Annotated in this window: 55 protein-coding genes and 2 tRNA genes (1 of these 57 running past the window's edge); 28 read left to right on the top strand and 29 right to left on the bottom strand. The window is 46.1% G+C overall.

Annotated features, from left to right (window positions below; genetic code table 11):
* Positions 1-34: 34 nt before the first annotated feature.
* A tRNA-Ser gene (locus tag J3369_RS11035) sits at positions 35-126 on the bottom strand.
* Between the two features lie 226 nt (positions 127-352).
* Positions 353-444, bottom strand: a tRNA-Ser gene (locus J3369_RS11040).
* 251 nt (positions 445-695) lie between these two features.
* Here J3369_RS11040 and J3369_RS11045 point away from each other — a divergent pair.
* Genes J3369_RS11045 through J3369_RS11065 form a run of 5 tightly spaced genes read left to right on the top strand, consistent with a single transcriptional unit; the run spans position 696 to position 2,730 of the window.
* Positions 696-1,361 carry a Bax inhibitor-1/YccA family protein gene (locus J3369_RS11045; protein WP_303574701.1) on the top strand — a complete coding sequence of 222 codons (666 nt, stop codon included), beginning with the start codon at positions 696-698 and terminating at the stop codon, positions 1,359-1,361.
* Positions 1,362-1,416: 55 nt separating this feature from the next.
* The gene (gene tusD / locus J3369_RS11050; protein WP_303574702.1) at positions 1,417-1,773 is read left to right on the top strand and encodes a sulfurtransferase complex subunit TusD; all 357 of its coding nucleotides are present in this window, start codon (positions 1,417-1,419) and stop codon (positions 1,771-1,773) included.
* Positions 1,773-2,126 carry a DsrE family protein gene (locus tag J3369_RS11055; RefSeq protein WP_303574703.1) on the top strand — a complete coding sequence of 118 codons (354 nt, stop codon included), beginning with the start codon at positions 1,773-1,775 and terminating at the stop codon, positions 2,124-2,126. Before tusD ends, J3369_RS11055 begins: the two co-directional genes overlap by 1 nt.
* On the top strand, positions 2,126-2,386 hold the full coding sequence (locus J3369_RS11060) for a hypothetical protein (protein WP_349586724.1): 261 nt from the start codon (positions 2,126-2,128) through the stop codon (positions 2,384-2,386). Before J3369_RS11055 ends, J3369_RS11060 begins: the two co-directional genes overlap by 1 nt.
* Positions 2,386-2,730, top strand: coding sequence for a TusE/DsrC/DsvC family sulfur relay protein (locus tag J3369_RS11065; RefSeq protein WP_303574705.1), 345 nt, complete (start codon positions 2,386-2,388; stop codon positions 2,728-2,730). Before J3369_RS11060 ends, J3369_RS11065 begins: the two co-directional genes overlap by 1 nt.
* 50 nt (positions 2,731-2,780) lie before the next feature.
* Here the strand turns inward: J3369_RS11065 and serS are convergent, their stop codons facing one another.
* The 6 genes from serS to lrp form a co-directional block, all read right to left on the bottom strand.
* Positions 2,781-4,076 carry a serine--tRNA ligase gene (gene serS, locus J3369_RS11070; protein WP_349586727.1) on the bottom strand — a complete coding sequence of 432 codons (1,296 nt, stop codon included), beginning with the start codon at positions 4,074-4,076 and terminating at the stop codon, positions 2,781-2,783.
* A 10-nt stretch (positions 4,077-4,086) separates the two neighbouring features.
* Positions 4,087-4,470: a fluoride efflux transporter CrcB gene (gene crcB / locus J3369_RS11075; protein WP_349586729.1), complete on the bottom strand. Its 384-nt coding sequence runs from the start codon at positions 4,468-4,470 to the stop codon at positions 4,087-4,089.
* 2 nt (positions 4,471-4,472) lie between these two features.
* Positions 4,473-5,741 carry a replication-associated recombination protein A gene (locus J3369_RS11080; protein WP_349587631.1) on the bottom strand — a complete coding sequence of 423 codons (1,269 nt, stop codon included), beginning with the start codon at positions 5,739-5,741 and terminating at the stop codon, positions 4,473-4,475.
* 41 nt (positions 5,742-5,782) lie between these two features.
* Entirely contained in the window at positions 5,783-6,403 is a 621-nt protein-coding gene (gene lolA / locus J3369_RS11085; protein ID WP_349586732.1) for an outer membrane lipoprotein periplasmic chaperone LolA, read from the bottom strand.
* Between the two features lie 4 nt (positions 6,404-6,407).
* Positions 6,408-9,029, bottom strand: coding sequence for a DNA translocase FtsK (locus J3369_RS11090; RefSeq protein WP_349586734.1), 2,622 nt, complete (start codon positions 9,027-9,029; stop codon positions 6,408-6,410).
* Between the two features lie 264 nt (positions 9,030-9,293).
* Positions 9,294-9,779, bottom strand: a complete 486-nt coding sequence (lrp, locus tag J3369_RS11095) for a leucine-responsive transcriptional regulator Lrp (RefSeq protein WP_119501423.1) — start codon at positions 9,777-9,779, stop codon at positions 9,294-9,296.
* 135 nt (positions 9,780-9,914) lie between these two features.
* Between lrp and ald the strand changes: the two genes are divergently transcribed.
* Entirely contained in the window at positions 9,915-11,042 is a 1,128-nt protein-coding gene (ald, locus tag J3369_RS11100) for an alanine dehydrogenase (RefSeq protein ID WP_303574709.1), read from the top strand.
* Positions 11,043-11,107: 65 nt separating this feature from the next.
* On the opposite strand, the gene pyrF is transcribed toward ald, so the two are convergent.
* The 10 genes from pyrF to gyrA all read right to left on the bottom strand — a co-directional run bounded on the left by pyrF (position 11,108) and on the right by gyrA (position 23,955).
* Entirely contained in the window at positions 11,108-11,800 is a 693-nt protein-coding gene (gene pyrF / locus J3369_RS11105; RefSeq protein ID WP_303574710.1) for an orotidine-5'-phosphate decarboxylase, read from the bottom strand.
* 7 nt (positions 11,801-11,807) lie between these two features.
* Positions 11,808-12,977, bottom strand: a complete 1,170-nt coding sequence (gene lapB, locus J3369_RS11110) for a lipopolysaccharide assembly protein LapB (protein WP_349586738.1) — start codon at positions 12,975-12,977, stop codon at positions 11,808-11,810.
* 3 nt (positions 12,978-12,980) lie between these two features.
* A complete protein-coding gene (locus tag J3369_RS11115; protein ID WP_232373348.1) occupies positions 12,981-13,238 on the bottom strand; it encodes a lipopolysaccharide assembly protein LapA domain-containing protein in 258 nt (85 codons plus the stop codon).
* An 80-nt stretch (positions 13,239-13,318) separates the two neighbouring features.
* On the bottom strand, positions 13,319-15,658 hold the full coding sequence (locus J3369_RS11120; RefSeq protein ID WP_349586741.1) for a PilZ domain-containing protein: 2,340 nt from the start codon (positions 15,656-15,658) through the stop codon (positions 13,319-13,321).
* Between the two features lie 163 nt (positions 15,659-15,821).
* Positions 15,822-16,109, bottom strand: coding sequence for an integration host factor subunit beta (ihfB, locus tag J3369_RS11125; protein WP_119501429.1), 288 nt, complete (start codon positions 16,107-16,109; stop codon positions 15,822-15,824).
* Positions 16,110-16,186: 77 nt separating this feature from the next.
* Positions 16,187-17,857: a 30S ribosomal protein S1 gene (gene rpsA, locus J3369_RS11130; protein ID WP_349586745.1), complete on the bottom strand. Its 1,671-nt coding sequence runs from the start codon at positions 17,855-17,857 to the stop codon at positions 16,187-16,189.
* A gap of 130 nt (positions 17,858-17,987) precedes the next feature.
* A complete protein-coding gene (cmk, locus tag J3369_RS11135; protein WP_119501431.1) occupies positions 17,988-18,662 on the bottom strand; it encodes a (d)CMP kinase in 675 nt (224 codons plus the stop codon).
* Positions 18,663-18,800: 138 nt separating this feature from the next.
* Entirely contained in the window at positions 18,801-20,081 is a 1,281-nt protein-coding gene (gene aroA, locus J3369_RS11140) for a 3-phosphoshikimate 1-carboxyvinyltransferase (protein ID WP_303574811.1), read from the bottom strand.
* Positions 20,082-20,085: 4 nt separating this feature from the next.
* Positions 20,086-21,171 (bottom strand): 3-phosphoserine/phosphohydroxythreonine transaminase, encoded by a 1,086-nt coding sequence (gene serC, locus J3369_RS11145; protein ID WP_303574713.1) that lies wholly within the window; start codon positions 21,169-21,171, stop codon positions 20,086-20,088.
* Between the two features lie 90 nt (positions 21,172-21,261).
* Entirely contained in the window at positions 21,262-23,955 is a 2,694-nt protein-coding gene (gene gyrA, locus J3369_RS11150; RefSeq protein ID WP_349586750.1) for a DNA topoisomerase (ATP-hydrolyzing) subunit A, read from the bottom strand.
* 290 nt (positions 23,956-24,245) lie between these two features.
* Between gyrA and ubiG the strand changes: the two genes are divergently transcribed.
* The 9 genes from ubiG (at position 24,246) to J3369_RS11195 (ending at position 36,599) form a co-directional block, all read left to right on the top strand.
* Complete coding sequence (gene ubiG, locus J3369_RS11155; protein ID WP_349586753.1) at positions 24,246-24,953, top strand: bifunctional 2-polyprenyl-6-hydroxyphenol methylase/3-demethylubiquinol 3-O-methyltransferase UbiG; 708 nt, start codon at positions 24,246-24,248, stop codon at positions 24,951-24,953.
* 421 nt (positions 24,954-25,374) lie between these two features.
* Positions 25,375-27,702, top strand: a complete 2,328-nt coding sequence (nrdA, locus tag J3369_RS11160) for a class 1a ribonucleoside-diphosphate reductase subunit alpha (protein ID WP_349586756.1) — start codon at positions 25,375-25,377, stop codon at positions 27,700-27,702.
* Between the two features lie 402 nt (positions 27,703-28,104).
* Positions 28,105-29,082, top strand: a complete 978-nt coding sequence (locus J3369_RS11165; RefSeq protein ID WP_349586759.1) for a site-specific integrase — start codon at positions 28,105-28,107, stop codon at positions 29,080-29,082.
* On the top strand, positions 29,083-30,714 hold the full coding sequence (locus J3369_RS11170) for a site-specific integrase (protein ID WP_349586761.1): 1,632 nt from the start codon (positions 29,083-29,085) through the stop codon (positions 30,712-30,714).
* On the top strand, positions 30,711-32,924 hold the full coding sequence (locus tag J3369_RS11175; protein ID WP_349586763.1) for a hypothetical protein: 2,214 nt from the start codon (positions 30,711-30,713) through the stop codon (positions 32,922-32,924). Before J3369_RS11170 ends, J3369_RS11175 begins: the two co-directional genes overlap by 4 nt.
* Positions 32,921-33,307, top strand: a complete 387-nt coding sequence (locus J3369_RS11180; protein ID WP_349586766.1) for a hypothetical protein — start codon at positions 32,921-32,923, stop codon at positions 33,305-33,307. The genes J3369_RS11175 and J3369_RS11180 overlap by 4 nt, the downstream gene beginning before the upstream one ends.
* On the top strand, positions 33,307-33,750 hold the full coding sequence (locus J3369_RS11185) for a VPA1267 family protein (protein WP_349586768.1): 444 nt from the start codon (positions 33,307-33,309) through the stop codon (positions 33,748-33,750). The genes J3369_RS11180 and J3369_RS11185 overlap by 1 nt, the downstream gene beginning before the upstream one ends.
* Positions 33,750-35,939, top strand: a complete 2,190-nt coding sequence (locus J3369_RS11190) for an AAA family ATPase (protein WP_349586771.1) — start codon at positions 33,750-33,752, stop codon at positions 35,937-35,939. Before J3369_RS11185 ends, J3369_RS11190 begins: the two co-directional genes overlap by 1 nt.
* A gap of 27 nt (positions 35,940-35,966) precedes the next feature.
* The gene (locus J3369_RS11195; RefSeq protein ID WP_349586773.1) at positions 35,967-36,599 is read left to right on the top strand and encodes a hypothetical protein; all 633 of its coding nucleotides are present in this window, start codon (positions 35,967-35,969) and stop codon (positions 36,597-36,599) included.
* Between the two features lie 24 nt (positions 36,600-36,623).
* On the opposite strand, the gene J3369_RS11200 is transcribed toward J3369_RS11195, so the two are convergent.
* Positions 36,624-37,289 (bottom strand): hypothetical protein, encoded by a 666-nt coding sequence (locus J3369_RS11200; protein ID WP_349586776.1) that lies wholly within the window; start codon positions 37,287-37,289, stop codon positions 36,624-36,626.
* 584 nt (positions 37,290-37,873) lie between these two features.
* On the opposite strand from J3369_RS11200, the gene nrdB reads away from it, so the two are divergent.
* Positions 37,874-39,004, top strand: coding sequence for a class Ia ribonucleoside-diphosphate reductase subunit beta (nrdB, locus tag J3369_RS11205; RefSeq protein ID WP_349586778.1), 1,131 nt, complete (start codon positions 37,874-37,876; stop codon positions 39,002-39,004).
* A gap of 18 nt (positions 39,005-39,022) precedes the next feature.
* On the top strand, positions 39,023-39,295 hold the full coding sequence (gene yfaE / locus J3369_RS11210; protein ID WP_303574717.1) for a class I ribonucleotide reductase maintenance protein YfaE: 273 nt from the start codon (positions 39,023-39,025) through the stop codon (positions 39,293-39,295).
* 35 nt (positions 39,296-39,330) lie between these two features.
* Here yfaE and J3369_RS11215 read toward each other — a convergent pair whose 3' ends face one another.
* Both J3369_RS11215 and efpL read right to left on the bottom strand, forming a co-directional pair.
* Positions 39,331-39,666 (bottom strand): hypothetical protein, encoded by a 336-nt coding sequence (locus J3369_RS11215; protein ID WP_303574718.1) that lies wholly within the window; start codon positions 39,664-39,666, stop codon positions 39,331-39,333.
* A 141-nt stretch (positions 39,667-39,807) separates the two neighbouring features.
* Positions 39,808-40,383 (bottom strand): elongation factor P-like protein EfpL, encoded by a 576-nt coding sequence (gene efpL, locus J3369_RS11220; protein ID WP_119501438.1) that lies wholly within the window; start codon positions 40,381-40,383, stop codon positions 39,808-39,810.
* Positions 40,384-40,674: 291 nt separating this feature from the next.
* Between efpL and J3369_RS11225 the strand changes: the two genes are divergently transcribed.
* Positions 40,675-41,226, top strand: coding sequence for a type II secretion system protein (locus tag J3369_RS11225; protein WP_349586782.1), 552 nt, complete (start codon positions 40,675-40,677; stop codon positions 41,224-41,226).
* Positions 41,227-41,236: 10 nt separating this feature from the next.
* Here the strand turns inward: J3369_RS11225 and J3369_RS11230 are convergent, their stop codons facing one another.
* The 4 genes from J3369_RS11230 to dapA all read right to left on the bottom strand — a co-directional run bounded on the left by J3369_RS11230 (position 41,237) and on the right by dapA (position 44,964).
* Positions 41,237-42,082, bottom strand: a complete 846-nt coding sequence (locus J3369_RS11230) for a DMT family transporter (RefSeq protein WP_349586784.1) — start codon at positions 42,080-42,082, stop codon at positions 41,237-41,239.
* 137 nt (positions 42,083-42,219) lie between these two features.
* Positions 42,220-42,936: a phosphoribosylaminoimidazolesuccinocarboxamide synthase gene (gene purC, locus J3369_RS11235; protein WP_303574812.1), complete on the bottom strand. Its 717-nt coding sequence runs from the start codon at positions 42,934-42,936 to the stop codon at positions 42,220-42,222.
* A gap of 15 nt (positions 42,937-42,951) precedes the next feature.
* Positions 42,952-44,067, bottom strand: a complete 1,116-nt coding sequence (gene bamC / locus J3369_RS11240; RefSeq protein ID WP_349586787.1) for an NlpB/DapX family lipoprotein — start codon at positions 44,065-44,067, stop codon at positions 42,952-42,954.
* A 12-nt stretch (positions 44,068-44,079) separates the two neighbouring features.
* A complete protein-coding gene (gene dapA, locus J3369_RS11245) occupies positions 44,080-44,964 on the bottom strand; it encodes a 4-hydroxy-tetrahydrodipicolinate synthase (protein WP_349586789.1) in 885 nt (294 codons plus the stop codon).
* A gap of 260 nt (positions 44,965-45,224) precedes the next feature.
* Between dapA and J3369_RS11250 the strand changes: the two genes are divergently transcribed.
* Both J3369_RS11250 and bcp read left to right on the top strand, forming a co-directional pair.
* Positions 45,225-45,764 carry a glycine cleavage system transcriptional repressor gene (locus tag J3369_RS11250; protein ID WP_119501442.1) on the top strand — a complete coding sequence of 180 codons (540 nt, stop codon included), beginning with the start codon at positions 45,225-45,227 and terminating at the stop codon, positions 45,762-45,764.
* Complete coding sequence (bcp, locus tag J3369_RS11255) at positions 45,761-46,231, top strand: thioredoxin-dependent thiol peroxidase (protein ID WP_349586791.1); 471 nt, start codon at positions 45,761-45,763, stop codon at positions 46,229-46,231. The genes J3369_RS11250 and bcp overlap by 4 nt, the downstream gene beginning before the upstream one ends.
* An 84-nt stretch (positions 46,232-46,315) precedes the next feature.
* Here the strand turns inward: bcp and J3369_RS11260 are convergent, their stop codons facing one another.
* Entirely contained in the window at positions 46,316-47,395 is a 1,080-nt protein-coding gene (locus J3369_RS11260) for an AI-2E family transporter (protein WP_119501444.1), read from the bottom strand.
* Positions 47,396-47,643: 248 nt separating this feature from the next.
* Here J3369_RS11260 and bepA point away from each other — a divergent pair, with 248 nt between their 5' ends.
* A complete protein-coding gene (gene bepA, locus J3369_RS11265; RefSeq protein WP_349586794.1) occupies positions 47,644-49,107 on the top strand; it encodes a beta-barrel assembly-enhancing protease in 1,464 nt (487 codons plus the stop codon).
* Positions 49,108-49,121: 14 nt separating this feature from the next.
* Here bepA and J3369_RS11270 read toward each other — a convergent pair whose 3' ends face one another.
* Complete coding sequence (locus J3369_RS11270) at positions 49,122-49,613, bottom strand: TlpA family protein disulfide reductase (RefSeq protein WP_349586796.1); 492 nt, start codon at positions 49,611-49,613, stop codon at positions 49,122-49,124.
* Positions 49,614-49,702: 89 nt separating this feature from the next.
* Between J3369_RS11270 and arsC the strand changes: the two genes are divergently transcribed.
* The 3 genes from arsC to J3369_RS11285 are packed head-to-tail and all read left to right on the top strand — an operon-like array spanning position 49,703 to position 51,074.
* Positions 49,703-50,056: an arsenate reductase (glutaredoxin) gene (gene arsC / locus J3369_RS11275; RefSeq protein WP_349586799.1), complete on the top strand. Its 354-nt coding sequence runs from the start codon at positions 49,703-49,705 to the stop codon at positions 50,054-50,056.
* The gene (gene wrbA, locus J3369_RS11280) at positions 50,056-50,649 is read left to right on the top strand and encodes an NAD(P)H:quinone oxidoreductase (protein ID WP_349586801.1); all 594 of its coding nucleotides are present in this window, start codon (positions 50,056-50,058) and stop codon (positions 50,647-50,649) included. Before arsC ends, wrbA begins: the two co-directional genes overlap by 1 nt.
* Before the next feature lie 5 nt (positions 50,650-50,654).
* Positions 50,655-51,074 (top strand): DUF2069 domain-containing protein, encoded by a 420-nt coding sequence (locus J3369_RS11285; RefSeq protein WP_349587635.1) that lies wholly within the window; start codon positions 50,655-50,657, stop codon positions 51,072-51,074.
* 23 nt (positions 51,075-51,097) lie between these two features.
* Here the strand turns inward: J3369_RS11285 and hda are convergent, their stop codons facing one another.
* Both hda and J3369_RS11295 read right to left on the bottom strand, forming a co-directional pair.
* Entirely contained in the window at positions 51,098-51,835 is a 738-nt protein-coding gene (gene hda, locus J3369_RS11290) for a DnaA regulatory inactivator Hda (protein ID WP_349586803.1), read from the bottom strand.
* A 10-nt stretch (positions 51,836-51,845) separates the two neighbouring features.
* Complete coding sequence (locus J3369_RS11295; RefSeq protein WP_349586805.1) at positions 51,846-53,027, bottom strand: DUF2066 domain-containing protein; 1,182 nt, start codon at positions 53,025-53,027, stop codon at positions 51,846-51,848.
* A gap of 297 nt (positions 53,028-53,324) precedes the next feature.
* Here J3369_RS11295 and purM point away from each other — a divergent pair, with 297 nt between their 5' ends.
* The 4 genes from purM to fadE form a co-directional block, all read left to right on the top strand.
* Positions 53,325-54,365, top strand: a complete 1,041-nt coding sequence (gene purM / locus J3369_RS11300; protein WP_349586808.1) for a phosphoribosylformylglycinamidine cyclo-ligase — start codon at positions 53,325-53,327, stop codon at positions 54,363-54,365.
* Positions 54,365-55,015 carry a phosphoribosylglycinamide formyltransferase gene (gene purN, locus J3369_RS11305; RefSeq protein ID WP_349586810.1) on the top strand — a complete coding sequence of 217 codons (651 nt, stop codon included), beginning with the start codon at positions 54,365-54,367 and terminating at the stop codon, positions 55,013-55,015. Before purM ends, purN begins: the two co-directional genes overlap by 1 nt.
* A complete protein-coding gene (locus J3369_RS11310) occupies positions 54,975-55,718 on the top strand; it encodes a DUF3108 domain-containing protein (RefSeq protein WP_349586813.1) in 744 nt (247 codons plus the stop codon). Before purN ends, J3369_RS11310 begins: the two co-directional genes overlap by 41 nt.
* Before the next feature lie 138 nt (positions 55,719-55,856).
* Positions 55,857-57,671, top strand: partial view of an acyl-CoA dehydrogenase FadE gene (gene fadE / locus J3369_RS11315; RefSeq protein ID WP_349586815.1) — the 5' portion only. 618 nt of this gene lie beyond the right edge of the window; the window shows 1,815 of its 2,433 coding nt (coding positions 1-1,815); it begins with the start codon at positions 55,857-55,859; the stop codon falls past the right edge of the window.

Raw genomic sequence — 57,671 nt, forward strand, 5'->3', positions numbered from 1 at the left:
GGCCCGCTTAAAATAAGCGGGCCTTTTAGGAATGTGGCGGAGAGAGAGGGATTCGAACCCCCGGAAGGTTTGACCCTTCGCCTGATTTCAAGTCAGGTGCATTCAGCCGGACTCTGCCATCTCTCCGTTAAGTGGTGCGTATCATAATGATTTTATCGTGATTGGAAAGCACTATTTCAAATAAAATCAATCAAGTGCGCAATATGCAAACAATCTGCTCAGAATTTAACATCTCTGTAGCTAAAGCGATTATTTCCTGAACAGGCTGATATCTTTATGTGATTGCAATGGAACAATGACCGCCATTTTAAAGCAAAAAAGCCCGCTTAGATAAGCGGGCTTTTTCTGAATGTGGCGGAGAGAGAGGGATTCGAACCCCCGGAAGGTTTGACCCTTCGCCTGATTTCAAGTCAGGTGCATTCAGCCGGACTCTGCCATCTCTCCGAGAAGTGATGCGTATCTTAATGATATTTTTTTGCCTGTAAAGCGTTAATTTTAAAAAAGCCTTTAACCGGTTAGCTTTTAATCAACGTATTAATAAATAACAGGCAGTTGATGATTAATGGAGCACAGTGACATGTCTGTTTACAGTTTGGGTTTGAAAGCACTTGAAAAATGGAACCAAAACCCATACAAATGACCTAAGATAATGTTACCAGGCTTTTCTGGTGTTTACAGTCCTATTGGAGGAAACAATGGATCAACGTTCGATGTATGCAGGTGCATCTCAACAGTCAGTACTGCAAACAAATAAGGTATTGCGCAATACTTATATGTTGCTGGCTATGACACTGGCATTTAGTGCAGTGTGTGCCGGTATCGCTATGGCGGTTGGCATCTCTCCTATGATGTCGTTAGTCATGACCATCGGTGCGTTTATTACCTTATTCGTGGTTCAGCGTAAGGCTGAATCTGCATCCGGTATCTACTGGGTGTTTGCATTTACCGGTTTGATGGGTGCATCACTGGGTTATACCCTTAACTTTTATTTAGGTGTGGCGGGTCCCGGCCTTATTATGCAGGCATTAGGTGCAACAGCTCTGGTATTCTTTGCATTGTCAGGTTATGCACTTACCACTAAGAAAGATTTCTCTTTCCTTGGCGGATTCCTGCTGGTAGGTCTGGTAGTTGCTGTAGTCGCCGGTATCGCGAATATCTTCTTCATGGTACCTGCGGTATCACTGGCAATCAGTGCTGCTATCGTGTTCATCATGTCAGGTTTCATCTTGTTTGATACCAGCCGTATTGTTAACGGTGGTGAGACAAACTACATCCGTGCAACCGTTTCAATGTACCTGAACATCTATAACCTGTTCACTTCTATCCTGCACTTACTGGGTGCGTTTGGTGGTGATGATTAATTAAAAGGCTTACTGCCTGAGGAAAACACCCCGTAAGGGGTGTTTTTTTATTTCTATGTCCCGTTATTCTGTACTTGTCACATCATCACCCTACGACAACGACGGAGCCTCACGCGCTCTGGCCTTATGCTATCAGTTACTTGCTGACGGTCAGGAAATTGAACAGATATTTTTCTATCAGGCTGGCATTTATAATGCGCTGCCGCAAATGAACCCGCCTAATGACGAAGTGAATCTCTATCAGGCATGGTGTGATCTGAAATTAAAAGCACAAACTTCATTACGGGTTTGCATGACTGCGGGAGACAAGCGGGGTGTAAACGGCACCGGCGAAGAAGAGGCTTTCGAACATACCGGCCTCAGTGATTTTTTCACTTCACTTCATAATTGTGAGCACCTGGTACAATTCTGATGGCACATTTACTTATTCGTTTTACAACCGCCCCCTACTCTGTCAGTCAGGCATCCGACGGGCTGGACTTTGCCATGGCAGCAACAAACTACGGCCACGAAGTATCAATGCTGTTTGAAGGTGACGGCATCTACCAGTTAACAGAGCAGGCCCCGCAACAGCAAGGGGTGAAAAATCACTTTAAAAGGCTTAAAGCGCTGCCATTCTTTGACATTGAAGACTGTTACTACGTGCAGTCCGATTATGCTACCAGAAGAATTAGAGGGCGGGATGTATTAAAAACTGTTAAGGCGTTAACTGATGATGAGGTGCCGGCGCTGATTGAACGGGTTGATCATGTGGTGACGTTCTGATGATAATATTTATTACTACCTCAAAGAGTAATGATGTGCAGCAACGTTATCTCCGGAATGCTGAAAACTTGAACATACCCGTTATTCTTCGGGGAAACGGCGTCTATCAATATGGTGAACTGCAGAGTGGTGACTTTCCGCTTTACGTACTCGCTGACGATGCTGTATGCCGCGGCGTGAACTGTGATGAGAGTGACCTTATCTCACACAGCGAGGTTATTCGTTTTACACAACAATATGGTAAGTGGATAGTACTATAATGGCCGGCAATACAAGCTTTGAATGGCAAGGCAAAGAGATAGAAACTGATAAGAACGGTTACCTGCTGGATTACATGCAGTGGGACGAGAGCATGGTGCCTGTACTGGCGGAGCAGGAAAACATTTCGCTGACAGAAGAACATTGGGAAGTGGTTCGTTTTGTCAGGAATTTTTATCTGGAATATGAAACCAGTCCTGCGGTACGGGCACTGGTTAAAGCAATGGCGGCCGAATACGGTCCGGAAAAAGGTAACAGCCGTTATCTTCAGCGGTTATTTAAAAAAGGGCCGGCCAAACAGGCGACAAAACTGGCGGGATTGCCTAAACCCGCTAAGTGTCTGTAATACAAAAATGGCGTCTGATGAAGACGCCATTTTTGTGTATACCGGTGTGATTAAACCGGTTTAATTTCAGTCACACCACCCATGTAACTTACCAGCGCTTCCGGCACTTTTACGCTGCCATCAGCCTGCTGATAATTTTCAAGAATAGCCACTAAAGTACGGCCTACAGCCAGACCTGAACCATTCAGCGTGTGTAATAATTCAGGTTTATTCGTTTCCGGGTTACGGTAACGGGCCTGCATCCGGCGCGCCTGGAAATCAAGCATGTTAGAACATGAAGAAATTTCCCGGTAAGTATTTTGCGCCGGTAACCAGACTTCCAAATCGTATGTTTTACAGGAACCAAAGCCCATATCACCGGTACACAGCAACATTTTGCGGTAAGGTAAGTTCAGCTTCTGTAAAATCACTTCCGCATGACCGGTCAGTGCTTCCAGCGCATCAAAGGAATCTTCAGGTTTAACCAACTGAACCAGCTCAACTTTATCAAACTGATGCTGACGGATAAGACCCCGGGTATCACGACCGTAAGAACCCGCTTCACTCCGGAAGCAAGGTGTATGGGCAGTCATTTTCACCGGCAGTGATTTGGCATCAAAAATCTCGTCACGTGCCAGGTTAGTCAGCGGAACTTCAGCAGTTGGGATCAGCGATAACCCCTGACCTTCTTCGGTGGCAGGCTGAGTATGGAACAGATCTTCACCGAACTTAGGCAACTGACCGGTACCATACAGGCTGTCATGATTGACCAGATAGGGTACATACATTTCCTGGTAACCGTGTTCTGCAGTATGCACATCCAGCATGAACTGAGCGAGTGCACGGTGCATGCGGGCAATGTGGCCGCGCATCACTACAAACCGGCTGCCGGTCAGTTTAGTGGCGGCTGCAAAGTCCAGTCCCTTGTCCAGAGATTCGGCAACATCCACGTGATCCTTAACGTCAAAATCAAATTCAGCTGGTGTGCCCCACTTACTGATTTCCACATTCTGGTTTTCGTCTTCACCCACCGGCACAGATTCGTGGGGAAGATTCGGGATCCCCTGAGTCAGTGCAGTGATTTCAGCCAGCAATGCATCAAGTTCATTTTTTGCTGCGTCAAGATCGTCGCCCAGCTGGCCAACCTCGGCAAGTAATGGCGCAATGTCCTGGCCCTGCGCTTTTGCTTTACCAATGGACTTACTACGGACATTACGTTCATTCTGTAATTCCTGCGTTTTTGTCTGCAGGGATTTGCGCTTTTCTTCCAGCGCATTAAAAGCGTCTGCATCCAGTGTAAAGCCCCGGTCGGCAAGGCGTTTAGCAGTGTTCTCAATGTCTGCCCGAAGTAACTTTGGATCTAACATGTAATTCTTTTTATCCTTTCATCATTGCTATTGCTGCCCATCCTGCCAGCAGGCACAGGCACACATTTAATAACACATTGGCTATGGCTTTCATTATCAGGCCATTTTCCAGTAATGTCAGTGTTTCGATAGAGAACGTGGAAAAGGTGGTAAAAGCCCCTAAAAGGCCGACACCTATCAGAGCACGATAGGGAGAATCCATCAGTTCATGCCGCTCTATGAATCCGTATAACAGTGCAAGGCTGAACGAGCCTAATACGTTCACCGTCAGTGTACCAAAGGGCACCGCTTTTCCAAACCAGGAATCGATATTAGATGTGACAAAAAAGCGCAGACACGCGCCTATTGCGCCGCCTGCTGCGATATAACAGTACAAGACAATTCCTGTTGGCATGACTATCCCTTTTTATCCGTTGCCTGTTGATTCAGTGTGTCGAGAAAATCCCGTTTTGCTTTGAGTTTTTGTTCCAGTCCGCGTTCTGTGGGCTCATAGAAACGGGTACCGGCAATCTCTGGCGGCAGATACACCTCGCCCGCTGCAAAAGCATGGGGCTCGTTATGCGCATACCGGTATTCGTCGCCGTGACCGAGCTCTTTAAGCAGTGCCGTCGGGGCGTTTCTCAAATGCACCGGAACGGGATAATCCGGCGCTTTAGCTGCCATCTGTTTTGCCTGACTGAAGGCCATATAAACGGCATTACTTTTTGGCGCAAGTGCACAATATACTGCCGCTTGGGCAATGGCCCTTTCCCCTTCTGCCGGACCGACACGATGATAACAATCCCAGGCGTTCACACTCAATTGCATGGCTCTGGGATCAGCGTTGCCAATGTCTTCAGACGCGATGGCCAGCAGACGTCTGGCTACGTACAGTGCATCACCGCCGCCGTTCAGTATTCTCGCATACCAATAAAGCGCCGCGTCAGGATCTGAGCCACGCACTGACTTATGAAAAGCGGAAATTAAATCGTAAAACGTATCGCCACGTTTGTCATAGGCAGCCACTTTTTCGCCGGTTGCCTGCTCAACATCGCTGAGTGTGATGACGTCGCCCTCAGCGAAATCCCCGGCCAGTTCAAGATAAGTCAGTAATCTGCGGGCATCACCGGCACACAAGCCAAGAAGCGCCTTTCTGGCATCATCTTTCAGCTCAAAACCGCGTTTGCCGAGCCCTTTATCTTTATCTGATAACGCCCTGTTCAGCACCCCGTTAAGCGCATTGTCGTCCAGCGACTGCAACACATAAACCCTGACCCGTGACAGCAATGCATTATTCAGCTCAAAAGAGGGGTTTTCTGTGGTGGCACCGATAAATGTAACCGTACCGGATTCCACAAAGGGTAGGAATGCATCCTGCTGACTTTTATTAAACCGGTGAACCTCATCAACAAACAATAATGTACGCTGACCATGACGCTGATCTATTTCAGCCTGCTCCATCGCAGCCCGGACGTCTTTTACACCGGCGGTGACTGCTGACAGACGCACTACCTTTGCCTGTGTATACGCAGCAATCATTTCTGCCAGTGTGGTTTTGCCTGTACCGGGAGGTCCCCACAAAATCATTGAATGGCAATGACCGGCTTCCAGCATTTTTCTTAAGGGCTTCCCTTCGCCCAGTAAATGGGTCTGACCGGCATAATCATCGATGCCGGCCGGCCGCATACGGGCAGCCAGCGGGGCGTAGTCGTCTTGCGAAAACAAACTCACCGCTGATCGTCTACCATAAATTGATCAGAAATATCTGCCTGAAATGTATCGGCTGCCATAGGAAAGCGGCTACTGCTTTGAGAAAACAGAATGGTGCTGGTTTGTTCCTGTGCATCCAGTGTAGACAAACCTGTAAGGCTGTTGTCGTCAAACAACAGAGTCAGTTCACGGATCTGACCTTCACCGTTTTTAGGGGTAACGATATATTCAGATGCATTGTCGTCAGCAGCGCGGATAACGAATTTCGACCAGACAGTATCATCATCAGAGGTTAGTAACATAAACGGGTTATCATTTACCTGACCTTTCTGATCCATCACGGTAACCTGCATGGCAAAGGGGTCGATATTCCAGACCGTTTCGCCATCAGCAATAAGCACGTTGTCATCCGGTGCGTAAGTTTCCCAGCGCAGCTTGTCCGGACGGGCCAACACTACCTCGCCTTTGGTTTCGTGAACAATATTATTACCGCTATCAGTGATAACCTGCGCATACTGCGCTTTGAACTGATTAATGCCGGACAACAAAGATTTTAACTTCGCTCCGGCGGCGTCATCCGCCTGCGCGGAAAATGCGAAAATACCGGATAAAACGATGGCGTAAATAAAACGGTTCAATGTACTACTCCTTGGGTACAGGGGGCGCAAGCACTTCCCTGTTACCGTTATGACCTGGTGAAGATACGACACCGTTTGCTTCCATTTGTTCTACCAGTCTGGCCGCACGATTGTAACCAATTCTGAATTTACGCTGCACGGAAGACACACTGGCCCGCCGCGTTTCAGTTACAAATGCCACGGCCTCATCGAAGAAGGCATCATATTCCTCGTCACCATTTTCTGCTGCTTCTCCCGGCAGTAAAACTTCTGCAGTGGCTTCACCGTTAAGAATTTCATCAATGTAATCAGGCTTGCCCCGTTTCTGCCAGTCACTGACTACCGCATGCACTTCATGGTCATCCACAAAGGCACCGTGTACACGCGTCGGTACCGGGCTGCCGGGCGGTAAATACAGCATATCACCCATACCAAGCAGCGCTTCTGCGCCCTGTTGATCCAATATTGTTCTGGAATCGATTTTACTGGATACCTGGAAAGCGATACGGGTGGGTATGTTGGCTTTGATCAGACCGGTGATAACATCTACAGACGGGCGCTGCGTGGCCAGAATAAGATGGATACCGGCGGCACGGGCCTTTTGCGCGATCCGTGCTATCAATTCTTCTACTTTCTTACCCACAATCATCATCATGTCGGCAAATTCGTCAACAACCACAACGATGGCCGGTAATTTCTGTAAGTCCGGCGCTTCTTCTTCCATGCTGTCTTCAGTGCGCCACAACGGATCTTTAATCGGTTCGCCGTCTTCGATGGCCTGTAACACCTTGGCATTGTAGCCCTTCAGGTTTCTGACCCCGAGAGCAGACATTAATTTATAGCGGCGTTCCATTTCACCTACACACCAACGCAGCGCGTTAGCGGCTTCTTTCATATCGGTGACCACTTCTGCCAGCAAATGAGGGATCCCTTCATATACTGAAAGTTCCAGCATTTTCGGGTCGATCATGATCATGCGCACATCTTCCGGCCTGGACTTATAAAGCAAGCTCAAAATCATGACATTCACCCCAACAGATTTACCGGCTCCGGTTGTACCGGCGACCAGTAAGTGAGGCATTTTCGCAAGATCAACCACTACCGGTTTACCGCTGATATCCGCTCCTAACACCATGGTCAGAGCAGACTTATTACTCTGGAAGGCGTCACAGGAGATCACTTCGCTCAGACGAACCATTTCACGTTTTTTGTTAGGCAGCTCAAGACCTATCACAGACTTACCGGGAATAACTTCCACAACACGCACTGACATTGCAGACATTGCACGGGCTAAATCTTTTGACAGACCGGTAATTTTGCTTACCTTCACGCCGGGCGCCAGATCAAGCTCGAAACGGGTGATAACAGGACCGGGATAGACGCCTACCACACTGGCTTCAATGTTAAAATCTGCCAGTTTGTCCTCCACCAGACGGGACACCATATCCATCTCTTCCTGAGTGATAGGGTTTTCTTTACGGTCGGGGCGTTCCAGCAAGTCGAAGGATGGCATTGGGCCTAATGCCGCAATTTCGGCCTTCTCAGCCTCTTTTGCAGCCACCGCTTCAGCCAGAGTTGTCGGCGCTTTTTGTTTTGCAGCGGGTTGTGACGGCGGCTTCGCAGCCACAGGCTGTTCTGTAACCGTTGAAGCTTCAATGCTTTGTGGTTCGTCATCAGTATCATCAGATGTATCATCCGTACTGAAAACCGGTTCAGATTTTTCAGCCGGAGCCGTATCTTTGTCTTTAGACGGCATCACTTTTTCTTTAAAACTACTGAAAGAGAACCCGGACTTCTTGTCCGCTTCGATGGTTACCGGTTCATCAACGTCAAAAGGTGGTTCATCATCGTCATTGGCGAATACTTCATCAGGAATACCAAATGAAGGCTCGTCCCGCTGACTCCCTGACCAGGGAGAAGACGTTGTTTTATCACTCTTGCGCGGTGCATCTTCAGGTGGTGGCGCAGCTCTCAGTGTCGTTACCTCTACCGTATCGCCACTCCCCTGCCCTGCAGATTTTTCTGAAGATAAAGCCAGCTTTGGCATATCAAGACCGATAAGCTGTTGCGGGAGCGAAATAGTTTTTCGGCCGAACCAGATGGTTGCACTGCCCATACTGTCGATAATATCCAGCCAGCTGATACCCGTAAGTAATGTAAAACCGGTGCAGGAAAAACAGAGCAACAACAGAATTGTGCCGGCGGTATTAAAATAAGGAATGAGTGCAGAACTGATTACATCACCGACAAAACCGCCTGCGGAAAAATTATACAAATCGTTAAAATTGATACTTGCGATGCCGGTAACACCCAGCGCAATCAGTAATCCGCCGATGATTCTCAGGCCGATAGTCAGATAATCAAATTCATCGAGATCTTTGACGTGCTGAAATAAGAACCAGCCAATAAAGGCAAAGCAAAACGGTAAAAGATAGGCCAGCCATCCAAAACTGAAAAGTAATAAGTCTGCGACCCAGGCGCCTGTTGCCCCCACCCAGTTATGCACATCAAGTTGCAAGCCTGCCTGACTCCACCCGGGATCGCCGGGATGAAAAGAAGCCAGTGCCAGTAAAATAAAGAATGCGAAAACACAGGCGACCATCATGCCTGCTTCAAGTAATCGCTGGATACCTGTTAAACGCGCCATAAACCCTTAATCATCTTTATCCGTCACCGTAAGTGCAGAAGCCTTTCCATGCACACAGAAAACAACGGTGAGTTGTTTTAACACACTTTTATTATTTTAATATTTCTTCAGCCGTGATGAATACTGGCTGAACAGCGACTGAAACTACAGTAACTGTAATATTACAGACTACCACAAAGGGAAAAAGGATACCTAGTTTAATATACAGTGGTTTTAACCGTTTCCATCCTTCTGCAGCACTGGCAACCACGCCACTTTTAACCGTCATTTCATATTGATGCGTACTGCCGTGGTACTTTTTACTTCTTCCATCACCACATAGGTTCTCGATTCACTCACACCGGGTAAACGGAGTAAGGTATCTCCCAGTAATTTCCGGTAACTGGACATATCCGCTACTCTTGCCTTAAGCAGAAAATCGAAATCTCCGGACACGAGGTGACATTCCTGAATATCTTCCTGATCCTGCACTGCAGCAGAAAATTCTGCGAAGATATCCACCGATGTTTTCGTTAAAGTGATTTCAACGAAAACCAGCATGGCTGCGCCCAGTTTCTCGGGATCAAGTGTAGCATGATATCCGGTAACATAACCCTGAGCCTCAAGGCGCTTGACTCTTTCAAGACAGGGACTGGGACTCAGTCCCACTGCTTTAGCCAATTCAACATTCGATATCCGCCCGTCTTTTTGCAGTTGTGTGAGGATATTTCTGTCTATCCGGTCAAGGTGTTTTGGTGTTTTTACCAGCATATTAAATTCTGCACTTTCTTGATTTTACAAAATATAGCACGGCATCCTGAAAATCTTCAGCACATACTTCGTTTTTTTCTCACGTATACTTCCGCCATCTGAAACAAACAAAAAACAACAATTATTGAGGGTTCTATGTTAGTTGGTGTACCAAAAGAGATTAAAAACCATGAATACCGCGTTGGTCTGACGCCTGCAGCAGTTAAAGAATTTGTTACCCATGGTCACGATGTGGTTGTGGAAACTCATGCAGGTACTGCTATTGGCTTCACCGACGACATGTATGTGTCTGCAGGTGCCCGCATCTCACAGACGGCTGAGCAGATTTTTGCTGAAGCGGACATGATTGTTAAAGTAAAAGAGCCTCAGCCCAATGAATGCAAAATGCTGAGAAAGGGTCAGACACTGTACACGTATCTGCACCTTGCTCCGGACCCTGTTCAGACTGAATTGCTTATCGCATCAGGCGCCACTTGTATTGCCTATGAAACGGTAACAGACGACCGTGGTGGCTTACCTCTGCTGGCACCGATGAGCGAAGTTGCCGGACGCATGTCAGTTCAGGCCGGCGCACACTACCTTGAAAAAGCGCACGGCGGAAGCGGTACTCTGCTTGGTGGCGTACCGGGTGTAGCACCGGGTAAAGTACTGGTAATTGGTGGCGGTGTTGTAGGTATCAACGCGGCTAAAATGGCTGTAGGTATGGGTGCTGATGTAACTATTCTGGATCGCTCTCTGCCACGCCTCCGTCAGATTGATGATATCTTCAACGGTCAGGTTAAAACAGTATTTTCAACGGTAGATGCCATTGAACAATATTCATCAAAAGCAGATCTGGTTGTCGGTGCGGTCCTTATTCCCGGTGCAGCAGCGCCAAAACTGCTGAACGAAGACCATATTAAAGCGATGAAACCAGGTTCAGTTGTGGTGGATGTGGCCATTGACCAGGGCGGTTGTTTTGCTACTTCAAAAGCGACAACTCACCAGGATCCGGTTTACATTATTGATGACGTGGTTCACTACTGTGTTGCTAATATGCCGGGCGGTGTTGCACGCACCTCTACCATGGCACTGAACAATGCGACATTACCATTTGGTCTGGCGCTCGCTAATAAAGGCCCGAAACAGGCTATGCTTGATGACAAACACCTGCTGAACGGTCTTAACGTTCACGAAGGTAAAGTAACGTATAAAGCAGTAGTCGATGCACTTGGCGAAAAACTGGGTCTGACGTATACACCAGCTGAAAAAGCGCTGAAGTAATCAGTAAAGATAATAAAAAGCCCCGTTCTGTTCATACAGGACGGGGCTTTTTTATATAACTTACCTCACAGAGAGGCATTAACTTCTTTGAGGACATTGAGCGGATCAGCAGCCTGCGTAATGGGGCGCCCCATTACCAGATAGCTGACGCCGGCGTTCATCGCATCAACCGGTGTCATCACACGCTTCTGATCTCCAACGTCACTGCCTGCCGGACGAATACCCGGTGTTACCAGCAAGAATGGCGCCTTCATGGTTTTACGAAGCAATACCGCTTCCTGCGCTGAACACACAACACCGTCCAGACCAGATTCAAAAGTCAGTGCAGCCAGCTTCTCTACCTGTTGCGCCGGCGTCACACCGGGAACAACCCGTTGTAACTGAGCTTCGTCCATGCTGGTCAGCACGGTAACGGCAATCAGCTTTGTTTCGGGATGTGAACTGGACTCAATAGCCAGTTTCGCTGCCTTCATCATTTCTGCGCCGCCGGAAGCATGAACGTTCACCATCCACACACCCAGCTCAGCTGCCGCTTTACAGGCTTTCGCTACGGTATTGGGTATATCGTGAAACTTGAGGTCGAGAAAAATATCAAACCCCATATTAACCAGTGTCTTAACAAACTCAGGCCCGAACAGGGTGAACATTTCTTTTCCGACTTTCAGGCGGCATATTGCAGGGTCTAGCTGCGAAACAAACGCCAGAGCGGTGTCTTTGTTATCGTAATCCAGGGCAACAATGACTTTAGGATCTTGCATGAGGAATTTATTCTCCGTCTAAGCCTTTAATGGGTTTAACAACATTCCATTTTTTACAGGATGGACATAGCCAGTACAGTTTTCTTCCGGAAAACCCGCAACTGGTACAACGGTATTTCGGACGCTGGTTCATTTGCTCTTCAACAAGTCCTTTCAGTAACCGCAGACTGTTTGCAGATGCTTCATCGTTAAGCTGGTCAATGTACAAGCCCATAAGCGTCTTAAAGCCTTTCATGGTCGGGCGTTTACGCAATTGTTCGAGCAGGTAATCGGCAGCTTCCGTGGTTTTTCCCTGATGAATTTTTATATCTACCATGGCGAGATACGATGTGGCGCACTCCTGCCAGTGGGAAGACAAAGCTTCTTCAAAGCCGTCCCAGTCTCCGGTTTCCTGTGCAATTGCTTCAAGTGCGGGGACCGCTTCACTGAACCAGTTAAGGTCGTGCTCTGCCACCTGTACAAAATACGCTTTCGCATCACCGAAGCGCTTCTGGTCAAAAGCAATATGGCCAAGCATTAACCACGGGCGGACAGCATGCTCATCGGCATTAACCGCTTTTTGCAACAGAATAAGTGCTTCACCCTGCTGTCCGTTATCCTGCTCCAGTTGGGCCTGTTCACAATAAAAATGAGCCAGACGCTCGCTAACATCATCACTGTCACCATGACATTCAACCATCTTTTCAGCCAGTTCGATGGCCCGTTCCCACTCTTTCGTGGTTTGATAGATGCTGAACAACTGTTGCTGGGCAACGAGATAATGCCTGTCACTGTTCATCAATTGCAAATAGGCACCTTCAGCCCGCTCCAGAAACCCTGCCTGCATATAATCGCGCCCGAGTTCTTTTAAGGCGTTTTCCTGCTGGTTAGATTGAATTTCCTCTCTGGAAACCAGGTTCTGGTGGATCTTGATAGCGCGGTCAATTTCTCCCCGGTGGCGGAAGAAATTCCCCATGGCAATATGGGTTTCCACCGTATCACTGTTCAGATTAATCATCTTAATAAGTGTATCAACGGCTTTATCAGGTTGGTCGCTTAACAGGAAGTTAAGGCCGCGGTAATAGTGCCTGGACAGAATACTCGATTGTTTCCGTTGTGCCTGACGCACACTGTTACGGCCCATTATCCAGCCGTACCCGGCTGCCACAGGCAAAAGTAGAAACAACAGTTCGAGCATAAATTATTCTTTGATGGCTTTGCGTAAACGACTGCGGGTTGCAACCAGCTGCACGCGCAGACTTAACCAGCTCAACAACATGATGAGCAATCCGATGATAATACCGATACAGAGCGTAACAGCAATCAACGTAGACATGCGTATTTCTGCCTGTGCAATCAGGTAATTTACTGTCACTGAGGCATCATTCTGCGACCCGATAGCAAATGCCAGTACGAGGAGAAACACAATAACAAGTAAGGTAACTATTCCTTTCAACACAAAGACCTTTGTTCTTTAACTCTCTGAGAGGATAGCAAATTGTGTGAAAACATGACATCAGAATCAGCAAAAAAGCCTTATCAGGCTGATTCGGCCTGGCTGGCCTTTGCTGTTTGTGGTTTTACCGGCCTGAGCCGGGCTCTCAGCACCGCCTGTTGAAGGACAGACTCACTGGTGAGATATAGCACATGAGAATACGATGATTGCATGACATTAAAACGGTCATACATGGGTTTATCAATGCGCGATAGTTGTGCCAGACGCTTTTTCGTCATTGGTGATGACTCTGACTGACAACGGACAACATCAATTTTGGTTACGCATAACTCAACTTTATCTTCCTGAATATGGTTATGCACATGCTTACGCATTGTTCCGTATAAGAAATCCGTTTCCGGAAGGTAAACAAGTTTGTTGTCTGACTTACGTACACAATGGACAACCGATACACCGGTAACAGCACCATGAAACATATCAACCAGCAATTTCGACTTCGGTTTTTGCGCATCTTTGTCGGCAAAGAAACCATGCATCGGGACCACATTTTCAATGGATGAAAACGGGTAAAGATCATCACAGGCCGGGGTCTGATAAACCGTCTTTAACCGGTTAAGTAAATAACGGTTAGTAATACACAAAATACTCGCTGACGGATGATGTCGCACCGCGAGTTCCCATAAGAACCGGTGAGTATTACGGTGTAAAAGATTGGTGTCTTTGTTTTTGAACCAGGCATAATTTTTATGCACAAATTGCAAAATGCCCGCCGCAATCGCATCCCGTTTTGAAGGCAATCGCAGTCTTACCTCTCTGGTCGCAGCAGAATATCCCACGATGTCATATTTCTGATTTTTAATCTTCAGCTCGGGGACGGAAACTTTAATTTCTTTTTCCGGCTTACTGAATGGCTCAGACAAAACTATACGCATGCCCCTGGAAGAAATGTCTTTCACCAGCACGGGACTTGAACTCAGCAAGCCACTTTTTACCGCCCCTTCTTTATCGATAATATACCGTGCCTCGCTTCTGCGGTTCATGTCTTCATCAAATACCAGACTGAAGGGGTATTGGGCAGTATCTTCAAGTAATTCTTCAGGAATCGCCGGCATCGGACGTCTTTCCGTTACGACAAGACCATACAGTGAGGCGGACACATTCTTACAAAAAAGAATATGAGAAATGGCGTCGAGTTCTTCGTAATCAGTCTGGATGAGGTCGTGAATGGCATAAGCCTTTTGCCTGTCATCGCGGGCGACTTCTGACAAGCGGCATTGCAGACAACACAAACTTTCGTTTTTATTGAGCAAGTGAATGACCGGTGCCAGTAACCCGGCTGATTCAAGCTCTCTTAACGTGGCCAGAATTCTGAACTCGCCCTTTTTCGTTTCAATAACGCCTGAAACAACAAAGGTTTCTTTGTATTTAAACAATTCTTTTAATATACGCGGAAACAGCTTCATGCTGGTTAACTGACGGATATTGGCAATACCCCCTGAATTTGATTCATTCACAGCGGTGAACAGAGCTGACAGTGGTTTAACGCCGTTATCAACCTTTTGAATAAACAAAGGTACCCAGGGGCTGTTATCAAGAACCCTGTCCCTTTCAAGGTCCTGCATGGCTCTTTCACTTTCCAGTTCCCGCTGTAAAGGCTGCTGGAAAGATGCCATATCGATATATTTCTGCAGGATTTTCGCTAAACGGGGATCGGTAGAAGGATGGAGCCTGAATTGTGTTTCGTATTTTTCAGTTTGCTTATTAAATTTGATGCCGCTGACAACGTATTTGATTGCCATGCCTTTGGGCAACCCGGGCACTTCCGGAAACTGAAAGTTAAACACTTCTTTTGCTGAGACTTTTGGGGGCCGCTTACTTTCCAGCGACATTGACTTATAACCCAAAGAAGAAATAGTACAGGTTTTGCCCTTTTCGAACTCCAGAGACGATACAGGAAAATTGGGGGCGATAGCTAAATCATTACCAAAATGAATATCATCAAGAGACTGGGTTTCTACCGTAAATGCATCAACAATCTTTTTATAGTTTTCTTTCTTTAAATGGGCCTGATAGAAATCAGAATTCGTGATGGTTTCAAACACACCAACAGTGTATCTGTCCTGATAGAGCTGGGATTCAGTTTGCAGAATTCGTGCGCCAACTTTATCCAGACGCATCTCAATACCGAAATGAGAAAATTTGAAAACAGGGAATTCTGCGAAGGCGGAGTTATCAGCGGGTGCATCAGTGATGCACGTAAGCCTCATGACTTCGTCCTTGATGATTTTCCTGACATTGCCGGGCACCCTGCCCGTGAACTTATTTAACCCTTCAAGCAAGCGGTTATCCTGCTCGTAAGGGATCAAAGCCCGTATCAATGGTTGATATTGTTTTATTATTTGTTGTTCTGTCGAGGCTGACATTATCTCAGCACTTAGTATTAGTTAGCGCTTCACTAATATATAGGATATGTAAAGATGGTCAAGAATTAATCTCAGTGATTGGACTTCTTAGGTATTATGGTCTATAGGGTGAAAAAGCGGTAAATGCGGGCAGAAAAAAAGCCGCTGATGCGGCTTTTTAAAATTAGTTTACGGCGCTGTCTACCCTTTCCCGTAATTCTTTACCGGGCTTAAAGTGAGGGACGTATTTACCGTCCAGCTTCACAGTATCACCTGTCTTGGGATTACGCCCGACACGTGGTGCACGGTAGTGAAGAGAAAAGCTACCAAAACCCCGGATTTCAATACGTTCACCCTTTTGAAGGGTTTGCGCCATTTGTTCCAGGATTTCCTTTATCGCCAGCTCAAGATCTTTTGCCGGGATATGTCGCGCCTGATCCGCGAGCCGTTCAATTAGTTCCGACTTGGTCATTTAAAACCTCTCTCGTAAAAACGTTATTTTACAGCTACTACGGAACGGGTGTGGTTTTAGCACACCCGCAATTTGCATTATTCGCCTTTAGCAGCTTTAAATGCTTCTGCCATCGCGTTTGCGAAGCCGCCATCGTCGTTCTGGTTAACTTTGTCGATAGCTTCTTTTTCGTCAGCCTGGTCTTTCGCTTTAACAGACAGGTTAACAGTGCGATTTTTACGGTCTACGCCCATAAATTTCGCTTCGATGCTTTCGCCAACGCTAACAACTTCAGAAGCGTCTTCTACACGGTCGCGAGACAGGTCTGCAACACGAATATAGCCGTCAACTTCTTCAGACAGATTAACGGTTACGCCTTTCGCGTCTACAGCGGTAACTGTACCGTTAACGATAGCACCTTTCTTAGTATCTGTCAGATACTTGTTGAAAGGGTCTTCTTCGATTTGCTTAACGCCAAGAGAGATACGCTCACGCTCCGGGTCGACTTGCAGAACAACGGCAGAGATTTCGTCGCCTTTCTTGAATTCACGCACTGCATCTTCGCCAGTTTTGTTCCAGCTGATGTCAGACAGGTGAACCAGACCGTCGATGCCGCCGTCAAGGCCGATAAAGATACCGAAGTCAGTGATAGACTTGATCTTACCAGACACTTTGTCGCCTTTTTCGTGTGACTTCGCGAACGTTTCCCATGGGTTGTCGATGCACTGTTTCAGACCCAGAGAAATACGACGACGTTCTTCGTCGATTTCCAGAACCATTACTTCTACAGTGTCGCCTAAGCTAACAACTTTAGATGGGTGGATGTTCTTGTTAGTCCAGTCCATTTCAGAAACGTGTACCAGACCTTCAACGCCATCTTCGATTTCTACAAAGCAGCCGTAATCAGTCAGGTTAGTTACCTGACCAGAGATCTTAGTACCTTCTGGGTAACGCTGAGAAATGTCATGCCATGGATCGTTGCCCATTTGCTTCATGCCCAGAGAAACACGTTGCTTGTCTTTGTCGAACTTCAGAACTTTAACGTTGATTTCGTCACCAACATTAACGATTTCGCTTGGGTGCTTAACGCGCTTCCAAGCCATATCAGTGATGTGCAGAAGGCCATCTACGCCACCCAGATCAACGAACGCACCGTAATCAGTCAGGTTCTTAACGATACCTTTGATTTCGTGACCTTCTTCCAGGTTAGCCAGCAGAGTTTCACGTTCTGCGCTGCTTTCTGCTTCGATAACCGCACGACGTGAAACAACAACGTTGTTACGCTTAGCATCCAGCTTGATTACTTTAAACTCAAGCTCTTTGCCTTCCAGGTGAGTGGTGTCGCGTACTGGACGTACGTCAACCAGAGAACCTGGCAGGAACGCTCGAACACTGTTAACTTCAACAGTGAAACCGCCTTTAACTTTACCGTTGATAACGCCTTTGATTGTGACTTTATCTTCGTAAGCTTTTTCCAGCTCAACCCATGCTTCGTGGCGCTTAGCTTTTTCACGTGACAGGATAGTTTCACCGAAACCATCTTCAACAGCGTCAAGTGCTACGTCTACAGAGTCGCCAACAGCGATTTCTAATTCGCCTTCAGCATTTTTGAATTGATCAGCTGGGATAGCACTTTCTGATTTCAAGCCTGCATCAACAAGAACGATGTCTTTGTCGATAGAAACAACGGTACCTTTTACAATTGAACCAGGGCGTGTTTCCAGTTCTTGTAAGCTTTCTTCAAAAAGTTGTGCAAAATTTTCAGTCATATGCTCAGTAAATTTTAAAAGTTGACATCCACATTACAGTCCGGCTAACGTGGGGTTGCTAACAAAAGTCGTCACGTCCTGTGTCGACATATCAAAATAATGGAACGAAAAAAAAGAGGCTGCGCTTAAATCAGCGAACCTTCGATCTCACAACTTCCATCGCTTTTTCAAACACCTGCGTAATATCCAGGTGAGTAGAATCTATTACTACCGCATCTTCAGCCGGTACCAGAGGGGCAACTGCCCGCTGCGTATCACGTTCATCACGTGCTTTGATATCGGTTAAAAGGCGCGCAATATTAACATCCATGCCCTTCTCTTTCAACTGGGCATATCGCCGTTCAGCTCTGGCTTCAGCGCTAGCTGTTAAAAATAGTTTTACAACCGCATCAGGAAACACCACCGTGCCCATGTCGCGGCCGTCAGCAACCAGGCCGGGCGCCTGCTGAAAGGCACGCTGGCGACGCAATAATGCTTCACGGACCCTGGGTAACGCGGCTACCTGTGATGCTACAGCGCCTACCTGTTCAGTGCGGATGTCATCAGTCACATCTTCGCCTTCCAGAATAATGCGGTTAGCTTCGCCGTTTGTTTCAAAGCTGACATCCAGACCGGTTGCCAGCGGCACAACAGAAGCTTCATCATCCACGGGTAAATCGTGGTGTAATGCTGCAACAGCCAGGACGCGGTATATTGCGCCACTATCCAGAAAATGCCATTGAAGTTCTTTTGCAAGTAAACTGCTCAGGGTTCCTTTACCAGCTCCACTTGGTCCGTCAACCGTGACGACGGGGATCAGTTGCATACCTGCTCCACTTGTTAAAAGGTTATTAAATCGCGCGCAATTATACGCACCTTGGCATGATAAGCAATGCTGCCTGTAAGAACAGGCAGCATTGTTTTAACTTAGAAAGGTGTCATTTTCCTGACAGTTAGCGACAAATTAGTGACAGATTGTCGCGAAACGGGTGAAGTAGTCCGGGAAGGTCTTGGCTGTACAGCGCGGATCGTTAATAGTGACCGGCGTATCGCTGAGTGCTACAAGAGAGAAGCACATTGCCACACGGTGATCATTATACGTATCGATTTCAGCATGCTTCAGTGATTTCAAAGGTTGCACGGTGATGTAATCGTGTCCTTCGTCCACTTCGGCGCCCAATTTGCGTAACTCATTAGCCATTGCATGCAGGCGATCCGTTTCTTTAACCCGCCAGTTGTAGATATTCCGGATAGACGTCGGCCCTTCTGCAAACAGCGCTGTGGTAGCAATAGTCATGGCCGCATCAGGAATGTGATTCATATCCATATCCACCCCTTTTAACGGTGCACCGGTAACAGTCACTGACTCATCCGCCCACTCAACTTTCGCACCCATCGCTTCAAGTACATCAGCAAAACGTACGTCACCCTGGATACTTTTACTCCCAATGCCGGTAACTTTCACCGTACCGCCTTTAATTGCAGCAGCAGCCAGGAAGTAAGAGGCTGATGACGCATCACCCTCAACCATGAAACGACCCGGAGAAGTGTAAGTTTGATTTCCCTTAACCTCGAAGCAGGTGTAGTCATTGTTAGTGACGACAATACCGAATTTGGCCATGGTATCCAGCGTAATATCGATATAGGGTTTAGAAACCAGCTCACCCTTAATTTTTATCAGTGTATCAGAAGCGAATAACGGCGCAGCCATTAATATTGCGGTCAGGAACTGACTGGATACACTGCCATCCACGTTAACTTCTTTTGCCGACAACGGTTTACCGGCAATTTTAAGCGGCGGATAACCGGCATTTTTAAGATATGTGACATCAGCACCGGCTTCCAGCAAGGCATCAACCAGATCGCCGATTGGACGCTCTTCCATACGCGGTTCGCCGGTCAGTGTAACCAGCACATCACTGGCAGCAAGGACAGCACACAACGGGCGCATTGCCGTTCCTGCATTGCCAAGAAATAATTCGGTTTCACCGGCAACGTTGAATTTTCCGCCAATACCGGTAACCGTACATTCAGTTTTATCTTCACTCAGCGTGTAAGTCACACCCAGCTTTTCCAGGGCGACCAGCATGTGGCGGATATCATCACTGTCCAGCAAATTGGTCAGTGTTGTCTCACCTTTTGCCAGCGCTGCAAGTAACAGAGCACGGTTAGATAAACTCTTAGATCCCGGTACGTTGACTTCTCCGTCTACACGGGAAATTGGTTGTAATGTTAACTGCTCCACTGACTCACCCGTTTTGCTTTTCAAATTGCTGCATAAATTCAACCAGTGCCACAACACCTTCAACCGGCATTGCGTTGTAGATACTGGCGCGCATCCCGCCCACAGAGCGGTGCCCTTTCAACGCTTTGAGTCCGGCAGCTTCAGCCTGTTCTAAAAATGCCTGATTCAAGCCGTCATCTGCCAGATGGAAAGGCACATTCATTTTAGAACGGTTGTCAGGATGCACCGGGTTTGAGTAGAAATCACTGTTATCGATAGCACTGTACAGTAACGCCGCTTTCTCATCGTTGCGTTTTTGCATGGCGCTCAGGCCACCATTGTTCTTCAGCCATTTGAACACGAGACCCGCCAGATACCATGAGAAAGTGGGCGGTGTGTTATACATTGAATCGTGATTAGCCATCAATTCAAAATCGAAAATGGACGGGGTTTCTTTACGCGCTTTACCGATAAGGTCGTCGCGAACAATTAATACCGATAAACCGGAAGGACCGATATTTTTCTGTGCACCGGCATAAATGATGCCGTGTGCCGCCACATCCAGTGGTTGCGACAAAATACAAGAAGACATATCAGATACCAGCGGTACCTTACCAGCCTCAGGTATCCAGTCAAAAGCAATACCATCAACGGTTTCATTGGGGCAAAAATGCAGGTAAGCCGCATTCTGGTCAACATCGCCGGCATTGACTCTTGCGACTGATTTCAGTCCGTCAATGTCGATGGTTTCACCAATCACTTTGGCATTGTTGTATTTAGATGCCTCAGCAACGGCCCCTTTCGACCAGGAGCCGGTAACCATGTGCAAAGATGTGTCACCGGCTTGAGAGATGTTCAGCGGCACAGAGGCAAACTGTCCGCGGCCGCCACCATGGGCAAAAAGCACTTTGTAATTGTCCGGTACGGCCAGTAAGTCGCGCAGGTCCTGCTCTGCTGTAGCGGCAACTTCAATAAAATCTTTGCCACGATGGCTGACTTCCATGACAGAGCAGCCTGAATCACGCCAGTTCAGAAATTCCGCCTGTGCCTGTTGCATGACCTCTGCAGGTAACATTGCGGGTCCAGCACTGAAGTTAAATACATTACTCATAGATTATTTCAACACCTGTAAACACAACAAGCGGCAAAAGCCGCTTGTTGAATAAGAGTTAAAACGCGCTGCAGTTAACAGCGCGCCGGCTTATTCTTCTGTCGTTGGCTTATCGCTGTCTGAGACAGCGGCATCATTGTTAGTAGATGCTTCTTCAGCGGTGTTTTCCCCGCCTTCTTCCAGCTCAAGTTCTTCGTCGATCACTTCTTCGATACGTTGAAGACCTACTACTTTCTCATCATCAGCAGTTCTGATAAGACGTACACCCTGGGTGTTACGCCCAACCGTAGACACTTCACCGACACGGGTACGTACAAGTGTGCCCATGTTGCTGATAAGCATGATTTCGTCAGTTTCATCAACCTGTACAGCGCCGACAACTTTACCGTTACGTTCTGACACTTTGATAGACACCACGCCCTGAGTCGCACGACTCTTAGCCGGGTAATCTTCAAGCGGCGTACGTTTACCATAACCGTTTTCAGTCGCAGTAAGGATGGCGCCGTCACCACGGGGAACAATCAGGGATACCACACGCTGACCTTCCTGCAGTTTAATACCGCGAACACCCGTTGCTGTTCTGCCCATAGGACGCAGAGCCTGCAACTCTTCACCGGTTTCCGGATCACGTTTCACTTCACCTGTTTCTGAGTCGCGCAGTTTTTCGTTAAAACGAACCACTTTACCTTCGTCAGAGAACAGCATGATGTCGTCGTCACCGTGGGTGATTGATACGCCAATCAGTTCATCGCCTTCATTAAGGTTAACGGCAATAATTCCACTGGAGCGTGGTCTGGAGTACAGACTCAAATCAGTCTTTTTCACCGTACCGTTGGCTGTCGCCATGAGTACAAACTTGCCTTCTTCAAATTCTTTGATAGGCAGAATGGCAGTGATCCGCTCGTCACTTTCCAGCGGCAGAATATTTACAATCGGCTTACCGCGGGCATTCCGGCTGGCAAACGGTAACTGATAAACCTTCAACCAGTACAGACGGCCACGGGTAGAGAAACACAGGATATGGTCGTGGGTATTCGCAACCAGCAGACGCTCAATGAAATCTTCATCTTTCATCTTCGTCGCTGACTTACCTTTACCACCACGGCGCTGCGCTTCATATTCAGTCAGTTTCTGATATTTCACATAGCCTTCGCGGGACAGCGTCACAACAACGTCTTCCTGCTCAATCAAATCTTCAATATCAATGTCATGGCTTGCAGCCGTGATCTCTGTGCGACGTTCATCACCAAACTCATCACGGACTTTTTCGAGCTCTTCACGGATGACTTCCATCAAGCGCTCAGGGCTTTGTAAGATGTGTAGCAGCTCCGCGATGATAGCCAGTAACTCTTTATACTCATCAAGGATTTTTTCGTGCTCAAGACCTGTCAGTTTATGCAAACGCAGATCAAGGATGGCCTGTGCCTGTTGTTCTGTCAGGAAGTACTTGCCATCACGGATACCAAATTCCGGCGTCAGCCAGTCCGGACGGGCTGCATCATCACCGGCACGCTCAAGCATGTCAGCAACATCACCCAGGTTCCAGCCCTGAGCAACTAAAGCTTTCTTGGCTTCAGATGGACTCGGCGAAGCTTTAATAAGCTCAATGATAGGATCGATGTTGGTCAGTGCAATGGCAAGACCTTCAAGGATATGGGCACGGTCCCGCGCTTTACGCAGTTCATATACCGTACGGCGGGTAACCACTTCACGACGGTGAAGGATAAACGCCTCTAGCATTTCCTTGAGGTTAAATACTTTAGGCTGACCGTTATCCAGTGCCACCATATTAATACCGAATACCGTTTGTAGCTGGGTATTGGCATACAGGTGGTTAAGCAATACTTCCGCCGACTCGTTGCGTTTTACTTCAACAACAATGCGCATACCGTCTTTGTCAGACTCATCGCGCAGGGCAGAAATACCTTCGATACGTTTTTCTTTTACCAGTTCAGCGATCTTTTCAATCAGGCGGGCTTTGTTTACCTGATAAGGGATCTCATTAACAACGATGGTTTCTTTACCATTACTGTCAGTTTCGATTTCCGCTTTGGCACGCATATAGATTTTGCCACGACCGGTACGGTAAGCATCATCAATACCTTTACGTCCACTGATCATCGCCGCAGTAGGGAAATCCGGACCCGGAATATACTGCATCAGCTCTTCAATGGTAACGGCAGGATTCTCTATCATTGCGATACAGCCGTTAACCACCTCAGTGAGGTTGTGGGGCGGAATGTTTGTTGCCATACCAACGGCAATACCGGAAGAGCCGTTTACCAGCAGGTTCGGCACCTTGGTAGGTAAAACCTCAGGGATTTGCTCTGTACCGTCATAGTTAGGTACGAAATCTACGGTTTCTTTATCAAGATCCGCCAGTAACTCATGGGCAATTTTAGCCATACGTACTTCGGTATAACGCATGGCCGCGGCAGAGTCGCCGTCTACAGAACCGAAGTTACCCTGCCCGTCTACCAACATGTAACGTAAAGAGAATGGCTGTGCCATACGTACAATTGTGTCGTATACCGCACTGTCACCATGAGGGTGATATTTACCGATAACATCACCCACCACACGGGCGGATTTCTTATACGGTTTATTGAAGTCGTTTTTGAGTTCGTTCATCGCGAAGAGTACGCGGCGGTGAACCGGCTTGAGGCCGTCCCTTACGTCAGGCAATGCTCGCCCGACAATAACGCTCATCGCATAATCAAGGTAGGAGTTTTTAAGCTCTTCCTCGATATTTATGGGGAGAATTTCTTTAGCGTTATCAGTCATAAACTGCTATGTCCCTTGATTCAAGTTCAAGCGTATCCAATGTCACGCACTTTAAAATGCAGCTAAGAACAGCGCTTTCTTATTATGGGTTTTACAAGTAATCATTGAGTGTATCACCGGATGACAGATTTATGTAGCGCTTAATACCTGCAAATGGGGCTGTTATTACCAACCGATTACTTTTCACACAATTAATCCACTTTAATACACAAATCGTCCCTTTTACTGCTTTGATCATGTATCGTATTTATCAAAATCAATCTCCTCTATCTGATAATACGAGCACCAGTATGTCGAATGTCGATGAACAAGAAATTGCCAAATTCAGTGAACTGGCCTCCCGTTGGTGGGATACCGAAAGTGAATTCAAACCCCTGCACTTAATCAACCCGTTAAGACTTGATTTTGTGCAGCAGCACTGTGATGGTCTGTTTGAAAAGAAAGTGCTGGATATTGGTTGTGGAGGCGGCATTCTTGCAGAATCCATGGCTAAACTGGGTGCTGATGTTACCGGTATTGATTTGGCGTCTGCTTCTTTAGAGGTTGCTAAACTTCATGGTCTGGAATCCGATGTAAAAGTTGATTATCAGTGTGTTTCTGCAGAAGACTTTGCAGAACAAAGACCCGGAGAGTTCGATGTGGTGACGTGTATGGAAATGCTCGAGCACGTTCCTGATCCGGCATCGATCATCACTGCCTGCGCCAGGCTGGTTAAGCCCGGTGGCCATGTATTTCTGTCTACTTTAAACAGAAATGTGAAATCCTGGCTGATGGGCATCGTTGGTGCCGAATATATCCTCAAACTGGTACCAAAAGGCACGCATCAGCATGCCCGTTTCATTAAGCCTTCAGAATTAATGGCAATGACCGATAAGGTTGATCTGTTTGCCAGAAACACCACAGGTCTGCATATGGATCCGCTAAGCCGCCAGTTCTACTTATCGGACAAAAACATCGATGTGAACTACATCGTCCATACGCAAAAAAGCCTGCAGTAAACACTATATATAGTATTTAAGAATAAATATTACGCTATATGTCGTATTTGTAACCAACCCGCTTTGAGCGATTAAAACTTTTTAACCGGCGATCAAAAAAAGTAAAAAATGGTTGCATCTGTCTGATTTGGCTTAGTCATGCCGCTCATAGGTGAGTTACCACTAACCTTTTTCAGGGACCGTTTTGATCGCTGGATAAACCACCAGATATTGGGTTGCAAAACCACGCAAACCTCACTATCTTGTGTCTTGTCCGACGGGTGTTTTAGAACAATAAAGTAGTACAAAAACACGGGATCCCGCCAGGCAGTAAGGGATCTCTGCTGGATCAAGCTTTCAAGGCTTAGCAAATTCAATTTTATAAAGATGAAAAGGGTGCCAACCCTTGCTTCATGCGCTAACAAACTAACGGCCAGTACAAATGAACAACAACTTGTATGTCACTAAACGCAATGGCGAAAAAGAAGTCATTGAGTTAGATAAGATCCATAAAGTGATCACGTGGGCAGCAGAAGGGTTAAATAACGTTTCTGTTTCTCAGGTAGAAATCAAAGCTCAGATCCAATTTTACGATGGTATCAAGACCGGCGAAATCCACGAGACATTGATCAAGTCTGCAGCCGATCTTATTTCAACAGATGCGCCTGATTATCAGTATCTTGCAGCCCGTCTGGCTATCTTCCACCTGCGTAAAAAAGCATATGGTCAGTTTGAGCCGCCTAAATTGTTTGATCATGTTAAAAAGATGGTTGAACAGGGTAAGTATGACGAGCACCTGTTGTCTGACTACACGCAAGCTGAATTTGAGGCGATGGATGATTTCATCGATCACTGGCGTGATATGACTTTCAGTTATGCTGCTGTTAAGCAGCTTGAAGGTAAGTATCTGGTACAAAACCGTGTTACCGGCGACATCTATGAAAGTGCCCAGTTCCTGTATGTTCTGGTAGCCTCCTGCCTGTTCGCTGACTACCCGAAGGAAACCCGTCTTGATTATGTCCGCCGTTTTTACGATGCAACATCGACATTCAAGATTTCTCTGCCTACACCGATTATGTCCGGTGTGCGCACCCCTACCCGTCAGTTCAGCTCATGCGTACTGATTGAAACCGGTGATAGTCTGGATTCTATCAACGCCACCGCCAGCGCCATCGTAAAATACGTGAGTCAGCGTGCCGGTATTGGTGTAAACGCTGGTCGCATTCGTGCACTGGGTAGTCCAATCCGTGGTGGTGAAGCTTTCCACACAGGTTGTATTCCTTTCTACAAGTACTTCCAGACTGCGGTAAAAAGCTGCTCTCAAGGCGGTGTTCGTGGTGGTGCAGCGACGTTGTTCTACCCGCTGTGGCACATGGAAGTTGAATCACTGCTGGTACTGAAAAATAACCGTGGTGTTGAAGAAAACCGTGTACGTCATCTCGACTACGGCGTGCAATTCAACAAGCTGATGTATCAGCGTATGATGAAAGACGGCTACATCACACTGTTCAGCCCGTCTGATGTACCCGGTCTGTACGATGCTTTCTTTGCCGATCAGAACAAGTTCGAAGAACTGTATGTGAAATACGAACAGGATGACTCCATTCGTAAGAAGCAAATTAAAGCTATGGAACTGTTCAGTCTGTTTATGCAGGAACGTGCTTCAACCGGCCGCATCTACCTGCAAAACGTTGACCACTGTAATACTCACAGCCCGTTTGACCCGGCTGTTGCCCCTGTCCGTCAAAGCAACCTGTGTCTTGAAATCGCGCTGCCGACCAAGCCGCTGGAGCACGTAAACGACGAAAATGGCGAAATTGCACTGTGTACGCTGTCAGCGTTCAACTTAGGTGCGATTAAATCTCTGGATGAATTCGAAGAATTATCCGACCTTGCTGTGCGTGCACTGGACAGCCTGCTCGACTATCAGGATTACCCGGTTCCGGCGGCATACCATGCCACTATGAATCGTCGTACGCTGGGTATAGGTGTTATCAACTTCGCTTATTATCTTGCGAAGAATGGCGTGAAGTATTCTGACTTCAGCGCAAATCCGCTTATTCACCGTACGTTCGAAGCGATGCAGTACCATTTATTGAAAGCGTCTGTGAATCTGGCAAAAGAGAAAGGTGCGTGTCCTAAATTTAATGAGACCACCTACTCTAAAGGTATTCTGCCTATCGATACCTACAAAAAAGATTTGGACGCCATTTGTAACGAACCCTTACACATGGACTGGGAAGGCCTGCGCGCTGAAATGATGGAGCACGGACTACGTAATTCTACGCTGTCTGCACTGATGCCGTCTGAAACGTCTTCGCAGATTTCCAATGCAACCAATGGTATCGAGCCGCCCCGTGGTCATATCAGCATCAAATCAAGTAAAGATGGTGTACTGAAGCAAGTTGTCCCTGAATATGAAAATCTGAAAGATGCCTATGAACTGCTGTGGGATATTCCGTCCAATGACGGTTACCTGCAACTGGTTGGCATTATGCAGAAATTCATTGACCAGACTATTTCTGCTAACACCAGTTACGATCCGGGCAAATATGAAAGCGGTAAGGTACCGATGAAGTTGCTGCTCAAAGATCTGCTGACCTCATACAAGCTGGGTGTGAAGACACTGTATTATCATAACACCCGTGACGGCAACACCGACACCAGCTCTATGGAAGTCAAACAAGGCCAGGCGAAACCTCAACCACAAGCGCAAACCGCTGTGATTGAAGAAGACGACGACTGTGCCGGCGGTGCATGTAAAATATGACCCGTGAGTTATTCCACATGTAACATAGCTGTGGATAACTTTCTATATTTTACAATAAAAACAACAATTTATAGATAAGGGGCACTTCGCCCCTTTTTTATAACTATTGACAGGATATTTATCGCGTGTTAAATATGTAACACCATGATGAATTATCAAGTCGAATGCATACCTCACCCTCAGTACGGGAATCAACTTCTCCCGATGTTGATTAATGTGAGGAAAAACGAACTCCCTGAACCTTCTGCTGCACTGTGGGGGTGGAATCTATGGCTAACCAACAGATTCAATACAGTTAAGGGTCGATTGCGAGACCTGTGCGTCTTTTATGAATATGTGGACAGGTACTACCCTCGTTTCTTCGAAGATGCGGCAGCGTGTAAGATAATCAAAAGACGACAAGTGAACGACCTTGCAACTTTTCTGTTGTTGAATTTTTTTCATGACATTGAAGATGGCATACAAGTCAGCCCCAGTACGTTCAATCGACGTGTTGATTCTATAAAGCTTTTTCTGCAATACCATTACAGCCGATATATAGAGAAAATATCAGACATTGAGCGTGCTGACGCGCTCAGCCGAGAGGTGGCCAGAATTAACGCTCACCTTGGCAAAAAGAAATATTCTTCAGCCGAGGTGGAAAACCAAACGCAATCAGCAAAGCCACTCACGGAAGATCAAGTTAACTTAATTAGAGATATTGTGCGCCCAAGCGAGGGTAACTTCATCAACGATGTCAATCCGTTCAGACCATCTCTACAAAGGCGTAACGCCTGTCTTGTGATGTTGTTGTGCGAACTGGGCTGTCGAGCATCAGAGCTAATGTTGATTAGGCACAATGGCGAGGATCTCAAGCTCACTACTAACCCCACGGTTGTGATTAAAACACAGCGCACCAACGACAGTGAGCACCGTGGACGTAGAGATGGCGCATCCCATAAAACTCTGGGGCGTGAACTTCCGATATCTAAAGGATTAGCTGAATTACTGATAGATTACATCGAAGAAGATAGACCGAAACTGCGAAAGTCGTTTAATGGAAAACTGACTCCATATTTATTTGTAAGTGAAAAGGACGGAGGGCCAATGACGACAGATGGTCTGGTGTATGTCCTCGATAGCCTGTACCGCAAGATCCCCGAATTAAAAAACGCAGTGCATCCCCATCAATTTCGTGTGACGAGAGGTGGAGAGTTGCGAGACAGTATCGATACCGAGTATGAAGGCTCCAATTCTCCGATGAAAAAAGCAGGAGATATGCAAGATACGCTAACCACATGGGGCGGTTGGTCATCAACCAGCTCAATGCCGAAACGTTACACGAATGCCCTACTGCAAAAGCGTATCAGAGAATATTTAGCGAAAAAGGAAGCAGTATAAATGGGTCATGCACAAACAAAATACCTTAGCCCTCAAATCGCTGATGTTTATCAGGAAATGTACGACTATATTGAAGAGTTGAACGGTGATTATGACCCCTTCCCTAGCGAAATAGAAACCTTTCATGGACAGACTCTTAAGCTAAGAAATGACTACGGTTATCTAGTCAAGAAACATCGTGTGATTAACGTAGGCAAAGATGAGAGTAACTACAGCGTCAGTGATAACTATTCTAACTATTCATACATCAACTTTATCGCCGCGAAGTGCTGGATTGATACCGCAATATCACGTTCACCAGCATCACTTAATCATCAGAGTAAAGGCTTCAAAGCCCTGTCTGGTATTGTATTGTCTGACAAAGCTTTCAGTAGCGAAAGGGTTTTTGCTAAAGAAATATCCTCTCAGCTATCGGCTATTATGTTAGCCAATAAGTCTGACCAACGAGTTTGGCTAGCTATTCGGCAGTTCGCTAACTACGCAATTGAGAATTCGTATTGGGGATTTGATGAGACGGTTATATTTAAGCTTGATGAAGTGGTGATACCTAATAGCGGTACTAAACAAAGAGTTTCTTTGCTTGACAATGAAAACGGCCCTTTCACACGCTCAGAAATCGCACAAATATCCACAGCAATACAAGACGGTAGATTGTCATTAAAACACAAAGTGATGGTAAGACTCGCCATGAAATTTGGACTCAGGCCCATACAAATGGCGTTGCTCAGAGAAGAGGACGTATATTACGACAGCAAAGTTTTTGCTTGGTTTATCAATATTCCTCGTGTGAAAGGGAAAGTTGCTCAGTTAAGACGAAATGAAAACAATTTCTTGTTGAGGCAATTACCACAAGAGTTGGCTGATGATATTCAGGCGTTAATAGCAAGCGAATCCGACAGGTCGCTACGCGACCTGGACGGCATTCGCCGTCCACGTCCTTTGTTTAAAAGAAGCTCTGCTAATGAACACTACTTAAACGCTAAAAAATTGGTAGATTATGCATGGCATACAAGTTCTTCTCGGATAACCAAAGATTTTACTGGCACAATTCAGGCCCAGCTTGGGCTGAAATCCGCCTACGTTAAAGATGAAGACGGCAACCCACTACCCCTCAAAATAACGGCTTACAGGTTCCGATATACACTCGGAACACGGATGGTGTTGGAAGGAAAAACACCTGAAGATGTCGCGGTTGCATTAGATCATTCATCCATAGCATCCGTCGACCACTACTTTCGATATAACCGTGATCTCATGGATTTTATCGATGACACATTTGAATCATCGAAAGTGCTTTCAAATTCAATCGCCCGATGGGAAGGCTATATCATTGATGATGACGATAACACCGTTAAAGGCTCGGTTGTCCGTGGCAAAGACTTAGTTAATTTAGGTAAGTGCCTTAAACAATCTCGATGCGAATGGCATCCCTCAGTGAGTTGTTACGGATGCGGCCAATTCAGACCTTTCAAGAACGCCGATCATAAGTCTCAGCTAAAAGTAATTGAAGATGAGCGTGACTTCGTACGTAACAACTCATCAGGGCCTGTGCAGCACCAACTGGATGAAGCTTACGAAGGGGCAATACAGATTGTTGAAGCTCAGAAAATCATTATCAGGGAAGTATCATGAGCACAATCACCACGCTTCGAAGTAAACGCCTAAGCAGACAGCATGAACAACTTCAAGAACGTGTTCTAGAGCTTAAACAGCTTGCGCTTCCTGAGTTTGATGCACTTGTAAAAGTAGGCAAGATTAAAGGGACTTGGGATGATAAAGCGTGGGTATATCGAAACAGAACCATTTACTTTACACGCCCCTACACAGAATCAGGCGAATTAGTAACTAGCACAACACCAGAAGAAAATAAGGTCCCAATAGAGGGAATATGGGCTGATGTATATCGACTGTACATCCTACATAAAATTAAAGGCCATAAAGGCGAACCAAAATCCATATCTTGGCATATGAGCCAAACAGTATGGCTAGGTGAATTTTATCACTATGACACTTCATCATTACTAGCCCTTAATCAAGACAGGTTGAATGCTGTTATCCCACTTCTTGAGGCACATTTTATTCGCAGAGGCCCTTTTGAGCGCTACAAGACCATCGTGAGCTTTGTTAAAAAATTCATTGTAGTGAACAAGCTATGCCGAACTTTTGCACCAAAAGTAAAAATGAAAAATCCAGCTCTAGAGAAATCAAAAGCTTTACCTAAAAAATTTAACGAAAAAATAGATAGTTACATCGGCATTATTAAACAGCGTTTTGACGAAGATAAAAGGCGATTAGCGCAAGGGAAGCTTGCCAAATACCCAGAACCTAAACCTTACTATGATGAGCTTCGTCTTCTGGCTATGCCCTTTTTCCTCGCGTTAGGATTACGCGTCGGCGAGCTATGTAGATTACACAAGGATTGCATCGGTTATGATGAGACAAACGATAAATGGTTTCTACGCGTGCTGACAGAAAAAGGCAAACTTGCCAATGCACGTCCTCTTCCCAGAAAATGGCAAAATGTCCTCATCCAATCACATAAACGAATCCTTGAAATAACTGAACAATTCAGATCATTTGCAAAAGACGTAGAAAGCCGAAAAGAGCAAGCGTTTGTTGATGTATTAGCCTTTCCAGACAGACATCCCATGATTGTAACTGCGTTAGAAAAAAACGGATACGCTCCTGAGGAGTATTTTTTAAGGAACGAAATTGGTACAACCGGTTCTATTCATAACTCAGGCATTACTTATAATTCATTAAGAATAACAAAGGATAAGGATGGGAATGAGAAAAGAGGAATTTATGCAGATTCGATAGTTGGTAAAATTATCGCCAAAACAAAGCCGGGAAGTAATACCACATCGAAAATAGTCATTTCAAAAACGCAATTCGCCTCAATGGCCATGAATTATTACCGTGAATATCAACAGCGGGTATTTAAAGAAAATGAAGTTGACGGAGAAGTCAGTGAAACAATTTCATCCACGTCTTATTCAGTTGATATGCCATTCAGTGACTTCTTATTCATTGTAAAAGATGACATGTTCAACGGTAGTTCTAAATCACACGGATTTGTACCAAGACCAATGTTAACTAGTGATATGGCCAACTGGCTGACAGAAGATTCTTCTAGAAATAAATCAGCGTTCAGGCGTTACAATATCCGTAACGATGACAATAATATTGTGAATATTACATCACACCAGTTCCGACACTGGCTAACCACTGCCCTACTTCGCTCCGGTAAAAACGAAAGTATGATCGACTTGTTCATGGGCAGAAAAGCTGGACAAACACGACATTACGACCATCGCAACGGCAAGGAGCGAGCTGAAGACATGAGATCTCGCTACATGACTGATAGACCACCTGATGATGTGTTAGGACGACGTGTAAAGCGTATGAGAGATAATGACGTTTGCGAAAGCGAGATTGAAAATGCGCTTAATCATACGCTTTCGGTTGTTCACTATACCCCTTGGGGAACATGTAATCGCGATTTAGACTTAAGCCCTTGTGAGAAAGGCATGATGTGTCTGCGGGGTGATGATGGGAACGGCTGTCAACATTTTGGAATAGATCCTGATGATGAAAAAGCGAAGCAATCCATCATCAACACCAAAGTACATTACGAAACACAGTTGGCTGCACTGTTGCCAAATTACGAAGAGTTGTCTCACACGCTTAACAAGCAAGAACCATTGGATCAGCATGTCCAGTTTTGCATAGACACCATTAATGGCTGTGAGAGCGCTCTGAGGGCTTATGAGCGTGCTAAAAGCGCCAAAGACAACGATATACCAGTAGTACATGTATTCACCCCGGAGGAAGCCGTATGAGTAAGTCACCGCCTTGGCTATCCATAGCGTTATCTAATCTTAGTTTCTTTGAGAAAAACCCTGAGTACAAACATGAATTTGGACACGACTACATTGCCGACCGCTGCGGCATTACTCGGATGACTCTCAACCGAAATAAGAAATACATGAAGGAATACCAAAGGGTACGGGAGGTATTGAGAGGCTTTAAGTCTGAAGGCCAGAAGACATCAACAGATTATGAGGAAACTCTTAAGAAAAAAGACAAGAAGATCGCTGAGCTTAAGGCCGATAAAGCAGAACTCAAGCTCAGGTTGAATGATTGCTATCAGATGCTGGAAGATCATGGGATAGATCCTCAGTTCACCTATCCAAGCAAGATGAAAAAACACAAGGAGGCTTAGTGAGTAATCCAGCAGCCAAAGTCAATCTTGAACGTTTCTTAGCGTTCGTCAAAGAAAGAAATAAGCAAGGTGACTGGGAAGATTATACTCTACCAAACCAGCTTGATTTAAATAAAAAAATGATTGCACGGGAATGCGAGTTTGACCGAAAGAGAATTACAGAAAACTCGAAGATTAGAGCGAAGTACGAGGTCGTAAAACAAGACTTGATATCGAAGGGTATACTGATTAAAGACACCCGTACAGGTTCACAGAAACTAACATCCAAAACAGAATCAATCAGCTCAAGTCGCGACAAGGCGGCAATGAAAAAAGTACAGGAAACGGCAGCAGCGCTTGAGGAAGAGCTTTTTAGAACAAAACTCGAATTGGAAAAGTCAAACAAGAAGTTAGCTCGTCTAGAAGCAATAGAACGCTATCTGCTTGAAACTGGAAGGCTTTAATGGGTTCATTTTCAGGCTTATTGCAAATTCGAAAGATCCGCAGTCGTGGTAAAGTAGGCGGCGTTATTTTTTCTGCTATGACTTTGGCAGACATTCCAACACGATTTATTGTCAAAGCTGATTGGAAAATTGCCCCAAATCCAACAATGTTCAAAGAGGGCCACATTTGGTCTATTAGCGGTAGTTTTGAAAAACAAACGATCAAATGGAAAGACGGCACTAGTGCAACTGAAAATGTAGTTGTGCCTAATGAACTTCGTTTTGCTAAAGCTTCCAATGAGAACCTAAAGAGGTTGCTTTCTGAATCAAAAGAGTTTGCAGGTATCAGCCAAGTCAAAGCCGAAAAGCTCGTTTCGTTCTTTGGTGATGAGCTTTACGATATAGCAGCCAGTTTAGATATTGGGCGTTTGTTACCTATTCTAGGGAGAGATGTTGCTACTCGACTTGTTAACGGACTGAATGAATATCAGGAACTTAATACACTTAAATTGCTTGATGATCTTGGTGTCCCTTACAACATCACAGAATCAGTTCTTGAAATCTGGGGAACAGATGCTTTCGAAAAAATTCAGTCTAATCCCTATGTGTTAAGTGCATTTATGGCTAACCTAAAAATGGTAGATGAATATGCGTTAAACCGTCTAGGGCTTTCTCTCGATTCTCCGCAACGGCTGATTGCATACGTTAAGGAAGTGATGTTCAGCGCTTTTAACGCAGGTAACACTTGCTTACCAACCAACGAAGCAAAATACCGAATAAAACGACTTTTAGGGCCTTTGGCCAACGAAGCTTTTCGGCTCGCTCAGGAATCAGGTGAGATAATCGTCGATGGTAAAATGACTCAAGTCAGGAGTATGAATATCATTGAATCAAGCGTGGCCGAAATAATAGCTGAGCTTGCTTCGGCAAAACTAAATAAGGGACTGGAAAAGCAGATTAGCGCAAAAATCGATATCTTCGAAATCGGAGCTGGGTTTAATCTCACTCAAGAGCAGAGAGAAGCCATCACTCAATGCAGTACGAACCGATTAGCTATACTCACAGGCGGTGCAGGTTGTGGTAAAACGACGGTAATAGAAGCTATTTGTTTTTCTCTAGAGTCTTTGGAACAAACCAAGCAAATATTCTTAATGGCACTCGCTGGAAAAGCGGCTCAAAGAATTACCGAAGCGACAGGTAGAGAAGCGATGACCGTTGCATCGTTTATGTACAACGTTGATGCTGATGATATTGACGACGATGCAGTATTCGTCGTAGATGAAGCATCTATGATAGATGTTTTATCGCTACTCAAAATACTCAAGCGACTACCTTGCCGAGGCAGGCTCATACTGACCGGTGATGAAGAGCAACTTCCTCCTGTCGGAATCGGGCTGAGTCTTCATTCATTGGTGAATCAAGCCATACCAAAAGCCAACCTTACAGCTGTTAAAAGACAAGCAGAATCTTCAGGCATTCCCACTATCGCTGGCAGAATAAGAGGTTTTCATAAAGAGAAAACAGACCTTGAATTTAAACCATTTGCTGGAAAAGCTGATGGTGTTAGTTTTATCGAATGTACCCCAAAAGATATCGAGAAAAAATGCATGGAGGTTTATGAAACGCTCGGTGGAAATGGCTCAAATAATGACGTACTCATTCTCTCTCCAACTAAAAACCTTAATGGTGGCGTGATTAATTTAAATTGCCATGTTCACGATAAGTTTTCTCAAGGAGAGGTTGTTAAATTTAACCATGAAGAGTTTGGTGATGTAACTCATCACATTAGCGGTCGAGCTTTACGAGTTGGTGAATTGGTTATGTATACCAGAAACGACTATCAAAAAGATATCCGTAATGGGTCTGTTGGAAAAGTGCTCGCATTTAGCCATGATTCCGTAACAGTTGATTTTGAAGGAAATACTACCGAGTTGTCTATCAGCGAACTGAAAAACTTGGAACACGCTTATGCTTTAACGGTACACAAAGCGCAAGGAAGCCAGTTTGAAAGGGTTATCGTAGTAATTAAAGATTCTCGCAACCTAGACCGTCATCTTATCTATACTGCACTTACTAGATCGAAGAAACAGGTTGTTTTTATTGGTGATGCAAATGCATTTTATAATGCTTTGATTATTTCTAACGCACACAAAAGACATACAAAACTGAATCAACACCTCAAGTCAACCAGCTTAAGTCTTATTAATTGATATAACTATAGTGTAAAGGGAATTTCGGTGAAAAATAGTATTTGTATTGCTGGCGACAGAACGATTAGTGACTGGAACACATTAAGACCTAAACTCGTGAAAAAATCGTTCGACCAACAATCTTGGGATGATGCTAAAGCTTTTTTAGACTTGAGGTTGGAGCATAGATACTTCAATGCAATTGAAGCAATTAGATCTCAAAATAGTAACAAACTAAAAGGAGAAGGCTTTGCTATTTGTACACTTATCTGCTCTCTGATTGAAGCAGTTGAAACTTTTTACCAAGGCACTAATTTTTCAACTAGACCATCAAATAGGTATGAATATGGCTTCGGCCAAAGCAAAAAGATCTATCAAGATTTTCTTACCAAAAGAGCGCCTTTTAGTTCGTATTTTGATAAAAAATTGGCTATTGATTTTTATCTGAATGTAAGATGCGCACTACTACATGAAGCAAGTACAAGAAATAACTGGGTAATAAATATTCGTAACCATCAGTCAGTAACTATTAATCGTGAACAAAAAACAATCAACAGATCACTATTCATATCAGACTTGAAAGTTTGTATTAATCTCTACAAAGATGAATTAAACAGGTCCCCTGAGCTTCAAAAAGCATTTATAAGGAAATTTGATGGTATTTGTAATAATTCAACTTGACATATTACTTTTAGGGCGGTGGTTCTATTTTTTCTTGTTATTTAAAGAATCAAAGCAAAACGGTGAATCTTTTGGTGCATTATCATATTGGAACCCGATAAATGTGCCATCCTGATTCATTTTAGGGGCTAGAGCCTCATATTGTCGACTACTAACAGCATGAGGCTCTTTGCCGTCGGCATAAAGCGTTTTTAGTAATTTCAAAGCTTCCTCGTATGTAACATTTGATGCAACCTGATTTACTACTCTTGTCTCTGAAATTATGTTCCCGTTCATAGCAGTTGGAACTTCTGTTTTGATATCGCAATACACGTCCCAACTGTCTATTTTTATTAACTCTGCTGAGTTTGCGGCACTATTACCTTTTTTATACGCAGATAAAACGTAGCTAAGCATTATCAAAGCGCTAGTTAATGATGTGCCAATATTAATAGGTTCTGGAGAACCAGTGCTATAAGCTGACACACCACAAATAAAGAGAATACCAAGCGACGTATTCATTGTGTTGTTGCCTTCTAGTTTATTGAACCAACGGTCGCGACGGATATAAAAGCTACCCACCCCGACAAAAAAAACAATGTACAAAGCCCAACTTTTGAATTCTTCAAACGCAAAAGTAACAGTCAAAATGAAGACCGATAAGAGAATAGCCAAAACTTTGAAGCTATTTATATTCATTTGAGTTTTCATTCGCCAATATCCTTATCTTATAGATGCGAAGCACCACCAAATTCAAAATGTACCTCATAAACTTACTTTTCTACAAACTACGAGAACAATAACTTTCTGTACAAATTCTTCATTTCCTGACGTTAACTGTTACGGCAAGAAATTTTAGCAAACGCTCGTTAATGCGGGTTATTAGGGTACGCAGTACCCTAATGCAAAACAGTACTTCCTATGACACGGGAATGTAACACATGGGGCCAACCAGAGTGTTGCGAACAGACAGTGCTCCCTCCCGTCCTGCTAGACCTATCAAAATATGTAACATTCCAATCTAAAAAACCATTAAACTTTTAACCTATTTTGGCATATCTAAACACAACATATTGTGTTACATTTTAAAAATGTTGCTAAGTGTCGTTATGTCACTGGGAATAGCAAATGTTGAGTGCGTCTTTATATAAGGGTTCTAGAGCAGCTTTAGACCAACCCACCCACTCATTTGTTACATTTTTCTCAGGGCATAACAAAATTTAACGATAAACCAGGGCTTGCCCTGGTTTCTTCCGTTTTTAACTGATAAATCTGTTCTGAGTACTATCGCAGTTATGAAATACACAACGTTTAATCAACAAAGCGTCAATCCTCTCGTCGAGCCTATGTTTTTCGGTAATCCTGTTAACGTAGCCCGTTACGATCAGCAGAAGCACAGCATTTTCGAAAAACTCATTGAAAAACAAATCAGTTTCTTCTGGCGACCGGAAGAAGTTGACGTTACGCGTGACCGTGTAGACTTCCAGAAACTCACAGAGCCTGAGCAGCACATTTTTATTTCTAACCTGAAATATCAAACCTTGCTGGATTCCGTTCAGGGCCGCAGTCCGAATATTGCATTCCTGCCCATCGTGTCATTACCGGAGCTGGAAACCTGGATTGAAACCTGGTCTTTCTTTGAGACGATTCACTCCCGTTCTTACACTCATATTCTTCGTAACCTGTTTTCCGATCCAAGTGCAATTTTTGAAGACATCGTGGTTAACGAGCAAATCAAGCTCCGTGCTGCTGATATTTCTAGATACTACGATGATCTGATTTTCCACACACAGTTGTGGCAGACACAAGGTGAAGGCGTTCATACCGTCGACGGCGAAGTGTACGAAGTGAACATGCGTGTTCTGAAGAAGAAAATGTACTTGTGCATGAATTCAGTTAATGCCCTGGAAGCGGTTCGCTTCTATGTGTCCTTTGCCTGCACCTTCGCGTTTGCTGAGCGTGAGCTGATGGAAGGTAACGCAAAAATTATCCGTCTGATTGCCCGTGATGAAAACCTGCACCTGTCCTCTACTCAGCACGTGCTGAACCTGTGGGCCAGAGGCAAGGACGATCCTGAGATGGCAGAAATCGCCGCGGAGTGCCATGAAGAGGCACGCCAGATCTTCATCAGCGCTGTTGAGCAGGAGAAGGAATGGGCTGATTACCTGTTCAAGAACGGCTCAATGATCGGTATGAATAAGGAAATTCTGTGTCAGTACGTGGAATACATCGCGAATCAGCGTATGACCGCTATTGGCTTTGACGCACCATACGAAGTGAAAAGTAATCCACTGCCGTGGATGAACAACTACCTGAACTCAGATAACGTACAGGTTGCGCCTCAGGAATCAGAGATCAGTTCCTATCTGGTAGGTCAGATTGACTCTTCAGTCAGCGAAGATGACTTCGCCGATTTTGAATTGTAATTCCTACCTTCCCCGTTAATGGGAAAACCTGAATCCACACTTCGTATCGATATTGTCGATACGGGGTGTGTTGATGCCGTACCGGATAAAACACTGCTGGAATCTTTGGAATCCGCAGGTGTAGCTTGTCATTATCATTGCCGCGACGGTTTCTGCGGAGCCTGCCGGACTAAATTGATAGAAGGGTCGGTGGAATATACCACAGACCCCCTCGCCTTTATTGACGACGATGAAATACTGCCCTGTTGCTGTAAGCCGGTAACAAACATCAAAATAGATGTTCCGCTTTAACTTACCTGACTTTACGCATTATCAGGAATGAATCTTTAGCAATCCTTATCTTCCAGATCCATTTTATCTTTCACTTTCTCACAGCCGTCTTCAATAGCATTACCGGCATCGTCGGCCCACTCTTCTGCTTTATCTTTAGCATCGTCAGTCCAGTCTTCCGTCTTATCTGCTGCATCTTCAGCAAATTCCTCTGTCTTATCTGCCAGATCAGATGCTGCATTTTTTGCATCATCAAATGCACTGCTGGCGGCACTTTTGGCTTTAGTCATTGAGTCTTCAGCCTGTTCCTGTTTTTCTTCGCTACATGCGCCAAGAACGCAGGTAAACAGACCAATGCATAGTAATGATGAGAGTTGTTTTGTCATTTTCATATGTCTTTCCTTTTACGCAGTTGAGTGTGTACTGATGTTAATCCTGCGGGCAATCAATACCTGCAGGACTGGTTAAAAATAACACAATATTAAGAGGTGACAACAGCCACCTGAGTTTTATGGCTGCTGAACCGTATGCTGTCAGTGCTTATCGGCACGGCTCTGAAACTTACGTTCTTCGGTGTTGATTTTGATCCACTCGCCGGTACTGATGTACTCCGGCACCTGAACAACCAGACCGGTTGACAAAGTAGCCGGTTTGGTACGGGACGTCGCAGAGGCTCCCTTAATGGAAGGGTCAGTTTCTACCACTTCCAGTTCAACACTCATGGGTAAATCAAGAGCTACCGGCACTTCGCTCACAACCAGGACCTGAATACCGTCAGTTTCTTCGTTAATGAACAAAGCTTCATCAGCAATACTGTCTTTATTCAGATGGTAAGGCGTGTAATCTTCTTTATCCATGAATACATATTCATCGCCGTCGATGTAAGAGAACATTGCTGGACGGCGTACTAAATCAGCCATTTCCAGCATGTCAGAGTCCTTAAACGTTTCATCATATTTTGCACCGCTTACCACATCGTACATACGCATACGATAAATGCTGCCGCCTGCACGGCCCTGTGGTACAGAACGGTCAATATCTCTGACAATACATGTCTTACCGTCAAAAATGATGGTGTTATTCTTTTTAATTTCACTTGCCTTAGGCATGGCGGTTCCCTGTATTAGTAAATCAGACCAGCGGGTCCGATCAGAAGTGGAAGGTCTCTATTTTCCGCGATTTTTCGTCGGTAAGAAAGCCTTTTAAATGCCAGTTTTTCTGAAGCAAGCGGAATAAGGGAGCTCGGATACAGATTCCTGGTTGCAGTTTAAAAATCATTCTATGCTTATTCGATTAAATACCGGCATGCCTTACAGCATAACCGTGAATATAAGAAATTTATTGCCGGATAAAACTCTTTCATCCAGGATTACCCTGACGAAATAACCGTAGCAAAGAACATGTTGAAATCTAACCTGAATACAAAGGGATTTACCCTGATTGAGCTGGTCATCGTAATTGTGATCTTAGGTATACTTGCGGTCACTGCGGCCCCCCGCTTTATTGACCTTTCCGGTGATGCGGATGATGCTGTCACCCACTCCATGATGGGTGGTTTTAAATCAGGCCTGACACTGTTACATACCAAATATCAGATAAGACAAACATCCCCTATTTCCATAAACGGACAACCGGTCACATTTAATTCTGAGGGCTGGCCGACAGGCTCAACCAGCAACAGCGCCGGTTGCGCAGAAGTGTGGGATCAGATATTTTCTGACCCTCAGCCAGTCAATGTGATGAATGATTTCAACTCACCTCTCGCAAAAGGCTGGAACACTGTTTACTACGCTGACGCCAGTGCTGAAGTATGTGCGTATCTCAAAAGCAGTGCGGCAGGGAATCTGTCCGGATATACCGACCCTTACTTCGTTTATTTCATCGGAGATACAAATTATGCTACGTATGGTTACACCGGCTCACCGGGTGATGTGAAGATGTATAATTTATAAAATCTGCCGGTCAGCGCCATTTTCTTATTACCAGTACAATACCACCAATGATTGCAGCACTGGCAATAATGACTCTGACGTTAAGGCTTTCAGATAGAAATACCCATCCCATCAAGATGGCAATTACCGGTACACTGAGTTGTAAAGTGGCGGCATTAGTCGCCGCTATTTTAGGGAGTACAGCGTACCACAAGGCATAACCCAAACCCGATGCGATGGCACCGGACAATACGCCATAGATAATACCGTAGCGGATAGTTGTTTCTGAAAGTGAAAGTGGCTCATCAACAAAGATAAACAGCGCGACAATAAACGGCGTCGTACGGACAAAATTTCCTGTCGTCATTAAAAGTGGCGATGCTACGCCTTTGCCTAACAGTGAATACACTCCCCAACTGATACCGGCAGTGATCATCAGCAACGCAGCGGGCAGCGGCGGGGCTGTGACGCCGGGCAGTACCAGATAAACTAAACCCGCAAAGGCTACTACAAAGCCGGCTGTCTGAATAAAGCTGAATCTTTCGCCTCTTAAAAGGCCGATGCTGATCATTGAAATTTGTACAGCACCAAACAGCAACAGAGCGCCGGTGCCTGTCGTTACGCTTTGATAGGCAAAAGAGAAACCTGCTGCATAGCAGAATAATGCGACAGCCCCTGCCCAGCATCCCTGTTTCGCAGGATGATGCCCTTTCAATTGGATAAGCAAACTCAGCACCACAGCACCGCTGAGCAACCTTACGAGTGTGAAAGAAGCCGGCCCGATATCAGTCTCTACCAGCGCCATCCGGCACAAAAGGGAATTAGCAGCAAAAGCCACCATGGCTAAGCAAGCGTACAACAACGCAGATACAGGCATGAATCGCTCCTTTTATTTTGTTCACCTTCCCACGACAAAGGAGCAATTACAATGGTACTTGAGATCCGGTTACTCCGGTCCGGTAAACACCGGACACAAAAAAAGCACCCGCAGGTGCTTTTCGAAAAGAGACGACTTTAGAGCTTTAAGCCCAAACGGTCAGCCACTTCAATGTATGTTTCTACTACAGAACCTAAGCCCTGACGGAAACGGTCTTTATCCATTTTCTTACGGGTTTCTTTGTCCCACAGGCGACAACCGTCAGGACTGAATTCATCACCCAGAATAATGTTGCCTTCACTGTCCAGACCAAATTCCAGTTTGTAATCCACCAGAATCATACCGCCTTTATCGAACAGATCTTTGAGTACATCGTTAACGGCAAAAGTCAGACGTTTCATCTCTGCAATTTGCGCTTCAGTTGCCCAGCCAAATGCAGTGATGTGATAGTCATTAACCATAGGATCATGCAGCGCATCATTTTTGAGGAAGAATTCAAAAATGGGAGAATCGTTAAGCATCAAACCTTCTTCAACGCCCAGACGACGAACCAGTGAACCTGCAGCAACGTTACGAACGACGCACTCTACCGGAATCATATCCAACTTTTTCACCAGAGAATCGGTGTCTGACAGCAACGCCTCAACTTGTGTGGCAATGCCGGCTTCTTCCAGCTTTGTCATAATGAAATGATTGAACTTGTTATTCACTTCACCTTTACGGTCAAGCTGTTCAATTTTTTCACCGTCAAATGCAGACGTATCATTTCTGAACTCAAGGATGAGTTTTTCGCTGTCATCAGTGAGGTATACAGTTTTGGCTTTACCGCGGTAAAGTTCTTCGCGCTTTTCCATCATCAGTCTCAAAAATTAGATATCCAGATTGTCCTGAGTCATGACACGGGCAAATTGCTCGTACATGTCGGCAACCTGATTAGGTTCAAACGGCTGACTCTCATTATCCATGAAGGTCACACTCGTTCTGTTTTCGCCGGCCGGCACCACTTTCAAACGATAATCACCTTTTTCAAGAAGGGATTCACCGTCAGAAAACAGGCTGCCCCACCAACCATTATCCTCACCATTATAGGTGACAAATAACAGGCCTGTGGTTCTGTCTAAATCTTTTACGTCAAAACCAAGGTTGCGTAACACCAGAAGCATTCTTGGCCATACAATATCGTGTCTGGCATCAACCACGTAGGCTGCATCACCGTTAGCGTCAAAACCCATTTCCAAATTAAGACCACTGCGGATTTCAGCAATACGTTTACTCTCGTCGAGCCTGATTTGGTATTCGTAATGAGTCAGTACTTCGTTCAGGATGCCGATTTCTTCTCTGCGTTCTTTCATCGCGTCAATGGAATCCATGGTGACGGTTTCACCATCTGCACCATTAAATTTGAAATCCTGCAATTTAGCACGTAACGCTGCAGTCCGGCCGTGAGGCTTTAGTTCCATCGTGAAAACAAAGCGACGTGAAACCTCTGACGTTTCATCCTCATTCCAGTCATACCAGGCTGACTCTTCGGTCGTCTTTTCAACGGCCCAGTCAGTAACAAGTCGGCCATTTTCTTTATCGAAGCTGTCTACACCGATGTGATTTTGCTCAAGAAAGCTCAGCACCGTATCCCAGATAGCGGTATTCAGCGGCTTGCTGTCATCTACCTGATCGAACCAGACCGTTGCTTCCTGTTTGCCTTCTTCAACGTGAGAACCCGCCACAAGGGGCAGGACAAGCGCCGGCGACTGAATCGTCAGTTTACGGCCGGTGAGACGGGTGTCCGCATTCTGACTTAATTCCGGAAGATCATAATCAGATGTAAATTCAGGCGAATCTAAGCCTTCAGGCACTTTCACAGAGGCCCGCTGGGAAACTTCAAGGTAGTCATAACTGCCCGATGCAGTTTCATAATCCTGTTGGCTTGAACAACCTGTCAGGGCTATTACAGATAAGCCACTGAGCAAAGCCAGAGTGTTTTTCATCGGTGTTCCTTATTAACCAGAAATCAAAGCGTGTTTTTGTAATAGTTCTTCGAGTGCTTTTTGGCTCGCAAGTTCCGGTAAAACCATCGGTAATCGTAATTCGGCACTGTTGATCAGCCCCATTCGGTATAACGCCCACTTTGGCATTACCGGATTTGGTTCAATAAACATGCCGTTATGCAGGGTTTCAATAGTAGCATTAATACGACGACATTCCTCAGCGTTGCCGGCCAGGCCTGCTTCGCACATTTTGGAAATTGCGCCGGGTACCACGTTAGCCGTTACTGAAATAACGCCGTGTCCGCCCTGACATAAAAATTCTGCACTGGTACCGTCGTCTCCGCTAAGCAACAGAAAATCTTCAGGCACCAGTTTCTGCGTGGCTTTGAGACGTTCAATACTGCCGGTTGCATCTTTCAGACCGACAATGTTTTTGTGCGTGGCCAGTTCTGCCACTGTCCCGGGTAACATGTCCGCAACGGTTCTGCCGGGTACATTATAAAGCAAAACAGGTAAATCAGTCGCATCAGCGACTGCTTTAAAGTGTGCAACCATACCCCGTTGTTGCGGCTTATTGTAATACGGTACAACGCTAAGAAAACCATCGATACCTAAACCGGCCATCTGTTCACTAAGGAAGATGGCTTCATCCGTTGCGTTTGCGCCGCTGCCGGCAATCACAGGAATACGCCCTGCTGTCATAGCAACGGTCTGTTTGACCACTTCAATATGTTCTTCAAAAGGCAATGTGGCGGATTCACCGGTTGTTCCTACAGAAACAATACCGTGTGTGCCCTGCTCTATATGAAACTCAATAAGTTTCTCAAGTGCAGGGTAATCAATGTCACCCGCGTTGGTCATGGGTGTGACAAGTGCAACGTAACTGCCTTTAAACATATTATCTCCCGCGTTTTGTGAGCGCACATGGTAATGAGGTACAGCCTTAAAAACAAGTTATCGCAAGGGCTTTTTAGACGTTAATCGACAACCTTATTCTAAATAATCACTATTCCGTCAAAAATTGGGGATAAAACCCTTACATCAGACTGTTTTTCGAACTGACACGGTGCTTAAGCTCACTTTATGATACCGGAACGTGGCATCAAAAAATCCTGATGTGTTAGTATAAATGTGGCTCCGGTTTTATAAGTAATGACATGAATCATCAGTTAATAGTCACGATTTTGGGTACCGACAAGAGCGGCATGCTGAGCGAAATTGCCGGCACCGTGTCGGAAGCACAATGCAATATTCTCGACAGCAGGCAGGCGATATACGGGAAAGAATTTTCCCTGACCATGATCATCGAAGGTTCCCATCAGGCAATAACACGGGCGGAGCTGGCTATTCCCCCCATGTGTCAGAAGTTCGGCCTGCTTTCTATGATGAAGCGAACCAGCCATCATGAGAAACAAAATTTAGATTATCTTTACGATGTGGAGTTCAGCGGCGAAGACAGTCATGGCCTGCTGAAGTCGGTAACCGGCTTTTTTGCGAAACGGCACGTCTCCATCAGTGCGTTTCGTCAGCGCACCTTTAAAGATAAAAAAACCGGTAAAGAAATGATGCGCTGCAAATTTGTTGTCAGTACGCCGGATTCCGTTGATATCACGCAGCTTCGTTCTGAGGCTGATGCCCTGTTCGGTTCCCTGAATCTGAGTGGCAAGATTATAGACAAAAATAAAGGAGAATTATGAACACCTTAAAAGCAGGTGATAAAGCACCGGCATTTACCCTGCCGGATCAAAATGGCGAAGCCGTTAATCTGGCAGATTTTGCCGGTAAGAAAGTGCTGGTGTATTTTTACCCTAAAGCAATGACACCGGGCTGTACCGTGCAGGCACAGAACCTTCGCGACAGCAAAACATCACTGGATACTCTCAATGTTGTGGTACTGGGGATCAGTCCGGACGCAGTTAAACGCCTGCCAAAGTTCATTGAGAAAGAAAACCTGAACTTCACCCTGCTCTCGGACGAAGACCACGCTGTGGCTGATGCTTTTGGCGTCTGGGGTCCAAAAAAATTCATGGGCAAAGAATATGACGGCATTCATCGTTTAAGCTTTCTTATCGATGAAAACGGTGCTGTTGAACACGTGTTTAATAAGTTTAAAACCAAAGACCATCATCAGGTTGTACTGGATTATCTGAATCAGGCTGGTTGATAACCCGGTTTACCCCGTCGTTCACAAAGCAAAAAGCCCTGTCAGAACAGGGCTTTTTCGTTCGGACGTTCCGTCAATAAGTGTTTAAGTGTTACAGGGCGGCGGTTCATCCGGTCCGCCGGACCATGCTGTTATCAGCGCTTTGACAAGTGTTGCCAGCGGGATGGCGAAAAACACTCCCCAGAACCCCCACAATCCACCGAAGAATAGTACCGCCACGATGATATAAAGAGGATGTAAGCTCACCGCTTCGGAGAACAAAAGTGGTACCAGTAAGTTACCGTCCAGTGCCTGGATAATGCCGTAGGCAATCATCAGATACCAGAAATCAGGGGTCAGACCCCACTGAAACAATGCCACAACAGCCACCGGAATGGTGACAACGGCTGCACCGATATAGGGGATAAGCACTGACAAGCCAACCAGTACGCCGAGCAGAATGGCATAGCGCAAGTCCATCAGAGCAAAGACAACGCAGGATACAGATCCCACTATCAGAATTTCGATAACTTTGCCGCGGATATAATTTGCTATCTGGGTATTCATTTCATGCCCGACCTGCGTAATCAACCGGCGCTCTTTCGGTAACAATGACGAAATGCCATCAAGAAAAAACAATTTGTCTTTCAGCATGAAGAACACCATCAACGGCACCAGAATCATATATACCAGTAACGCTGCAACATTACCGATTGAACTGACAGACGCTGACAAAAGTTGCTGTCCCAAATCCACCAGATGATCATTGAGACTCTCCATCATCTGCTGAATTTGATAAACCTGTACATAGTCAGGATACTTATCCGGTAACCGCAGGATCCAGTCCTGTGCGTTTTGCCAGATTAGCGGCGTTTCCTGAATCAGATTCACGCTCTGACGGCTCACAGTAGGTAACAAGCCGACAATCATCAGTATGGTGACAGCAACAAACGCCAGCATCACAACGCTGCAGGAAATGGTCCTGCTGACACCAATATTTACCAGCCGGTTCACCGGCCAGTCCAGCAGATAAGCAATCACAGCTGCCACCAGAACAGGCATGATAAGCCCACCCCAGAAGACGAACACAGTTGCCGTCAACAGGATTAAGATCAGCAACATGGCTGCATCGGGGTCAGAGAACTTCCGGCGGTACCAGCGGCCGAATACACTGATTAAACTCATAAATTCTGCTCAGTCGGAACGGAAAAAAAATGCATCATAGGAGAATCACTGACCGCTCTGCAACCCGGATTCCGCGGTATTACAGGCTAAATGAAAACTTCCGGGCTACATTATGCATGAAGCGATATAGCAATCGCCTGTATTGTACGGCACAATGCTAAAATAATGCGATGGAAAAATGAAACTAATCATGGAGTTTGCCACTCTATCTGTAAACGCTTCAGTGGTACTCAACAGTAACAGGTTCAATGAGATATTTAGCGCGAAACGGAATTAAAATAGGCTTGTGTTTGCTGGCAATGAGTTTTTCTGCCATCGCACAAACCAGTAAATACAGCGATCGTAATACGTTACCGGAAATAGGTGTGGTAGCGTCCGACGCCCTTTCCCTTGACAAAGAGATGTTGATTGGCGATGCCGTTATGCGGCAAATGCGCGGTGGGGCCCCGATTATCGGCGACCCGGTGCTGGATGAGTATTTGCAGGATCTGGGTAACCGCCTTGTTGTTCATGCCGACAACACCAAGTTTCCTTTTGAATTCTTCTGGGTCAACAACGATGCCATTAACGCCTTTGCTTTCTTTGGCGGCCACATTGGTGTGCATACCGGCCTTATTCATAATGCGAAAAACGAAAGTGAGCTTGCGTCAGTGCTGGCCCACGAAATCTCTCACGTTACCCAGCGTCACCTTGCCCGCCACATGCAGGCACAACAGCGTGCTACGCCACTGGCCATTGCCAGTATATTAGGCGGTGTTTTACTGGCGATGGCAGATCCTCAGGCCGGTATGGCAGCCATTTCCGCCGGTCAGGCCGCTTCAGCGCAAATGCAGATTGATTATACCCGTTCTAATGAACAGGAAGCTGACCGGATCGGGATAGGCATGTTATACCGTGCCGGATTTGATCCTGACGCGGCAGCCAGCTTCTTCTCAACCTTGCTGGAACAATACCGCATGGTATCCCGTCCGCCTGCAAGATTGCTTTCTCACCCATTAACGGAAACGCGTGTTGCCGATGCCCGCGCCAGAGCCGGTGATTTTCCACCTGTGCGGTTAAGAGAAAGTATTTCTTTTCATCTGGCAAAGGCCAGAGTGATGTCCAGGTACACGTTCAATAAAAAATACAGCCTGGAATACTACCAGGATGCGGTGGACCGTAAGAAATATGTAGTCCGTGAAGCGGCAATGTATGGTCTTGCGCTGGCACTCATGCGCAATGAGAAGATTCCGGAAGCTGCTAAGGTGATCGATACATTACTCAATGAAGACCCGGATAATCTGTTTTACCTTGATGCAGCCACTGATCTTTCTCTTGCAATGGGTAAACCGCAGGAAGCAACAGAACGTCTGGCACCGCACCTGCAATTAACACCACGCAATCAGGTACTGGCATTGAATCAGGCCAATGCCCTTATTGCCGCCAATGAAAATGACAAAGCTGTTCAGCTACTGAAAGACTTGTTGCTGGTGCATCCTGATTATGAAATCGCCTGGCAGTTACTCACTGAAGCATATAAAAACAACAAAGATTTTCAGGGCATGCATCAAAGTAAAGCAGAAGTGATGGCACTAAACGGTGCTTACCGCCGCGCTGTGGATGAATTACAGTTTGCTTATAACTTTACTGCCGACAAGCACCTTGACAAGCAGCGGATCCGCGCAAGGATCAAGCAACTGCGGGACGAGGAAGAGCGGTTGAAACGACTGTAAATGCCGCCCTTAATTCAGTAAGCGGAGGTACCCGCCTCCGCGTTTGTATACTGAATTAACCCGTCAAGGGAATCATTGTCCTGCTCACCGTATAACGCTTTCACAACCTCGCCATCCGGTGAAATCAGATACGTTGCCGGCAGATAGTCCGGATACGGCATGGGAAAAATGGTTTCTTTCGCGGTGTTTATCACAGCAAACTCAATATTTAGCTGTTGTGTTAAGGCACGCAGTTCCTGCTCATTTTTGTCATCAAAACTGACACCGGTTATCTTCACATGGTCAGGCAGGCGATTATTCAGCCTGTTCAGGGCCGGGATCTCCCGTAAACAGGGAGAACACCAGGGTGCGAAAAAGTTGATGATATGCCATTCTCCGCCATTGTCTGCCCAGCGAACCGGCTGTCCCGAAAGTGTAACGCCATCTCCGCGGGTATATTGCTGAAATTGCCAGCCGGCAATCAGTGCAACCACAGCCGCACTGACAATCATTAATGATTTTTTCATGATTAATTGCGTCCGGTCATATTATTCTTACATTAATACTTGTTAGAATTCATCTCAGTGAAATTTATAACACATTGAATAAAAAGCCTATGTCTTCAGTACAAATACTTCATAACCCCCGTTGCTCCAAAAGTCGCCAGACCCTCACTTTATTACAGGAAAAGGGTATTGATGTTGAAGTCACCGAATACCTTAAACACCCGTTAACCCGGGAACAGCTTGAAGCCATTGCTACAAAGCTGAGTGTTTCGTCCCCCCGTGACATGATGCGGACAAAAGAAGCTGAATATAAAGAGCTGGGATTAGGTGAGAGCTCTGTTACCGACGAACAATTATTCGATGCCATGGTTTCTGTTCCGAAGTTAATTGAGCGTCCGGTGGTCATTAAAGGTGATAAGGCTCGCATAGGTCGTCCACCTGAAAGTGTTCTGGACATACTCTGATGTCACCGGTACTGGTGTTGTATTACTCAAGAAACGGGACAACCCGGCAACTGGCAACACATATCGCCAGAGGCATTGAAAGTACAGGAGTCGAAGCACGGGTGCGTACCGTGCCGGCTATCCCTGAATATATGACACCATGGCCGGATGTTCCCGAAGCAGGCGCGCCCTTCGTTACCCGTTCTGATCTGACAGAATGTTCCGGTCTGGCACTGGGGAGTCCGGTCAGGTTCGGAAATATGGCCGCTCCGCTTAAACATTTCCTCGACAGTACTTCTCAGGAATGGCTGAAAGGCGTACTGATTGATAAACCTGCCTGTGTATTCACCTCCGGAGGCAGCATGCATGGCGGACAGGAGTCTACCCTGCTCACCATGATGCTGCCCCTGCTCCACCATGGCATGGTGCTGTGTGGTATTCCTTACACTGAATCACAATTACACGATACTACTTCCGGTGGCTCGCCTTATGGCGCCGGACATGTGTCAGGCCACAGTGACGTTAAACTGACTGCTGATGAATCAGCGCTGGCTTTTGCTCAGGGAAAGCGTCTCGGGGAACTGGCACGGCAATTAGCACGGAAGGCATCATGACAGAAATGGCACCGGCAACTAAAAAAGCACGCTGGCTGGCGTTACTCAGTTATCTCGGATTACTCGCCTGGGTAACCTTGTGGCAATTTGTATTGGTTGAAGAAAGGGTCTACGGCACGCTCTTCATCGCCATAGTTTATATTTTGCCTTTACTCCTGCCACTTCGCGGCATCATTGCAGGCAAACCCTATACCCACGCCTGGGCAAACTTTGTGGTACTGTTTTACGTGATCCACGGCATTACAGCCGGTTACGCGGCACCGCAGGAACTGGGTTATGCCATAACGGAACTGATACTTGCCACGGGCATGTTTGCCGGTTGCAGCCTGTTTGCCAGATTACGGGGTCGGGAATTGGGTCTCGGACTTAAAAAACTGAAAGATGTCATGAAGGAAGAGAAGAAGCGCTTCGAAGAAACGGAATAAAGACACCATGACACACAGAAAGGTTATTCTTTTTCCAGTTCCCGCTTAATCATAGCCACAGACAGTTTCTTCTGTTCCTGCAAAGAGCGGGTGTCCAGCCGGTCGAGCATAGCAAGCAACGCCGGTAAATCACGGTCACAATGGGTGAGTAAAAACGCCAGAGCCTGTTCGGAAAAACGCATACCCCGTTGCGCCGCGCGCTTTTTCAGCACATTCAGACGTTCATTATCAGTCAGGCCTGCCAGTTGCCAGGTAATACCCCAGCTCAGACGTGAACGTAAGTCAGGTAATTTGAAAGCGGGATGGTTCGGGCCGATGGAAGAGGTCCAGATAAATATGGACGTATGATTGTCTACCACACGATTAATAAAATGAAAAAGCGCCTCTTCCCACTCATCAATGCCGGCAATGGCATCTATATTGTCCAGACACACATAAGGCAGGCGCTCCAGGCCATCAAAGATCACCGGTGTCCAGTCAGCATATTCCCGTAAGTTTAAATAAATATGCCGTGTCTGATGAAAGGCAAGTTGGTGGCATACGGCATAAAGTAAATGACTCTTGCCACGCCCCGCAGCACCGGTAATACCGACACCCGCCAGCGGACTGTTGTCCAGCGAACTGAATGCCATGTTATCCCGCCAGCGGCTGCCACTCTGGCTCAGTGCAGAGAGAAAGTCTGCAAGGCCGCTGTTTTCACCAGCCTCAAAGCTTGCGAAGGTTTCATCATCAGGTAACGATACCGCCAGAGGTAACTGCATAGGCGCTGTGTTATTCGTTCCAGTAAAAGTTCAGTCCGTCAAGGGGGTTACCTGACACGTCAGACACCGGCTTGAGTTTTGAATCCAGGCTCACCAGTTTGAAAAAGTCACTGGTTTGCGACAACAGCGACAGCGAGAACGTCGCCACAGACCCTTTCTGACTCACCAGCGACACATGACTCACCATGCTCATCTGTTCCATGTATTCTCTGGCATGCACGTAGTTTTCCAGCGAGTCCACATTGGCAACAGAGATAGAAATGTTATTCACTTCTGTTTGTTCATCACCGCTACTGACTGAAAAATGCTGGCCAAGATAATCGCTGTATTCTTCAAAAAACAACGCGGTAAGGCTGTCTTCATCATCTGCATAAAGGGTACCGAACTGAATGTCGTTATTTTTGATCACTACCCAGTCAAGCGCCCAGTCACCTTGCGTATGCTTTTGTGACATTGCTTCGAATTCGCTGCGGGTGAACGCCGGAGAACGGGCTTCTTCCACAAGATCATCCACCAGGTAGGTATTCAAATCCTGTAAACCATTATTGGAAAAAGCAGGCCGGTAGGTGTCATAGCGAAATGCTGATGCCTGCTCCCGGGTTTGCTGTTCCTCTTCAATGTCAGGCACAGCATTCATCTTTACTTTATATAACCGCGCGCCGACAATGTAATCAGGCTGATATCTGACCGAAGCAGTTTGCAACGTTCTGGCAAACCGTCCCCAAACATCAAAAACGGAAATATTCACGCTGTCATCTAAATCCATCAGCGGGAACACAACAGGCACGCCTCTTTCAACAGCCAGTTCACGCAGACGACTGCTTACCTGTCCTTTAGCTCCGTCATCGATGATCTGGCGGTTTCCATTTTCATCTTCGGTGGCAAGCCACAATAAAGTATCCGGTCTGCGCTGCCCCCAGACGGGTAATCCGGCTTCCCTGATCACCTTTATAACTGCCTGGGAATCAAACTCAGCGACATAAGACAACTGACCGTTAACCACATCAAAGCGGTACGCCCGCAAATACCGTTCAGGTTGAGACAACATGGTCCTTACTGCACTGTTTGAAGTAGCTGCACGCTGACCGGTAATTTTTATGACTACCTGTTCCAGTGCCTGACGGGCCGCTTTTTTCTGGGTCGATGATGACTGATCGGATACAGCCACACTGGCCTCGTTAACTAATACCACTGTACTGGCCTGAACGGATCCTGAGAAAGCTCCGGTAAACAGAGAAACAACAATGAACACTAAAGAAAAGGAAGATAATTGAAAAAGCATGAAGAATTAACGCCGCTCCGTGAAACCCGTACCTGGACTATGCGAAAACGTATTGTGTGTTATTTACCGGAATATTTCACCACTAAAATGTAAAAGATTAACATCAGGACAGATCAGCAGCCGAATTCCCGCCTGCACCCTGTTGGACTTACTGCAACTTACTGGTAGAATCCGCGTCTTTCCATTCACCGCACCAGGGCCATACTCGTGAGCGAAAACAAACAGTCACTTAGTTATAAAGATGCAGGCGTAGACATTGATGCCGGAAATCAGCTGGTTGAACGTATTAAATCTGTTACTAAAAAAACAACCCGTCCGGAAGTCCGTGGTGGTCTTGGTGGTTTCGGTGCGTTATGTGAACTGCCTGCGAAGTATAAACGCCCGTTACTGGTATCCGGTACCGACGGTGTAGGAACTAAACTGCGCGTAGCGATGGATGCCAACCGTCATGACAGCGTGGGTATCGACCTGGTTGCTATGTGTGTTAACGATCTGATTGTTCAGGGTGCAGAGCCGTTATTCTTCCTCGACTATTACGCTACAGGAAAGCTGGACGTAGATGTGGCTGCAGACGTGGTTACCGGTATCGGTGAAGGCTGCGAACAGGCTGGCTGTGCACTCATTGGCGGTGAAACAGCAGAAATGCCCGGCATGTACCACGACGGCGATTACGATATTGCCGGATTCTGCGTAGGTGTTGTAGAAGCTGATAAAGTGATTGACGGCAGCGGCGTAAAAGCCGGTCAGAAAATTATTGCTCTGGCTTCGTCCGGCCCCCATTCAAACGGTTACTCATTGGTCCGTAAAATCGTTGAAGTCAGCAAAGCAGATGTGAATGCAGACCTCGATGGTAAGCCGCTTATCGACCATCTTCTTGCCCCGACCCGCATTTATGTGAAGCCGGTACTGGCACTGCTGGAAAAAGTAAAAGTAGAGGCCATCTCACACATCACCGGTGGCGGTTTCTGGGAAAATATTCCCCGTGTACTGCCTGAAAACGCCAAAGTTGTAGTAGATGAGTCAAGCTGGCAATGGCCTGTCGTATTTAACTGGTTGCAGGAAAACGGTAACGTTACGCAACATGAAATGTACCGTACCTTCAACTGTGGCGTTGGTTTGATCCTCGTTGTCGATGAAAACGATGCCGGTGAAGCCGTCCGTATTCTGAATGAAGGCGGAGAGCAAGCCTGGTTGCTGGGTCATATTGAAGATCGCAACGGCGATGAAGAACAGGTAGAAATTAAGTAATGACTACCGCTAAACCCCGCTTATGCGTATTGATTTCCGGTAACGGGTCTAATCTGCAGGCTATGATCGACAGTATCGAAGCCGGTCAGTTGCAGGCTGAAATTGTGGCGGTGATCTCAAACCGCCCCGATGTATTCGGCCTTGAAAGAGCCGGAAAAGCCGGCATCCCTGCACATTGCCTGGATCATAAAGATTTTTCAGACCGCGATGAGTTTGACGCAAAACTGCAATCTTTGATTGATAGTTTTAGCCCGGATGGCGTAGTACTGGCCGGATTCATGCGTATTCTTACGCCTGAATTTGTTGAACATTTTTCCGGTAAATTATTGAACATCCACCCGTCTTTGTTGCCAAAGTACAAAGGGTTACATACCCATCAACGTGCGATTGATAACGGCGACAAAGAACACGGTGTCAGTGTGCATTTTGTGACTCCTGAACTGGACGGTGGTCCGGTAATCATCCAGAGTCGTGTACCGGTATTTGAAGATGATACCGCAGATGAACTGGCTGAACGGGTTCAGGAACAGGAACGCCGGATTTATCCGTTAGTGTTGAAGTGGTTTGTCGCCGGTCGTCTGACAATGAAAGATAATAAGGCTGTGCTTGATGATAAAATTCTTCCGCCGGAAGGTTACGCCAACGACTAAACCGGCAGGGTTTCTGCTGTCACTTTTGTTGATGCTGGTTTCTGTACCGGCATCTGCAGAAGACAAACCTGTTATTACTCCTTTTGAAGCGCAATATACCGCTTATAAATGGGGTGATGATGTGGGTGAAGCCAAAATCAAGCTTGAATATCTGAGCGACGAACAATACTCCCTCACCTATTCTTCAGACGTTTCCAAATTCTTCTTATCTGACGAACGTTTTGAACACTCCGTGTTTTTTGCCTCGGAAGATACAATTCTGCCTTTCTCCTACTACTATAAGCGCACGGGTACCGGACCCGATAAACAGCTTTCGGTTAAGTTTGCCAGTTTCCCTGACAAGCAGATAGAAATCGAAGGTAGTGAGACTCTGCCATGGCAGGGAGAAACCGATAATCAACTTTACCGTATTGATCTCGCCAGACAACTGGCCGCAGGCAAAACAACCCTGTCTTATGATTTCATTAACTACCGTGGTGAACGGAAAAATTATGGTATTGAAGTCACCGGTGAAGAAAAACTGTCACTGCCTTACGGCGAACTTGACACTATTAAGGTAAAAATTCTTCGCGACAATAATAGCAGCCGGGAAACATTTGCCTGGTTCGCCCCCGCTCTGGATTATAATCTGGTCCGCCTGCAGCAATTTAAAGACGGTGATGAACAGGGTGATATCAAGCTCAGTGCTTACCGTCATCTTTAATCTACGCTAAGTTGTAAAATTTTTGTGTTCTCTTTCTTGACCTTTGATGTGACAGACATTAGTTTTAGCATCATACTCTGGTCTGACCTCAGTCCAACTTACTGATTCAGCTTATTTCATACTGTTAAGGAGCAATGTATGGGTGAACTCGCGTGGTTTATCATATTCATGGTGGCCGTTTGTGTAGCCGCGTATAAGCGTATGAGCTTAACGTCTACCGTGTCTTTACTGGCGGGCATTATGGTGCTTGGCACAATCACCGGAAGTATCGGTTTCTTCAGCTGGCTACTCTTCCTTATCATTGCTGTTCCGCTATCTATGCCGGACGTACGCAGAAAATTCATTTCGTCACGCCTGCTCGCTTTTTACAAAAAAGTCAGTCCGGAAATGTCCGCCACAGAACAGGAAGCCATTGATGCCGGTACAGTCTGGTGGGACGGCGAGTTGTTCTCCGGCAAACCTGACTGGAACAAACTCCATGCAATTCCTAAAGGCCGTCTGACCGCGGAAGAAAAAGCATTTCTTGATGGTCCCGTAGACCGTGTATGCCATATGGTTGATGAGTGGCAAATTAATCATCAGAACGCTGATCTGCCGCCGGAAATCTGGGCCTATCTGAAAGAGCATAAATTCTTCGCCATGATCATTAAGAAAAAATATGGTGGTTTGCAATTTTCAGCCTACGCACAATCGAGAGTGTTGCAGAAACTGGCGGGTTGCTCTGCAGTGTTATCCAGCACGGTAGGCGTTCCGAATTCTCTTGGTCCGGGCGAATTGCTGCAACATTACGGCACTAAAGAACAGCAGGATTATTATCTTCCCCGGCTGGCTAACGGAGAAGAAATTCCCTGTTTTGCGCTTACCGGCCCTGAAGCAGGTTCTGATGCAGGCGCCATTCCCGATACCGGCGTCGTTTGTCGTGGTGAATGGGAAGGAAAAGAAATTCTGGGCATGCGTCTTAATTTTAATAAGCGCTATATCACTCTCGCACCGGTGGCAACGGTTATCGGACTGGCATTTAAGCTGGAAGATCCTGAAGGGCTGTTGGAAGGTCAGACAACCGCAGGCATTACCTGTGCTCTGATCCCAAGAGACACGAAAGGACTGGAAATTGGCCGTCGTCATTTCCCGCTGAATACCCCCTTTCAGAACGGGCCGCTAAAAGGTGAAGACGTATTTGTGCCACTGGACTTCATTATCGGTGGACCGAAAATGGCGGGAAAAGGTTGGCGCATGCTGATGGAGTGTTTATCAGTAGGTCGTTGCATTACCCTGCCCTCTACCGGCGCAGGCGGTGCAAAATCAGTGGCACTGGCAACCGGTGCTTATGCCCGCATACGCCGTCAGTTCCGTATTCCTGTTGGTCATATGGAAGGTGTGGAAGAAATGCTCGCCCGTATCGGTGGTAATGCTTACCTGATGGATGCCGTCACCCGGTTCTCCACTGTAGGTGTGGATTTGGGCGAAAAGCCGTCCGTGATATCTGCCATCAGCAAATATCACCTGACGGAGAAAATGCGCCAGGTCATAAACGACGCCATGGATATTCACGGTGGTAAGGGCATTATGCTCGGGCCTAATAATTATCTTGGCCGGGGTTATCAGGGCGCGCCCATTTCCATTACCGTGGAAGGTGCCAATATTCTTACCCGTAATATGATGATTTTCGGTCAGGGCGCCATGCGTTGTCACCCGTACGTACTGTCTGAAATTCAGGCTGCGGCAATGTCGGATAAATCTGAACAACTCCGGGAATTTGATAAAGCGGTATTTGGTCACCTGGGATTCGCCGCTGCAAATAAAGTAAGAAGCCTGTGGTTCTCACTCACCGGTGGTTTATTTCACCGCACGCCATTTAATGACGACACCGGCCGTTATTACCAGTTACTCCAGGGTTACAGTGCTAACCTGGCATTTCTGACTGACGTGTCAATGGGTCTGCTTGGTGGTGAG

The sequence above is a fragment of the Alteromonas sp. NFXS44 genome, from assembly GCF_040148705.1.
Classification (GTDB): domain Bacteria; phylum Pseudomonadota; class Gammaproteobacteria; order Enterobacterales; family Alteromonadaceae; genus Alteromonas.

Bases quoted from the DNA above. Each gene is read 5' to 3' on its own strand.
- J3369_RS11310 (WP_349586813.1), top strand. From the start codon at position 54,975: ATGATAAAATTCTTCCGCCGGAAGGTTACGCCAACGACTAAACCGGCA.
- ubiG (WP_349586753.1), top strand. From the start codon at position 24,246: ATGTCGAATGTCGATGAACAAGAAATTGCCAAATTCAGTGAACTGGCC.
- J3369_RS11190 (WP_349586771.1), top strand. From the start codon at position 33,750: ATGGGTTCATTTTCAGGCTTATTGCAAATTCGAAAGATCCGCAGTCGT.
- purC (WP_303574812.1), bottom strand. From the start codon at position 42,936: ATGGAAAAGCGCGAAGAACTTTACCGCGGTAAAGCCAAAACTGTATAC.
- gyrA (WP_349586750.1), bottom strand. From the start codon at position 23,955: ATGACTGATAACGCTAAAGAAATTCTCCCCATAAATATCGAGGAAGAG.
- J3369_RS11120 (WP_349586741.1), bottom strand. From the start codon at position 15,658: ATGTCAGCCTCGACAGAACAACAAATAATAAAACAATATCAACCATTG.
- lapB (WP_349586738.1), bottom strand. From the start codon at position 12,977: ATGCTCGAACTGTTGTTTCTACTTTTGCCTGTGGCAGCCGGGTACGGC.
- tusD (WP_303574702.1), top strand. From the start codon at position 1,417: ATGTCCCGTTATTCTGTACTTGTCACATCATCACCCTACGACAACGAC.
- wrbA (WP_349586801.1), top strand. From the start codon at position 50,056: ATGTCACCGGTACTGGTGTTGTATTACTCAAGAAACGGGACAACCCGG.
- J3369_RS11090 (WP_349586734.1), bottom strand. From the start codon at position 9,029: ATGGCGCGTTTAACAGGTATCCAGCGATTACTTGAAGCAGGCATGATG.
- bcp (WP_349586791.1), top strand. From the start codon at position 45,761: ATGAACACCTTAAAAGCAGGTGATAAAGCACCGGCATTTACCCTGCCG.
- hda (WP_349586803.1), bottom strand. From the start codon at position 51,835: ATGCAGTTACCTCTGGCGGTATCGTTACCTGATGATGAAACCTTCGCA.
- J3369_RS11055 (WP_303574703.1), top strand. From the start codon at position 1,773: ATGGCACATTTACTTATTCGTTTTACAACCGCCCCCTACTCTGTCAGT.
- serS (WP_349586727.1), bottom strand. From the start codon at position 4,076: ATGTTAGATCCAAAGTTACTTCGGGCAGACATTGAGAACACTGCTAAA.
- nrdA (WP_349586756.1), top strand. From the start codon at position 25,375: ATGAACAACAACTTGTATGTCACTAAACGCAATGGCGAAAAAGAAGTC.
- nrdB (WP_349586778.1), top strand. From the start codon at position 37,874: ATGAAATACACAACGTTTAATCAACAAAGCGTCAATCCTCTCGTCGAG.
- efpL (WP_119501438.1), bottom strand. From the start codon at position 40,383: ATGCCTAAGGCAAGTGAAATTAAAAAGAATAACACCATCATTTTTGAC.
- J3369_RS11045 (WP_303574701.1), top strand. From the start codon at position 696: ATGGATCAACGTTCGATGTATGCAGGTGCATCTCAACAGTCAGTACTG.
- J3369_RS11200 (WP_349586776.1), bottom strand. From the start codon at position 37,289: ATGAAAACTCAAATGAATATAAATAGCTTCAAAGTTTTGGCTATTCTC.
- rpsA (WP_349586745.1), bottom strand. From the start codon at position 17,857: ATGACTGAAAATTTTGCACAACTTTTTGAAGAAAGCTTACAAGAACTG.
- J3369_RS11285 (WP_349587635.1), top strand. From the start codon at position 50,655: ATGGCACCGGCAACTAAAAAAGCACGCTGGCTGGCGTTACTCAGTTAT.
- J3369_RS11080 (WP_349587631.1), bottom strand. From the start codon at position 5,741: ATGCGGCCGGCCGGCATCGATGATTATGCCGGTCAGACCCATTTACTG.
- J3369_RS11230 (WP_349586784.1), bottom strand. From the start codon at position 42,082: ATGCCTGTATCTGCGTTGTTGTACGCTTGCTTAGCCATGGTGGCTTTT.
- J3369_RS11065 (WP_303574705.1), top strand. From the start codon at position 2,386: ATGGCCGGCAATACAAGCTTTGAATGGCAAGGCAAAGAGATAGAAACT.
- J3369_RS11180 (WP_349586766.1), top strand. From the start codon at position 32,921: ATGAGTAAGTCACCGCCTTGGCTATCCATAGCGTTATCTAATCTTAGT.
- serC (WP_303574713.1), bottom strand. From the start codon at position 21,171: ATGAGTAATGTATTTAACTTCAGTGCTGGACCCGCAATGTTACCTGCA.
- arsC (WP_349586799.1), top strand. From the start codon at position 49,703: ATGTCTTCAGTACAAATACTTCATAACCCCCGTTGCTCCAAAAGTCGC.
- J3369_RS11250 (WP_119501442.1), top strand. From the start codon at position 45,225: ATGAATCATCAGTTAATAGTCACGATTTTGGGTACCGACAAGAGCGGC.
- J3369_RS11170 (WP_349586761.1), top strand. From the start codon at position 29,083: ATGGGTCATGCACAAACAAAATACCTTAGCCCTCAAATCGCTGATGTT.
- J3369_RS11260 (WP_119501444.1), bottom strand. From the start codon at position 47,395: ATGAGTTTAATCAGTGTATTCGGCCGCTGGTACCGCCGGAAGTTCTCT.
- ald (WP_303574709.1), top strand. From the start codon at position 9,915: ATGTTAGTTGGTGTACCAAAAGAGATTAAAAACCATGAATACCGCGTT.
- bamC (WP_349586787.1), bottom strand. From the start codon at position 44,067: ATGAAAAACACTCTGGCTTTGCTCAGTGGCTTATCTGTAATAGCCCTG.
- J3369_RS11215 (WP_303574718.1), bottom strand. From the start codon at position 39,666: ATGAAAATGACAAAACAACTCTCATCATTACTATGCATTGGTCTGTTT.
- bepA (WP_349586794.1), top strand. From the start codon at position 47,644: ATGAGATATTTAGCGCGAAACGGAATTAAAATAGGCTTGTGTTTGCTG.
- dapA (WP_349586789.1), bottom strand. From the start codon at position 44,964: ATGTTTAAAGGCAGTTACGTTGCACTTGTCACACCCATGACCAACGCG.
- J3369_RS11225 (WP_349586782.1), top strand. From the start codon at position 40,675: ATGTTGAAATCTAACCTGAATACAAAGGGATTTACCCTGATTGAGCTG.
- ihfB (WP_119501429.1), bottom strand. From the start codon at position 16,109: ATGACCAAGTCGGAACTAATTGAACGGCTCGCGGATCAGGCGCGACAT.
- J3369_RS11060 (WP_349586724.1), top strand. From the start codon at position 2,126: ATGATAATATTTATTACTACCTCAAAGAGTAATGATGTGCAGCAACGT.
- pyrF (WP_303574710.1), bottom strand. From the start codon at position 11,800: ATGCAAGATCCTAAAGTCATTGTTGCCCTGGATTACGATAACAAAGAC.
- cmk (WP_119501431.1), bottom strand. From the start codon at position 18,662: ATGCAACTGATCCCCGTCGTCACGGTTGACGGACCAAGTGGAGCTGGT.
- crcB (WP_349586729.1), bottom strand. From the start codon at position 4,470: ATGCCAACAGGAATTGTCTTGTACTGTTATATCGCAGCAGGCGGCGCA.
- yfaE (WP_303574717.1), top strand. From the start codon at position 39,023: ATGGGAAAACCTGAATCCACACTTCGTATCGATATTGTCGATACGGGG.
- purN (WP_349586810.1), top strand. From the start codon at position 54,365: ATGACTACCGCTAAACCCCGCTTATGCGTATTGATTTCCGGTAACGGG.
- J3369_RS11175 (WP_349586763.1), top strand. From the start codon at position 30,711: ATGAGCACAATCACCACGCTTCGAAGTAAACGCCTAAGCAGACAGCAT.
- J3369_RS11270 (WP_349586796.1), bottom strand. From the start codon at position 49,613: ATGAAAAAATCATTAATGATTGTCAGTGCGGCTGTGGTTGCACTGATT.
- lrp (WP_119501423.1), bottom strand. From the start codon at position 9,779: ATGCTGGTAAAAACACCAAAACACCTTGACCGGATAGACAGAAATATC.